A 55,982-nucleotide genomic window follows, 5' to 3' on the forward strand; every position below is an offset into this window, starting at 1 on the left:
CGATGCGCTCGCGCTCGGCGCGGGCGAAGACGTAATCGGAGTACCCGCCCTCGTACTCGTGGACCACGCCGCGCTGCACGTCCCACATCCGGGTGCACACCTGGTCGAGGAACCACCGGTCGTGGGTGACGCACACGAGCGCGGAGCGGCGTTCGCGCAGATGCTGCGCGAGCCAGGCGATGCCCTCGACGTCGAGGTGGTTGGTGGGCTCGTCGAGGACGATCAGGTCCTGCTCGGCGATGAGCAGCTTGGCGAGCGCGATACGCCGGCGCTCGCCGCCGGAGAGGGGGCCGATGACGGTGTCGAGCCCCTTCGGGAAGCCGGGCAGGTCGAGCCCGCCGAACAGCCCGGTGAGCACGTCCCGGATCTTGGCGTTGCCCGCCCACTCGTGGTCGGCCATGTCCCGGATGACCTCGTGCCGGACGGTGGCGGCCGGGTCGAGGGAGTCGTGCTGGGTGAGCACGCCGAGGCGCAGCCCGCCGGAGTGGGTGACACGACCGGAGTCGGCCTCCTCCAGCTTGGCGAGCATCCGGATCAGGGTGGTCTTGCCGTCGCCGTTGCGCCCGACGACCCCGATGCGGTCCCCTTCGGACACGCCGAGCGAGACGCCGTCGAGCAGGGCACGCGTGCCGTACACCTTGCTCACGTTCTCGACATTGACCAGGTTGACGGCCATTTCACTCCTGCCCGGAAGGATCGATCAGCCTTCAAGCGTAGGCCCTCCGGGGGAGCGGGCGGGGCGCGTGGGGTGCGTCACCCTTTGTAATGACCTGATCGGGAACCGGCCGCTACCGTGGAGGGCAGGCAGCAGGATCCCGTCCATGGGAGGAACCATGACCGCCGAGTCCGTAGAGCACCGAGGCCAGTGGCCGGTGCCGCCGCAGGGCGGCTACACCATGGACGACCTGTTCACACTGCCGGATCTCCCGCCGCACACCGAGTTGATCGACGGGCGCCTGGTCTTCGTCAGTCCGCAGCGCTACTTCCACTTCGCCGCGATCGACCTGCTGGTCAGCGGCCTGCGCCGCACTCTGCCCCCGACCTGCGGGTCGCACGAGAGATGACTGTCGTGCTCAACAAGCGCAACGGCCCTGAGCCGGATATCTCCGTCGTGCGTGCCGAGGCCATCACCGGCCGACGTCAGACCCACTTCAAGGCGGCCGACGTCCTGCTCGCCGTCGAAGTCGTCTCGCCCGACTCCGAGGCTCGCTACCGCGAGGCCAAGCCGCACAAGTACGCGGCGGCGGGTATCCCCCACTTCTGGCTGGTCGACATGGCGGGCCAGGACGACCATCCCGTCGTCCAGGTCCACGAACGCGGCGAGGCGACCGGCACCTACGCGCTGACAGGCATCTACCACAACCAGGTCAAGATCAACGTGCCGTACGAGATCGACATCGACCTGACCGCCATCGACGAGCTCTGAGCCCGACGGTCAGAGCACCGTCGCCCCTGGCGCCGGGGACACCGCCACCCGTGCCGAGCGGCACGTCCCGGACGCCATCAACGCCTGCGCGATCCCTTCCGCCGCCTCGGCGTCCCGCGCCAGGAACGCCGTCGTCGGTCCCGATCCCGACACCAGTCCCGTCAGTGCCCCGGCCGCCCGCCCTTCGGCCAGCGTCCGCGCCAGTTCCGGGAACAGCGACAACGCGGCCGGCTGGAGGTCATTGGAGACCGCCGCCGCGAGCGCCCCGGCGTCGCCCTTCGCCAGCGCGTCGAGCAGGTCCTGCGAGGCGACCGGCTCGGGTACCCGTACGCCTTCTTTGAGACGGTCGAACTCCCGGAACACCGCGGGGGTCGACAGCCCCCGCTCGGCCGTCGCGAACACCCAGTGGAAGGTCCCGCCGACCTCCAACGCCGTGAGCTTCTCGCCCCGCCCGGTGCCCAGCGCCGCCCCGCCCACCAGGCTGAACGGCACATCGCTGCCCAACTCGGCGCAAATGTCGAGCAGTTCCTCGCGGGAGGCGTGCGTGCCCCACAGTGCGTCGCAGGCCACCAGCGCGCCAGCTCCGTCCGCGCTGCCGCCCGCCATGCCGCCGGCGACCGGGATGTCCTTGGTGATGTTCAGGTGCACGGCGGGGCTGCGGCCGTGGCGTTCGGCGAGCGCGAGGGCGGCACGGGCGGCGAGGTTCGTACGGTCCAGGGGGACCTGGCCGGCGTCCGGACCCGAGCAGGTCACGCGCAGCTCGTCGGCCTCGGTGACGGTGACCTCGTCGTACAGGCCCACGGCGAGAAAGACGTTGGCGAGGTCGTGGAAGCCGTCCGGGCGGGCGGCACCCACCGCGAGCTGGACATTGACCTTCGCCGGGACGCGGACGGTGACGCTCACTGGTTTCCGGGCTCCTGTGTCGTGGCTGCGGGGGCCGTCCTCGGCTGTGCCGCGGCTTCGGCGATCCGCACGAACTCTTCCACGGTCAGCGATTCACCACGCGCCTGCGGCGAGACACCGGCGTCGACGAGGGCCGCCTCGGCCGCCGCCGCCGACCCGGCCCAGCCGGCGAGCGCGGCCCGCAGGGTCTTGCGCCGCTGGGCGAAGGCCGCGTCGATGACGGCGAAGACCTCGCCCTTGGTGGCCGTGGTCTTGATCGGCTCGGTCCGGCGGACCAGCGACACCAGCCCGCTGTCGACGTTCGGCGCGGGCCAGAAGACGTTGCGGCCGATCGCTCCGGCCCGCTTGACGTGGGCGTACCAGTTCGCCTTCACGGACGGCACCCCGTACACCTTGGAGCCGGGCGCGGCCGCGAGCCGGTCGGCGACCTCCGACTGCACCATGACGAGGGTGCGCTCGATGCTCGGGAAGGTGTCGAGCATATGGAGCAGGACGGGCACGGCGACGTTGTACGGCAGGTTCGCCACCAGCGCGGTGGGCGCGGGCCCCGGCAGCTCGGTGACGTGCAGGGCGTCGGAGTGCACCAGCGCGAACCGCTCGGCCCGCTCGGGCATGCGGGCCGCGATGGTCTCGGGCAGCGCCCCGGCGAGGACGTCGTCGATCTCGACGGCCGTGACGCGCTCGGCGACCTCCAGCAGCGCCAGCGTCAGCGACCCGAGCCCGGGACCCACCTCCACCACGATGTCGTCGGGCCGCACCTCGGCGGTGCGCACGATGCGCCGCACGGTGTTGGCGTCGATGACGAAGTTCTGACCGCGTTGCTTGGTGGGGCGTACGCCAAGGGCTGCCGCCAGCTCACGGATGTCGGCGGGGCCCAGGAGGGCGTCGGGGGTGGGGCTGCTCACGGACCAAGGGTACGGGCCGCGCGGGGTGGCGAGGGCCGCACGCCCCCGCTCAGCGGTACAGCCGCCTCCCGCAGTGCGGCCAGGGGCTGGTCCCGTGGCGCACGTACAGCTTCTTCGCCCGGTACGTCTGCTCCTCGCCCGAGGCGTCCTGTGGGCGGCCCATGCCGCCGAGGCTGTGCCAGGTGCTGAGGTCGAACTGGTAGAGGCCGCCGTAGGTGCCGGACCGGTCCACCGCACCCGGTCGGCTGCCGGACTCGCAGGCCGCGAGTCTGTCCCAGTTCAGGCCCTCCGCGCCCATCACCGCGCCTTGGCGCGGCTTGATCCCCACCCGGACCAGCTGGGCCCGGGGCTCCAGCACGATCTCGGAATCCATGTGCCTCGGTCTCTCCCGGACGCCGTTGACCGAGCGCAGGACGTAGGTCACCCGGCGCGTGCCCGGCTGCCCGGTGCGCGCCACCACCTCCGTGCCCTTGAGCAGCGTCGGATCGTTGGTGCGCCGCACGTCGAACGGGATCGGTTCCTCGCGGACCTCCTTCGAGCCGGACACCCGCAGCACGGTCACCGTCTGCCCGTCGCGCGGAAAGCTTCCCGGCGCCACGGACGTGGTGTCCTGCCCGCGCAGGACGGCCCCGGCCTGCTCGACGGCCTCGCCGACGGTCGACGCGTTCGTCCGGATCGTGCGCGCCCGCCCGTCCGCCATGACCGTCACCGTGCGCTCGGTGCGTACGTCCAGCGCCAGCCCCTTGCGGCCGATCAGCTGGGATCGCGAGGTCGAGACGTACGCGCCCTCCGCGCGCACCCCGAGCTGTCTGAGTGCGTCGTCCACCGTGGTGGCCGTCGTCCACACCTGGAACTGGCGCCCGTCGAGGGTGAGGCGCAGGGGGCGGCCGTGGCGCACGGCCACCTCGTCGCCGCTCGCGAGCGCCGTCCGGCTCCCGGGTGCGACGACATCGTGCCGACCCACCTTCACGCCCTCCTCGGCGAGCAGTTCGCCCACGTCGTCGGCGAAGGTGTGCAGTGTGCGCGGGCTGCCGTCCACGGTCAGCTCGATCGCCTTGTCCTGGGCGACGAACGCGGTGGTTCCGCCAGCGAGGAAGGCGACGACCAGCGCCTGGGGCAGCAGACGGCGCACGGGGTCGGGGCGTGTGCCCCCGCCCTTCCTGCGCCGCGCGGCATGCCGGGCCTGGGCGCGCCCCGCGGTGCGAGGGGGGCCGTCCGCCGGCCGGGGCGGCTGGGGCGGCTGGGGCGGCTGGGCCTTCCCGGCACGCACCGCGCGCTCCCGCATCTCGTACGCGGGCCGGTACGGGTCCGCGTACGCCTGGCCGTACGACTCGCGGTCCTCGTACGGCGAAATCGAGCCGTACGTCCCGTACGGCGAGTACTGCCGATTGCTCACGACGACACGCTCCAGAGAGGGTCCGAAACGGGAGACCAGAACCTAACGGCTGGCCGTCACTCTCCAAAGCAACGCGGTGACTCGGTGTGGCGACACGGCTCCGTGGTCCCGTGGACGAGACCGGAAGGCGCTCGCAAGCGTTTAATCGGTCAGTATCAGTAGTTGAAGGCGCGTGCCGTGTTCTCCGCGAGGGCCGCCGCCAGCACGTCCTCCTCGACCCCCCGCACCGCGGCCATCGCTCGAACCGTGACCGGAACGAGGTACGGCGCATTGGGCCGACCGCGGTAGGGCGCGGGTGTCAGGAACGGTGCGTCGGTCTCCACGAGGACCAGGTCGAGGGGGGCCACGGCGAGCGCGTCGCGCAGCGGCTGCGCGTTCTTGAAGGTCACGTTGCCGGCGAACGACATGAAGTACCCGGCGCGAGCGCACACCTCGGCCATCGCCGCGTCGCCCGAGTAGCAGTGGAAGACGGTCCGCTCCGGCGCACCCTCCTCCTTGAGGATGCGCAGCACGTCGGCGTGGGCGTCACGGTCGTGGATGACCAGGGTCTTGCCGTGCCGCTTGGCGATCTCGATGTGCGCGCGGAAGGAACGTTCCTGGGCGGCCTTGCCCTCGGGCCCGGTGCGGAAGTAGTCGAGGCCGGTCTCGCCGATGCCCTTGACGTGCGGCAGTGCGGCAAGGCGGTCGATCTCGGCCAGGGCCGTCTCCAGTGCCGCGTCGCCGCCCGGCTCGCGCGCGCCCTGGCGCGACCAGTCTCCCCCAGGATCGCCGTGCACGATGCGCGGGGCCTCGTTCGGGTGCAGCGCCACCGTCGCGTGCACGGCCTCGTGCGCGGCTGCCGTCTCGGCGGCCCATTGCGAGCTCCGCACGTCGCAGCCGACCTGTACGACCGTCGTCACGCCGACCGCCGCGGCCTTGGCAAGGCCCTCCTCGACGGTGGAGGACTGCATGTCGAGGTGGGTGTGCGAGTCGGCGACGGGAACGCCGAGGGGCTCGGGAAGCGGCGGCGGCGCGTTCTTGTCGGACGCTTGGGAAGGCATGCTCCGATCCTACGAAAGGCCGGTCCCCACGAACGACCGATCGAACGGCCGCCGGTCCTTCACCCCGCCTTGCGGTGGTGGAACGGGTGCAGCAGATCCGACAGATGCCAGCGGTGGCGCCCGTGGCGTTCACCTTGCAGGCGGCTCTGCGCGAAGGACACCTGGCCCGGGCGCATGATGCGCACCACATGACTGTCGCAGTTCAGGCAGGTGGGCCGGCTCAGCGGCGACGGGACGACGCATCCGGCCGCCACGTACATCACGAACTCGTTGCCGTCCCCGTCGAGGTGGTGCTCTATCTCGTACGACTGCTCCCAGCCGTGCCCGCAGCGCATACAGGCGAAGGAATAGGACTCATGGACGACGGCGGTCGCCACACCTCGATCGGTCTGCCCTGCGATCTCAGCCATGCCGGCTCCTTGGTCCGCTGGACAAGAACCCCGCCAAAGCGGGGTTCCCGGGGGCGGATACGTCCCTTCGACCAGTGGACGCTTCTGCGGGCGCGAACGCATCCGAACTGTCGACTATTGGAGTCGATTTGGACAGTCCTTGTCGGAAACCCCCCGGAATGCGTCCTGAGCTTTGCTTTTCGCGTCGCTCCTTTGCCTGTCCATGAGCCTCAGCATGGCGCGTTCTTCGCCGCCACGACCGCGTCGAACACGTCGCGTTTGGGAATTCCGGCCTCCGCGGCGACCGCCGCGATGGCCTCCTTGCGGCGCTCCCCCGCCTCTTCCCGCACCCGTACCCGGCGCACCAGCTCGTCCGCGTCCAGTTCCTCGGCGGCCTTCTCGCCGGCCCCCTCCACGACGACGGTGATCTCGCCCCGCACGCCCTCGGCGGCCCACAGCACCAGCTCGCCCAGCGGACCGCGCCTGACCTCCTCGTATGTCTTCGTCAGTTCACGGCAGACGGCGGCCCGGCGCTCGGCGCCGAACGCCTCGGCCATGGCGGCGAGGGTGGCCTGAAGCCGGTGCGGGGCCTCGAAGTAGACGAGCGTGCGCCGCTCCTCGGCGGCCTCGCGCAGCCGGGACAACCGCTCGCCCGCCTTGCGCGGCAGGAACCCCTCGAAGCAGAACCGGTCGACGGGCAGCCCGGACAACGCGACCGCGGTGAGCACGGCGGACGGGCCGGGCACGGCGGTGACCCGGATGTTCTCCTCCACGGCAGCGGCGACCAGCCGGTACCCGGGGTCGGATACGGAGGGCATCCCCGCGTCGGTCACCAGCAGCACGCGCGCGCCGCCCACCAGGGCCTCGACCAGCTCCGGTGTCCGGGCGGACTCGTTGCCCTCGAAGTAGGACACGACACGCCCGGCCGGCTGCACACCCAGCGCCTGGGTGAGCCGGCGCAGCCTGCGCGTGTCTTCGGCCGCGATCACATCGGCGGTCGCCAGCTCCTGCGCGAGCCGCGGCGGTGCGTCCTCGATGTCCCCGATGGGGGTGCCGGCGAGGACCAGGATTCCGGACGCGGCTCCGGTCGTGGTTCCGGGTGTAACTGTCACGTTTCCATCCTCGCAGGCGCCATCCGCGGGACTCACTCAGCCGGGTTCCCTACGATGGCGCGGTGACCAGTACCGCGTCCTCCACGGACACCCGGCAGGGCCAGGCCACCGAAGACCAGCGGCCGTCGTGGCAGCAACGGCTGCACCGTTTCGGCTACACGGCGCGCCCGGCAAGCGACGTCCGCGACCAGCTGGTGCCGCCGTACAGCGAGCCCAGCCCGCGTCTGTGGGCGGTGATCGGGCTGCGTCGGGAGGTCGCCGACCGCCTCATGCGCTGGTCGGCGTGGGGCGGCCCGCTGCTCGTGACGCTGATGGCCGGGCTGATGCGGTTCTGGAACCTGGGCAGCCCCGACGCGGTGATATTCGATGAGACGTATTACGCCAAGGACGCCTGGGCGATCATCCACCACGGGTTCGAGGCGAACTGGGCGAAGGACGCCAACGACCTGATCATCCAGCACCACGGCCATGTGATGATCCCCACAGATGCCGCGTACGTCGTGCACCCGCCGGTCGGCAAGTACGTCATCGGGCTGGGTGAGCTGATCTTCGGGTTCAACCCGGTCGGCTGGCGCTTCATGACGGCGCTCCTGGGCACGCTGTCGGTGCTGCTGCTGTGCCGCATCGGCCGCCGGCTGTTCCGCTCGACGTTCCTGGGCTGTCTGGCCGGCGCGCTGCTGGCGGTGGACGGGCTGCACTTCGTGATGAGCCGCACCGCGCTGCTGGACAGCGTGCTGCAGTTCTTCGTACTGGCGGCCTTCGGCTGCCTGCTCGTCGACCGGGACCGGGCGCGCGCCCGGCTGGCCGCGGCGCTCCCGGTGGACGCGGACGGCCGGGTCCGCCCCGACGCGCACACGGCGGAGACGACGCGCCTCGGATGGCGCCCCTGGCGCTGGCTGGCGGGCCTGATGCTCGGCCTCGCCATCGGCACCAAGTGGAACGGCCTCTACTTCCTGGCCGCCTTCTGCGTGATGACGGTCCTGTGGGACGTGGCCGCGCGCCGGGTCGCGGGCGCCCACCGCCCCTACCTGACGGTCCTCAAGCGGGACACGGGCTTCGCGTTCCTGGCGACGGTCCCGGTCGCACTGGCCGTCTACCTCGCCTCCTGGACCGGCTGGATCCTCTCTCCCACCGACGGCTCCGGGGGCTACTTCCGCAACTGGGCGGCCACCGACGGCAAGGGCGGCTTCTGGTCTTTCCTGCCCGACTGGCTGCGCAGCCTGTGGCACTACGAGCACGAGGTCTACCAGTTCCATGTGGGCCTGTCGTCCCCGCACACGTACCAGTCGAACCCATGGAGCTGGCTCGTGGCGGGCCGCCCGGTCTCGTACTTCTACGAGTCCCCCTCCCCCGGCCAGGCCGGCTGCCCCGCGGACGCGGGCGAGAAGTGCGCCCGCGAGGTCCTGGCGCTCGGCACCCCGCTGCTGTGGTGGGCGGCCTGCTTCGCGATCCTGTACGTCCTGTGGCGGTGGGCGTTCCGCCGTGACTGGCGGGCGGGCGCGATCGCCTGCGGCGTCGCGGCCGGCTATCTGCCCTGGTTCCTGTACCAGGAGCGCACGATCTTCTACTTCTACGCGGTCGTCTTCGTACCGTTCCTGTGCCTGGCGGTGGCGATGATGATCGGCGCCATCCTCGGCCCGCCCGGTTCGAGTGAACGCCGCCGGGTGGTGGGAGCGGCGGGCGCGGGCGTCCTGGTCCTGCTGATCGCCTGGAACTTCATCTACTTCTGGCCCATCTACACGGGCCAGGCGATCCCGATCGACTCGTGGCGGGCGCGCATGTGGCTCGATACCTGGGTCTGACGGGTTAGGGTCCTGCCCATGGGGGCTCATCTGGGGGACGACGGACGGTACTACGGCGAACTGCGGTGCCGCTGGTGCGAGACGCACATCAAGCAGGGCGGGCGCCACAAGCCGCGGCTGTACTGCCGCGGGACCCATCGCTGGAAGACCTACGGCATGCGGGTCGTCGGCGTGTTCGCCGCGATTCTGGGGTGAGCCCGGGGTCGGTCACGTCTTTGATCACCCTTCGGACAACAAACGATCACAGCCTTCACCGGTTCCCCTCAGGCGCCCTACAGTGCGAGGCCTACCGGAGGGGGCATCATGCACAGGGGGGCCAAGACCGCCATAGTCGGCGGGGTGTTCGCGGTGATGGTGGGGGGCGCCGGGTACGGCGCGTACAACTTCCTGAACGCACTCAACAGCAGCGCGGGCGGTCCGGGCAGCAGTGTCGGCGGGCCCGCGCACAAAAAGACCGGGCCGCCGTCCGCGAGCGAGGTCAAGGAAGCCGGTACGAAGTTCCTCGCCGCCTGGGCGAAGGGCGACGCGGCCACCGCCGCCTCGTACACGAACAACACCGAAGCCGCGGAGCAGCTGCTGACGGCGTACGGCGGCGACGCGCACATCGGCGCGGTGCACATCACGCCGGGCGCGCTCAGCGGGGACTCGCTGCCGTTCTCGGTGAAGGCGACGGTGTCCTTCGAGGGCAAGTCCAAGCCCCTCGCGTACAACAGCACGCTGAAGGTCGTGCGCGGGATGACCACGGGGCGCGCGCTGGTCGACTGGGAGCCGTCCGTCGTCCATCCCGCTCTGGAGAAGGGCGACACGCTCGTCACCGGTGAGGCCAAGGTCCCGCCCATCGAGGCGGTGGACCGCAACGGCGTGGTGCTGACCGGCAAGAAGTACCCCTCGCTCGGCCCGATCCTGGACGCGCTGCGCGCGAAGTACGGCGACAAGGCCGGCGGCAGGCCGGGTATCGAGCTGTCCGTCGTACGCGCCGACGGCAGCGCTCCGGTCAAGACCCTGCTGACCCTGGCCAAGGGCAGGCCCGGAAAGCTGCAGACGACGCTCAGCGCCGGCGCGCAGGGGGCGGCCGAGCGGGCCGTGACGCAGTACGCGGAGTCGTCGGTGGTGGCGGTGAAGCCGAGCACGGGTGAGGTGCTCGCGGTCGCCAACCACCGCAAGGACGAGTTCAACGCGGCCTTCGAGGGGCGACTGGCGCCCGGCTCCACGATGAAGATCATCACGGCGGCGATGCTCATCGACAACGGTGTCACCACCATGAACGGGCCGGCACCCTGCCCGGCCTCGGCCGTGTGGCAGAGCCAGACCTTCACCAACCTCAAGGGCATGGCACCCGACGACAACGCCACCCTGGCCAACACTTTCATGCGCTCGTGCAACACCGCCTTCGTCAAGCTGATCGACGAGAACCCGCTGACGGACGCCTCGCTCACGGCCGAGGCCCAGGAGCGGTTCGGTCTCGGGCGGGACAACTGGAAGACGGGCATCACCTCCTTCGACGGCAGCATCCCCGCCTCCAGCGGCCCGGACCGCGCGGCCAATGCCATCGGCCAGGGCCAGGTGCAGATGAGCCCGCTGAACATGGCGTCGGTCACGGCGACCGCGATCACGGGCACGTTCCGGCAGCCCTATCTGGTCTCGCCGGGGCTCGACGACCGTCAACTGGCCACCGCCCGGGGCCTGGCGCCGGGCACGGTGGCGCAGCTGAAGACGATGATGCGGCTGACGGCGACCCAGAGCCCGGGCACCGCCGTCCGCGCGATGGCGGGCCTGGGCCCGGACATCGGCGCGAAGACCGGGTCCGCGGAGGTCGACGGCCAGACGAAGTCCAACAGCTGGTTCACGGGCTACCGGGGCGACATCGCGGCAGCGGCCATGACCCAGGAGGGCGGGCACGGCGGCGACGCGGCCGGTCCTATCGTCGCAGCTGTGCTACGAACCGGCGGCTGACATCACGCGTGTCACCGCGGGACTCTAGGGTGGTTGTTCTCGTTGGGGGGCGTGGGTGCACTGGTGACTCGGGGACTGCGGAGGGTCGGAAGCTGTGGGCAAGAGAAGGCGCGCCACCGAGCGGAAGTCGAACGGACCGCTGGTGATCGCGGGGCTGCTCGCCGTCGTCGGTGTGGGCGGGGCGGTCGTCGGCTACAGCGTGATGGGCGACGGCGCGGCGGCCGAGGACCGTACGACGGCCACGGCCGACCACGAGGAAGTGAAGAAGAAGGGCCCGCTGTCGGCGTCCGAGGTCCAGACGGCGGCCACGGCATTCCTGACGGCCTGGCAGCAGGGTGACGTCACGAAGGCGGCGGCCGCCACGGACGACTCGGCGGCCGCGACCCGGGCCCTGACGGGTTACGGCAAGGACGCCCACATCACGGGCGTCACCCTGACCCGTGGTACGCCGTCCGGGGCGTCGGTCCCGTTCTCCGTCAAGGCGACGGTGTCGTACCAGGGCAAGAGCAAGCCGCTGGCGTACGAGTCGAAGCTGACGGTGGTGCGCCGGGCCGACGACGGTGCGCCGCAGGTGCGTTGGCAGCCGTCGGTGGTGCATCCCGATCTGACCGACGGCGACCGTCTGGTGACGGGTGAGGCGGGCGCGCCCCCGGTCAGGGCCCTGGACCGGGCCGGCGGCGAACTCACGACGGCCAAGTACCCCTCCCTGGGCCCGGTAATGGACGGCCTGCGCGAGAAGTACGGCAAGAAGGCCGGCGGCACGGCGGGCGTCGAGCTGCGGATCGTCCGCAAGGCGGCGGCGAAGGGCACGCAGAAGACCCCCGACAAGACGCTGGTCACGCTGAGCGAGGGCACGCCGGGCACGCTGAAGACGACGCTGAACCCGACGCTCCAGGCGAAGGCCGAGCAGCAGGTGGCGGCGAAGGACAAGGCGTCCGTGGTCATCATGCGCCCGTCGACGGGCGAGATCCTGGCGGTGGCGAACTCGAACCACGGCTTCAACGTGGGCTTCCAGGGTTCCCTCGCCCCCGGCTCGACGATGAAGATCGTGACGTCGACGCTGCTGTTCGAGAAGGGCCTGGCGTCGCCGGACAAGCCGCACCCCTGCCCCAAGTACTTCACGTACGGCGGCTGGAAGTTCCAGAACGTCAAGGAGTTCGAGATCAAGAAGGGCACGTTCAAGGCGAGCTTCGCCGCGTCCTGCAACACGGCCTTCATCAGCCAGGCGAAGAAGCTCCACGACGACGACCTCACCAAGGTCGCCCAGCAGGTCTACGGCCTGGGCCTGAACAACTGGTCGATCGGCGTCCCGACCTTCGACGGCGCGGTCCCGGTGCAGAGCGCGGCCCCGATGGCGGCGTCCCTGATCGGCCAGGGCGGGGTCCGTATGAATCCGCTGAACATGGCCTCGGTGGTCTCGACGGCGAAGACGGGCGTCTTCCGTCAGCCGTATCTGGTCTCCCCGTCGGTGGACAACCGCACCCTGGCGAAGGCGAGCCGCACGATGTCGGCGTCGACTCAGGCCCAGTTGAAGGACGTCCTCCAGTACACGGCCGCGGCGGGCACGGCGGCCAAGGCGATGGCGGGCCTGGGCCCGGACTTCGGCGCGAAGACCGGCTCGGCGGAGGTCGACGGGCAGAAGCAGCCCAACGGGTGGTTCGCGGCCTGGAAGGGGGACCTGGCCGGGGCGGGCGTGGTCCAGGAGGGGGGCCACGGCGGCGACACGGCGGGGCCGATCGTGGCGGCGCTGCTGCGCGCCGGAAGCTGACGCGGGCATGCGGCCGACACCGGGCAATCGGGTCGCATGCCGCATATCCCCGCCGCTAGCGTGACGTTCTTGTCCTCCTCCCCCAGTCAAGGAGTTCCCGATGACGACGTCCCCCGCAGAAGACTCCGGAGCCCACCCCCGTTTCGCCGAGGCGCTGGAAGAGCTGGGGCTCGGTGAACTGCGCACCCGGATCCGCCGTTTCCCGGACGCGACGCGTACCGCTGCGGAGGCCGCCGCGGCGATCGGGTGCGAACTCAGCCAGATCTGCAAGTCGTTGATCTTCGCAGTGGATCAGGAGCCGGTGCTCGTCCTGATGGACGGGGCGTCCCGGGTGGATGTGGAGCGCGTCCGGGAAGAGCTGGGCGCCGAGAAGGTGACCCGGGCGCGGGCCGAGGTCGTGCGGGAGACCACCGGGTACGCGATCGGCGGTGTGCCGCCCTTCGGACACCGTACGAAGACGCGGGTGCTCGCCGACCGTTCGCTGCTCGACCACGACACCGTGTGGGCCGCGGCGGGCACTCCGCACACCGTGTTCCCGATGGACCCGAAGACACTGATCGCCCAAGCGGGCGGCCTACTGGTGGACGTGCGCGAGCGGTCCGCGTGACACCGGCCGTCACCGCGGCGGTGCTGCTCGCCGCGCTCACGCACGCCGGGTGGAACGCGATCGCGCACCGCATCACCGACAAGCTGGTCGGCTTCACCCTGATCGCGGGCGGCGGGATGCTCATCGGGCTGGCCATGGCCCCGTTCACGGCGTTCCCGGCGGCGCGGGCGTGGCCGTACCTCCTCGCCTCCGCCTGCATCCATATCGCCTACTACGCGCTGCTGATGCGCTCCTTCCAGCTCGGCGACTTCGGGCAGGCGTACCCGATCGCGCGCGGCACCGCGCCCCTGCTGGTCACCGTGCTGGCGGCGGTGTTCGCGCACGAGGTGCCGGACGGCTGGGCCGCGGCGGGCGTCGCCGTGTCGTGCGCGGGCCTGACCGGGGTGGCGCTGTGGGGGCTGCGCGGGCGCCGGCCGAACTGGGCGGCCATCGGCGCCGCCCTCGCGACAGGAGGGACGATAGCGGCGTACACGGTGGTGGGCGTACGGGCTTCGGGGTCCTCGTTCGGGTACATCGCGTGGCTGATGGCGGTGCAGGGAGCCGTGATCCCCGCATACGCCGCGCACCGGTGGCGAGGCGAACTCATCGGCGTGCTACGGCCGTTCGCGACGCTGGGGCTGCTCGGCTCGGCCCTGTCGGTGACGGCGTACGCCCTGGTCCTGTGGGCGCAGACCCGCGCGGAACTGGCCCCCGTGGCGGCCCTGCGCGAGTCTAACTTGGCTGGTCGGGGGGCTGGACGTCGAGTAGCAGCTAAGGCGTGGGCCTTTTGAGCCCGCTCGGCCCCAGAGCGGGCAGGCCACCGACCAAACCTGCTCCACCGACCTCTAGCTAAGGGCGTCGTCAGTCGAGGGCTGGTCACTGGATGTCACTGAGTGGCGTAGGGTGTTCCTACACCGACGCGGGGTGGAGCAGCTCGGTAGCTCGCTGGGCTCATAACCCAGAGGTCGCAGGTTCAAATCCTGTCCCCGCTACTACATGAAGCGGAGCCTGGGCGTACACACCAGGCTCCGCTTCATTTATTGCTGGGCAGTTTCCTTTCGGCCCAGCGAGTGACGTCAGTCAACCCTGGCTCATACAGTAATAACCTTGCTAGCCAGGGGGCTTGACGAGGTCATCCCGTACACTCCGGCCACGTCTTATGCCGTGAGTCCTCGGTACGGTCGAGGTCGTGACCGGCGAGCGTCGGGCAATGCCTCTTGCGGAAGTGTTGAGGTCCTGCTGGCTACGGAGTTGGGTGCGCTGTAGGTGTTGGTCGCGCTCCTGCTGCCCTGAGGATTTCGGCAGTGTCGGGGTGGGGGCCATTGTTCGCCCAGTCCAGGGGGGACCTGCCTGCGCCGTGGTCTTCGCGGAGGTTGGGATCAGCGCCATGCGCCAACAGTTCCCGGACCGTTTCGGTGTGTCCCCAGCAAGCGGCTGCGCACAGCGGTGTGCCCTCCGAGCCGGGCCCGCTACTTTCTGCGTCAAGAGAAGCCCCGGCTTCCATAAGCAAGCGGGCTACTTCGGCCTCTCCCTGTACCGATGCCAGGTACAGAGGAGTGGTGCCGTCGGTGTTCCTTCTCTCCGGACTCGCTCCACTGCGCAACAGGGCCTTCGCGCTCCTGGCATCGCCTGACAGGACTGCCTCGAAGAGTCGGTGAGAGAGCTTCTTCTGCTGCCGCTGCTTCATAGCCGGTGAGGCTAGCGATCACGGATGCGCCAGAGCCAGTCAGAACGGAAGCTCGGGCCTGGCGGCGCCTCGCCTGATAGTCATGATCTGCTCGTGGAAGTCGCGCGTGGCGGCTTCGCGCGGGTACCTGGCGCGCAGTTCCTTGTCCAACTCGTCGGCGACTAAAAGCAGGGATGGCAGGGACTTCTGGTCGGCTTCCAGAGCTGTGGTGCCCATGCCGATGGCTTCTTCGATGTCACCCATCCGGGCGGAGGCGACTCCGAGCGTGAGACGGGCCTCTGCCGCGCGCATGGGTGAGATCTCGGTCCCGTCGGGGCCGGTGCTGATACGGATCACGGAGCGGGCGTGGGCGGCGGCGCGTTCGTCATCTCCGAGGAGGCGGTAGGCGTCCATCTCGCAGAAATCCCACTTGTCCGGGTCAATGATGAAGTGGTGTTCGGGGTGGTCGGGCCTGGGGAGTCGGTCCAGCCTCGCGCGCCCGGCGTCGAGTGACTCGCGGACGAGGCGGCCGTCTCCCATGCGTGCGGCGGCGCGGGCCTTGTGCGCGTACAACTGTGGGCCTGTCCGACGGGTCGCGTCACCGACCCCGCACCCGCCAAAACTGTCACCCGACCGGCGCAACATGACGTGCCACCCACATGGGTGAGGATCAAGCTGACTAGTGCCCCAACCGAGTCAATCCGTGAAAGGGGAACCAAATGCGCATTCGACGAATCCTCGCCGCCGTCAGCGCCACGGCAGCCCTCGCCGGGCTCGGCCTCACAGGCGCCGCCACCGCCACCGCACAGGATGGCTCAGGCTTCACCACCCCGTCTCAGTGCAGGGAGGGCGGCGGACAGCCCTATCTGCACAACACCGTCAAATGCTGGGGCGGCAAATACGACGGGATGACTGTCGACTAAACCCCACAAGGCGCCCCGCAGCCACGCGCCGCGGGGCGCTCCCGCGCGAGCGTTGCCGGGAGAGTCGCGGGGACTGTGCCGACCCCGCACCCGACAGCCCTGTCACCCGAATGACGCAACATGACGTGCCACCCACATGGGCGAGGATCAAGCTGACTTGTGCCCCAACCGAGGCAATCCGTGAAAGGGGAACCGAATGCGCATTCGACGAATCCTCGCCGCCGTCATCGCCACGGCAGCCCTCGCCGGACTCGGCCTCACAGGCGCCGCCACCGCCACCGCCGCCACCACAAAGGGTGCCCCATCCGCCGTCACCCCTGAAGAGTGCCGGGAGGGCGGCGGAATGCCAGAAAACTTCTCCTGCGTGGGCGGTACGCATAACGGGCAGTACCTCCTCGACTAAACCCCACAAGGCGCCCCGCAGCCACGCGCCGCGGGGCGCGCCCGCGCGAGCGTAGCCGGGAGAGTCGCAGGGACTGTGCCGACCCGTCGGGCACGCTAGTCCAGAGGGTTCGGTTCGATCTCCACCCGGTCCGTGTCGAACCCCCTACCCCTCCGTGTCGGCGGGCCGACGATCACGGCGGCGAACAGGAACCGATAAATCGCGTTCATACGCGCGTGGTCCTCCGCCTTCTCCAACCTCTCCCAGTTGGCTTCGGCGTCCGGTCCCGCGATCCCCTCCAGGACGGCAACCGGCCGCTTGATGGTCTTCCGCTGCCGCTCCTTCATCCGCTTCACGATCGGCGTGCGCATGGCCTGGAAGTCGGCGGTCGTGAAGTCGTCGTCGTTGAGCCACAACTCCTTCAGCTCCCGCAGCTTCTCGCGGTCCTTCTCGTCCGCGATGACGTCGGCTTCGGGGCGCGTGGTCATGGCGGGCTCGTAGCCGGAGGTGTCCAGCTTGGTCAGCACCTTGATCGCCACGTCCCGAACGAATGCCTCCAACGGCTCGGCCGAGACGGAGCGGTTGCACTTCTGCTGGTCGGTGTTGTCGGCGCGGTTGCACCGGTAGTAGGGGTACCGCACGCTGTTCGATCCACCCATGCGCGCTCCGCATGCGCAGGTGACCACCCCGCGCAGGATGTAGTTCCGGATCGGCCGAGTCTTCGTGTCCCGGTGTTGCTGGGCGCGGTATTCCCTGAGCCGCTGCACCTCGTCCCATTGGCCCCGGTCGATGATGGCGGGCCACGTCCCGACGGCCACTTCTTCGCCCAGGTGGAACCGCAACCCCGCCACGAAGTGGGACGACAGCAGATGGCGAACGTTCTCGGGGTTCCACGCCTTGCCCTTCGACGTGGGGATGCCGCGTGCTGCAAAGTCCTGCGCCATCTGGTTCGGTGACTCTCCGTCCAGGTAGCGGCGGTAGACCTCACGAACGATCTCCGCTTCCTCCTCGACGATCGCACGGCCGTCACGGGTGTAGCCGTACGGCCGGTTGCCCACGTGCGGCCGACCTTCGCGGGCGTGGTCCTTCAAGGCATCCTTGAGGCGGCGCGACGAATCGTCGGAGGAGCGGCACGCGTGGGCGACCTCGATACGAAGGATGAAACGGTCGTCTGGGTCCGACAGGTCCCGTCGGTTCGCCTCGCCATGCAGAAGGACGCGCTTGTCGTCGGCGATGGAGAGCAACTCCTCAAGATCCTTGGGCTGCCTCATGAGGCGGTCGGGGTGGTAGACGATGACGTGCCGAATCTCCCCGTCCCCCATCGCGTTCAGCATCGCTTCCCAACCCGGCCGCTTGCGGTTGCGCTGCCACGCCGAACGGTTGTTGTCCACGTAGACGTGCGTCGACTCGACGCGGAGTTGCAGCCGTTCGGCGATGTCCCGGCAGATGCGCTCCTGGCGGTCCACTCCGGTCTGGTCCTCATCCCGGGTGTGGGAGATAAGGCAGTAGATCGCTGCGGGCTCGCCCGGTGTGATCGTGGCCTTGCCTAACTTGGATCGACTCATGGAAACACCGTATGAGCCGGGTATGACATCGATCATCGTCGGCGCGGCGATCGGCGCGATCTTCTTCAAAGAGCGGTTCGGCATCCCGCGGATCGCGGCGGCCGGACTGCTGGTCCTCGGCATCGGCCTGATGCTGCACGCCGGGTAGCCGGTGAGCGGTGCCCGTTCCTCTCCGGCGAGCGGCACGCGGGACCCGGTGATCCTCGCGGAAGTTTCGCGTCCGGGCGAGCATCCTGAGCAAGCAACGCTGAAGCGCACCACCATCGCACGGATCAGGAAGATGACGTCATGACCGACAAGCTCACCGTGAGCGTCCTGGGCACCGGGATCATGGGGGCCGCGATGGCCCGCAACCTCGTCCGCGCCGGGCACACCGTCCGCGCCTGGAACCGCACCCGCGCCAAGGCCGAACCGCTCGCCGCCGACGGCGCGCACATCTCCGACACCCCCGCCGACGCCGTGCAGGGCGCCGATGTCGTTCTGACCATGCTGTACGACGGGCCCACCGTCCTCGAGGTCATGCGGGAGGCCGCCCCCGCCCTGCGCACCGGCACCGCCTGGGTGCAGTCGACCACCGCCGGGACCGACGCCGTGGGCGAGCTGGCCGGCTTCGCCCGCGACCACGGCCTGGTCTTCTACGACGCCCCCGTGCTCGGCACCCGCCAGCCCGCGGAGGCCGGGCAGCTGACCGTCCTCGCCGCCGGCCCCTCGGACGGCCGGGAGGCGGTGACGCCCGTCTTCGACGCCGTCGGCAGCCGCACCCTGTGGACCGGCGAGGACGGTGCCGCGGGCAGCGCCAGCCGTCTGAAGCTGGTGGCCAACAGCTGGGTTCTCGCGGTCACCGCCGCGACGGGCGAGGTGCTGGCCCTGGCCCGGGCTCTCGACGTCGACCCGCAGAAATTCTTCGACCTCGTCGCGGGCGGCGGGCTCGACATGGGCTATCTGCGCGCCAAGGCCGATGCCATCCTGAACGACAGGCTCACCCCGCCCAGTTTCGCGGTGACCACCGCGGAGAAGGACGCCCGTCTGATCGTCCGGGCCGGTGAGCAGCACGGCGTCCGTCTCGACGTGGCCGCCGCGGCCGCCGAACGCCTCTCCCGCGCCGCCGCCCAGGGCCACGCCGACGAGGACATGGCCGCCGCGTACTTCGCCAGCTTCGACGAGAAGCCCGCCTCCTGAGGGCGTTCCCGTGAACCGGATCCGCACCGTGCGTGAGGCGGCCAGGAGGAGCACCCTGGAATCAGCGGTTCCGGAGGTGATGGTCATGGTTCTGCACACCGCAGTGGGATGGCATGTCGAGCTCGAATTCCAGGAGGACGATGACAAGACACGGGCGGCGGCGCTCGTACGGCTACCCGACGGGAACGAGGTCCGCTCGCGCGGATACGCCAGCCGCCACCACACCGATGCGAATCAGCCGCGTGTCGGGGAGGAGATCGCGGGGGCGCGCGCGCTCAACGAGTTGGCGATGCGGCTGCTCACGAAGGCGCACGAGGAGATCGACGAGGCGTCGGGGAGGACGTCGCGTCCGCTGACGCACTGAGTGCGTTCCGGTGTTGCCCGTACGCGGTGAGACGTACGGGCACCGCCATGCCCGCCGTAGCGGGCGGCTACCGAACACTTGCCCAGTGCTCCACCCTTCAGGGTGGAGGTGAAGGGCATCCGGTCCCTTGCGGCCCGGAGGGCCACAGCGGCATGGCTACGATCGCGTCATCCGATGACGGAGTTGTCGGATCTACCGCCGGACGGGCGGCAAGTGACGCCTGTGCAGGCCCCTGTAAGACCGATCTCCCCGGAGAGCGGCAAGGGCCGGTGAAGCAGGAACCCGAGGTGGCACCGCGTAGCGGTGCGGACCGCAATCTCCTGCCCTCGGGCAGGAGAGGACGTCAAGCCAGTGACGTACGCACGGCCCGGACCAGCGCCTGCGCCCGCGGGTCCGCCGTCACGCTCGTGAGGAAGCCGTTGGTGACGTAGCCGAACGCGATGCCCGACTCGGGGTCGGCGAAGCCCAGGGCGCCGCCGCGGCCCGGGTGGCCGAAGGAGCCGGGGCCGAGGAGCGGGGACGCGCCACCGTGGAGCATGTAGCCGAGGCCGAAGCGGGTGGCGACGACGAGCACGCGGTCGGGGCCGGCGGAGGACTCCGCGCGGGCCCACTCCAGCGTCCGCGGCGCGAACAGGCGTATGCCGTCCACCTCTCCGGTCAGTGCCGCGTAGAAGCGTGCGAGGCCGTCGGCCGTCGCGATGCCGTTCGACGCGGGAAGAACCGCAGCGCGGTAGGCGGGGTCGTTCTCGTCGGGCGGTGGGGTGATCGCGGCGAAGGCGCGGCGGGTCAGGCTGCCGGGGTCGGCGTACGCCTCGGCGACCGCGCGCTTGGGGCGGGCGCGCAGGGCGCCTTCCTGTGCCGGTGCCGCGATGGGGCCGACCCGGCCCGCCCGCTGCGCCTCCGCTCCGGTCAGGCCCACCCACAGGTCGAGACCCAGCGGCCCCGCGATCTCGGTGGCGATCCACGCGCCGATCGAGCGGCCCGTGACCCGCCGCACCAACTCACCGGTCAGCCAGCCGTAGGTGTGCGCGTGGTAGCCGTGGTCCGTGCCGGGCTCCCAGGCGGGGGCCTGCGCGGCCAGCACGGCGGCGGTGAGGTCCGGGTCGGCCGCCTCGGCGGGCGTGAGCGGACGGTCCAGCACCGGTACGCCGGCACGGTGCGCCAGCACGTCCCGCACCAGCGTGCGCTCCTTGCCGCTCTCCTTGAACTCTGGCCAGTAGTGGCCGACCGGCGCGTTCAGGTCCAGTTCCCCGCGCTCGGCCAGCATCAGCAGGACGGCCGCGGCCACGCCCTTGGTCGCCGAGCGCACGATCTGCGCGGTGCCCTGCTCCCAGGGCACCGTACCGTCGACGTCCCGTGTCCCGCCCCACAGGTCCACGACCTTGCGCCCGTCGCGGTACACGGCGACCGCCGCCCCGCGCTCCCCCAGCGCCTCGAAGTTCCGTACGAACGCTTCCCTGACCGGCTCGAAGCCCTCGGCCACAACGCCGCTCACATCCACGCCCGTCTTCCCCTCACTCGCCTACGCCCTCACACGCCTGTGCCAGTGAGTGCAACGCCGACCCGATGCCTTCGATTCCTCGAACGCTCGGCCCCTACGCGCCCAGGGTCACAGACGGCCCGTACCCGTCGGCACGCTTCGGGGGTCGAAGCCGAAGGGCAGTTCCAGACGGTGCGCGCGCATGAGCGCGTCGTCGGCGAGCAGATCGGCCGTCTTCCCGTCCGCCGCGATCACGCCGTCGCTGAGGACCAGCGAGCGCGGACACAGCTCCAGCGCGTACGGCAGGTCGTGCGTGACCATGAGGACCGTGACGTCCAACGACCGCAGGATGTCGGCGAGTTCGCGCCGTGAGGCGGGGTCGAGGTTGGACGACGGCTCGTCCAGGACGAGGATCTCCGGCTCCATGGCCAGGACGGTCGCCACGGCCACCCGGCGCCGCTGGCCGAAGGAGAGGTGGTGCGGCGGGCGGTCCTTGAAGTCCGTCATGCCGACCAGGTCGAGCGCCCGGTCGACGCGCGCCTCCAGCTCGGCGCCCTTCAAGCCGGCCGCCGCGGGTCCGAAGGCGACGTCCTCGCGGACCGTCGGCATGAAGAGCTGGTCGTCGGGATCCTGGAAGACGATGCCGACACGGCGGCGGATCTCGGCCATGTGCTGCTTCCCGACGGGGAGCCCGGCGACGGTCACCGTCCCGGTGCCACCGCTCAGGATGCCGTTGAGGTGCAGCACGAGCGTCGTCTTCCCGGCGCCGTTCGGCCCGAGCAGGGCCACCCGCTCGCCGCGCGCGAGGCGGAAGTCGACGCCGAAGAGGGCCTGGTGCCCGTCGGGGTAGGCGAAGGCCAGTTGGGTCACTTCCAGCGAAGGTGTCACAGGGTCCATCCCAGAACGCAGACGGCGAGGGCGGCGAGAGGCAGGGCGAGGGCGTACGACCACTGGGCGCGGGAGGCGGTCACCTCGTCGATGACCGGCATCGCACCGGCGTAGCCCCGGCTGACCATGGCCAGGTGCACGCGCTCGCCGCGCTCGTAGGAACGGATGAAGAGCGCGCCCGCGGACTTCGCGAGCACGCCCCAGTGGCGGATGCCGCGCGCCTCGAAGCCGCGCGACTCCCGGGCGATCCGCATCCGGCGCATCTCGTCGGTGATGACGTCGCCGTAGCGGATCATGAAGGACGCGATCTGCACGAGGAGCGGCGGGAGTCTGAGCCGCTGCAACCCGAGGAGCAGTTCGCGCAGTTCGGTGGTCGAGGCGAGCAGGACGGAGGCGGCGACGCCGAGGGTGCCCTTGGCGAGCACGTTCCAGGCGCCCCACAGCCCGCTGACGCTCAGCGACAGTCCGAGGACGTCGACCCGCTCGCCCTCCGCCACGAACGGCATGAGCACCGCGAAGGCGACGAACGGGATCTCGATCAGCAGCCGCCGGAGCAGGAATGCGGCGGGGACCCGGGCCGCGTACGCGACGACGCCGAGGAGGACGGCGTACAGCGCGAACGCCCACATCGCCTCGCGCGGCGTCGACACCACGACGACCACGAAGGCGAACGTGGCCGCGAGCTTGGTGTGCGGCGGCAGTCCGTGCACGGGAGAGTGCCCGTGCCGGTAGAGCCTGTGCGCGTGCCCGGCTCCCACCTCAGCCGACCTGCGAGGGTTCGCTCGTACGACGGCGGCGGACCGCCCAGAAGACAGTGCTGCCCGCGACGACGGTGACCCCGACGCCGATCACGCCCGCGAGGCCGCCGGAGAGGCGGGCGTTGCCGATGTCCTTGACGCCGTAGTCGGCCAGCGGCGAGTCGGCGCTCGCGTGCTCCTGCGCCTTCTTGTCGATGCCCTGGTCGGCGGCGACCTTCTCCAGTCCGTCGGGGCTGGCGGAGGCGTAGAAGCTGACGAACCCGGCGAGGACGAGGGAGGTGACGAGACCGGCGGCCCAGAGCCCGCGGCGGGACCGGGCGGCGACGGGCGCGGGCTCGGCGGCGGGCGCGTCGACCAGTTCCCCGCCGACGCGCAGCTTGAGGCGCTGCTGAAGGCCCCGGGCGCCGTACACGAGGTCGGGCCGGACGGCGATGACGGCGCCCACGGTCAGGGCGGTGATGGCGGCCTCGCCGAGGCCGATGAGGACATGGACGCCGATCATCGCGGTGGCGACCTTGCCGATCGAGACGTCGGTGGTGCCGCCGACCGCGTAGATCAGCGTGAAGGCGACGGCGGCGGCCGGGACGGAGACCAGGGCGGCGAGGAAGGAGGCGACGGTGACGGAGCGGCGCGTGCGCGGGAGTACCTTGACCAGCCCGCGGAAGACGGCATAGGCGACGACGGTCGTCACGATCGCCATGTCGGTGATGTTGACGCCGAGGGCGGTGAGGCCGCCGTCGGCGAAGAGGATGCCCTGCATGAGGAGCACGACGGAGACGCACAGGACCCCGGTGTAGGGCCCGACGAGTATGGCGGCAAGCGCCCCGCCGAGCAGGTGCCCGCTGGTCCCGGCGGCGACCGGGAAGTTCAGCATCTGTACGGCGAAGATGAACGCGGCCACCAGGCCGGCGAGCGGCGCGGTGCGCTCGTCGAGTTCACGCCGGGCGCCCTTCAGGCTGACAGCCAAGGCGCCCGCGGCGACGACTCCGGTCGCGGCGGATATGGGGGCGTCGATGAATCCATCGGGTACATGCACCGTACGAGAATACCCGCTTATTGCGAACGATTCGCAAGAGCAAGAAGGGCCTCGAAGCGACGCGCACGCGACAGGAGGCCACTTTTGTCCCGTTATGCGACATTGAAGGGGTGACGGATCCACAGATCCTGCCGCGATGACGCAGCGTGAGGAGCGGCCCCATGTCCGTTGTCGAACAGTACGCACGAGCCCACGTCATCACGGACTCCCCGGACGCCCCTGACGCGATCCCCGTCATCCTGCGCTACGACCCGAGCGCCGACTCGCTCGACGTCCACATCGACCTGCCCGGCCCCCACGAATGGACCCTCTCCCGGGATCTGCTGGAAGAAGGCCTGCGCGCCCCGGCGGGCAAGGACGATGTCCGCATCTGGCCGTGCGGCCGGGTCCAGGCGGTGATGGAGTTCCACACGCCGGAGGGCGTCGAGGTGGTGCAGTTCGAATCGCAGACGCTGCTGCGGTTCCTGCGGCGGACTTACCTGGAGGGGGCAGCGGCGCGCTGAGCGGAGAGGTACGTGACGAAGTGAGGGGTGTTCGCGGGCGACGACGCCGGCGACGCGGAGCACCGAGCGCGCCGGCCGCGCGGTCACGGCGCACACGAGAGGGCGCCCCCGAGTGGGGGCGCCCTCCGCGTTCAGCCGGGCGACGTCACGCCCGTACCAGCTCCCGGTCCTGGTCCGCGTCCGGATCCCGGCGGCCGTCGTCGGCGGACGCCAGACCCTCGCCCTCCACGTCCACGTTCGGCAGGGCGCGGTCCAGCCACTTCGGCAACCACCAGGCCTTCCTGCCCAGCAGCGCCAGCACCGCCGGCACGATCGCCATCCGCACCACGAACGCGTCGAAGAAGACCGCGACCGCCAGGCCGAAGCCGATCATCTTGACCATCGACTCGCTGGAGCCGATGAAGCCGGAGAACACCGCGATCATGATGACGGCCGCGGCCGTCACCACCCGCGCGCCGTGCTGGAAGCCGGTCACGACCGCCTGGCGGGGAGTCTCCCCATGGACGTACGCCTCGCGCATGCGGGTCACGAGGAAGACCTCGTAGTCCATCGCCAGGCCGAAGACCACGCCCACCATGAAGATCGGCATCATCGACATGATCGGGCCCGTCTCCTCGACGCCCATCAGGCCGGAGAGCCAGCCCCACTGGAACACCGCGACCACCGCGCCGAGCGCCGCCAGCACCGAGAGCAGGAAGCCGAGCGCCGCCTTCAGCGGGACCAGGATCGAGCGGAAGACCACGATCAGGAGCAGGAACGCGAGGCCCACGACCAGCGCCAGGTACGGCAGCAGCGCGTCGTTCAGCTTCTGCGACACGTCGATGTTCATCGCCGTCGAACCCGTGACCAGCAGCTGCGCGTCCGTGTCCGCCTTGATGCCGGCGCCCGCGTCACGGATGCCGTGCACCAGGTCCTCGGTGGTGGTCGAGGACGGCTTGGAGCCGGGGACGACCGTGACCACCGCCGTGTCGCCGGCCTTGTTGTACGTCGCCGGGGTCACCGTCACGACGTTCTTCAGACCCTTGATCTCGTCCGTCACCGTGGCGACGGCGCCCTTCGGGTCGTCGCTCGCCTTCGCGTCGACCACGACCATCAGCGGGCCGTTGACGCCCGGGCCGAAGCCCTCCGAGAGCAGGTCGTAGGCGCGGCGCTGCGTCGTGGAAGTCGGCTGCGAACCGTCGTCCGGCAGGCCCAGCGTCAGCGAGGCCGCAGGGACGGCCGCCGCACCGAGGCCGAGGACGCCGAGCAGCAGGACAGTGATCGGGCGGCGCACCACGAAGCTCGCCCAGCGCGTGCCCATATTGGGCTTGTCCGCCTTCTTCGCGGCCCGGCCCCCGCCCAGCAGCCTGCTCTTCTCGCCGGCCGGCTTGACCTTGCGGCCCGCGTAGCCCAGCAGTGCCGGAATCATCGTCAGGGCGATCAGGACCGCGATGGCGACCGTGCCGGCCGCGGCGACGCCCATCTTCGTCAGCATCGGGATGTTCACGACCGCGAGGCCGACCAGGGCGATCACCACCGTCAGACCGGCGAAGACGACCGCGGAGCCCGCCGTGCCGACCGCCCGGCCCGCCGCCTCCTCGCGCTCGCGGCCCTCGGCCAGTTCCGACCGGTAGCGGGAGACGACGAACAGCGCGTAGTCGATGCCGACCGCGAGGCCGATCATCATCGCCAAAATCGAGGTGGTGGAGCCCAGGTCCAGCGCGTTGGCCAGCGCCGTAATGGTCGAGACGCCGATGCCGACGCCGATCAGGGCCGTGAGCAGCGGCAGCCCGGCCGCCACCAGCGAGCCGAAGGTGATGACGAGGACCACCGCGGCGATCGCGATGCCGATGACCTCCGTCGCGCCCGTCTCCGGTACGGCCATCAGCGCGTCACCGCCGACCTCGACGGTCAGCCCGCCGTGCCGGGCGTCCTGCGCGGCCGTCTTGAGGGCTTCCCTGGAGGAGTCCTTCAGCTCCATCCCGGAGACCTTGTACGTCACCTGCGCATAGGCGGTCGTGCCGTCCTTGCTGACGGCGTGCGCGGTGAACGGGTCGATGACGGAGGCGACCTCGGAACCGCCGCCCAGCTCCTTGACGGTCTTCTCGACGACCGCCTTGTTGTCCTCGGCGGTCACCTTCTCCCCGTTCGGTGCCTTGAAGACGACGCGTGCGGTCGCCCCGTCGGGGGTCATCCCGGGGAAGCGCTGCTCCAGGAGGTCGAAGGCCTTCTGGGCCTCGGTGCCGGGGATGGAGAACGAAGTGGAGCCCGCTGCGGGGGCGTTGGCGGCGCCGACGCCCGCGAGCGTCAGCAGCGCCACCCAGATCAGGGCGACGAAGTGCCGCCGCCTGAAGGACAGTCGGCCCAGTCGGTAGAGGAATGTGGCCACGAGGGCGTACTCCCGGTCAGGTCGTGGGGTGTTCAGGGCAGGGGTGATCAGCCCGACGACGTGAGCGGTGACGTCAGGTGGGGCTAACTGGAGATGTGTCAGCTGGTGGGCGCGCCGAGGGCAGGGAGGACCACGGCGTCGATGTACGAGGTGAGGAAGGCCCGCGTCGGTGGCTGGTCGTCGAACAGCGTGCGGGTGGCGAACGCGCCGACCAGCATGTGCGGCAGGAAGTCCAGCGCCGGGCAGTCCGGCCGGATCTCGCCGCGGTCGACGGCACGCTGCAGAACGCGCCGGGACTGTGCCATCTCCGCGTCCACGAGCTGCTCGCGGAAGGCCTGGCGCAGATCCGGGTTGTGGTGGATCGCCATGGCCACGCCCCGCATCAGCGCGGAATTCTGCTCCATGGTGCAGTCGTCCTCGTGGGCGATCAACGCGTGCAGGTCGCCCCGGAGTGAGCCGGTGTCGATCTCGTCGATACGGTCCCGCTTGCCGTGCCGGAGAGCCTTGACCACCAGGTCGGCCTTGCCGCCCCACTGACGGTAGAGCGTCGCCTTGCTGGAGCGGGTGCGGGCGGCCACCGCGTCCATGGTCAGGGCGTCGTAGCCGACTTCCCGGAGCAGATCGAGCACGGCCCCGTACAGCTCGGCCTCGCGCTCGGGCGTGATGCGACTGCGACGCCCCGGTGCAGGCACCGGCTCCACCGGAACGGCTGACACCGCGCCCTTGGATGCCTCGGTCATCTCACTCCGCCTCTCCTGCTCCGCGCCCGGAGCGCAGGGCTCCGAACGACACGGTTTCGTACGACTCTGACGATACCCTTGGACACTATCGAAACGAAACGGTTTCGTACGTGTCCTGCACCACGGCTCCGGCGCTCAACCGGTGCACGGGTCCGGACCACACCCGGCGTCGAGTTGCCGTGACCCGTTCGGAGGAAAAGCATGGGTAGGTGAGCGACACGAGCGACGTGTACGAGAACGCCCGCGGCTATCTGCGCTACCCGCATCTGCACGGCGACCGGCTCTGCTTCGCCGCCGAGGACGACCTGTGGGTGGCCCCGCTGGAGGGGCCAGGCCGCGCCTGGCGGCTCACCGTCGACCGTACGAAGATCGGCCATCCCCGCTTCTCGCCCGACGGCCGCCTCATCGCGTACACGAGCTGGCGCAACCTCGCACCCGAGATCCATCTGACGCCGGTGGACGGCGGCCCCGGCCGGCGCCTCACCTACTGGGGCAGCACCGACACGCGGGTGTGCGGCTGGACGCCCCCCGAGCCGGACGGAAGGGCCGACATCCTCGCCGTCGCCTCGCACGGAGAGCCGTTCTCCTACTTCACCTGGGCCTACAAGGTCCCCACCGACGGCGACCCCGGCGGCAAGCTGCCCTGGGGCCCGGTCTCGGACATCGCGGTCGCCGATGTCGAGGGCGAGCACCGGACGCTGCTGCTCACCGGCACCCCTCCGCACGAGCCGGCCTCCTGGAAGCGCTACCGCGGCGGCGCCATGGGCAGACTGTGGCTGCACGGGCGGCAGCTGCTCCCCGACCTCGGCGGCCACCTCGACTCGCCGATGTTCGTCGGCGGGCGGATCGCGTTCCTCTCCGACCACGAGGGCATCGCCAACCTGTACTCGTGCGCGTACGACGGCTCCGATCTGCGCCGCCACACCGACCACGACGCCTTCTACGCCCGGCACGCCTCCAGCGACGGCACGCGGGTGGTGTACCAGTGCGCGGGCGACCTGTGGGTCGTCGACGACCTCTCCCCCGACTCGACCCCGCGCCGCCTGGACATACGGCTGGGCGGACCGCGCGCGGGGCGTCGCAAGTACCCGGTGCCGGCCGCGCAGCACCTGGACGGGATCTCGGTCGGCGAGACCGGGCGGGCCAGCGCGGTCGTCGTCCGCGGCAGCCTGTACTGGCTCACGCACCGCGACGGCCCCGCCCGTACGATCACCGACACCCCCGGCGTACGGGTCCGGCTGCCGGAGATGCTCGGTACGGGCGGCCGGCTCGCCTACATCACGGACGCGGAGGGCGAGGACGCCGTCGAGATCGCGTATCTGCCGCGGGCGTCCGGCGACCGGGAGCCGCGCAGGCCGGCCTCCGGGGGGCTGGGCCGGGTGCTGGAAATGGTGTCGGACCCGCAGGGCGAACGGCTCGCGATCGCCTCGAACGACGGGCGGCTGCTACTGATCACCGTGTCCGAGGAGGAGGCCGCCGCGGGGACGGCGGAGCCGGACGGGGAGGTCACCGAGCTGGTCCGGTCGGTCAACGGGCCGGTGCGGGACCTGGCGTTCTCCCCGGACGGGGCATGGCTGACCTGGTCGCATCCGGGGATCGGCCGGTCGCTGAGGCAGATCAAGATGGCGCGGATCAAGGACCGGCTGATCGTCGACGTGACCAACGGGCGCTTCGAGGACGAGAACCCGGTGTTCACCTCGGACGGGCGCTATCTGGCGTTCCTGTCCTGGCGCGGCTTCGACCCGGTCTACGACGTGCACACCGGGGACCTGTCCTTCCCGCTGGGCTGCCGCCCGTACCTCGTCCCGCTGTCCTCGGCGACCCCGTCCCCCTTCGCACTGAACCCGGAGGGGCGGCCCGCCGCCGGGGGTCTCGATCCACTGGAGGAAGAGGAGGGCGGCGGCACGGTCACTGTCGAACTGGAGGGCCTGGAGAGCCGGGTGACGCCGTTCCCGGTCGCCGCGTCCAAGTACTCGGCGCTGCGTCCGGTCGCGGGCGGGGGCCTGGTGTGGCTGCGCTGGCCGATCTCGGGCGCGCTGGGCGAGACCTTCGCGAACCCCGACGACACCACGGGGCGGCCGACCCTCGAACACTTCACCATCAGCAAGGCGAAGAAGGCCGAACTGGTGAGCCACCTGGACTGGTTCGCGGTGAGCGGGGACGGAACACGGCTGGTGGTCGTCGACGAGGGCGTTCTGCGAGCGGTCCCCTCGTCCGAGACAGGCGACATCGAGACGACGGTATGGATCGATGTGCGCCGGATCATGCACGTGGTGGACCCGGCGGCGGAGTGGCGGCAGGCGTACGCGGAGGCCGGCCGGCTCATCCGGGCGTACTTCTGGGATCCCGGCATGAGCGGGATCGACTGGGACGCGATCCTGGCGCAGTACCGCCCGCTGGTCGAACGGGTCGCGTCACCGGACGACTTCGCCGACCTGCTGCGCGAGGTGCTGGGCGAGCTGGGCACGTCCCACGCGTATGTGACGCCGGCGCGGCGCAACGAGGGCCCGGCGCACTACCAGCGCTACCAGGGCCTGCTGGGCGCCAATTTCGTACGCCGCGACGGCCATTGGGCGATCAGGCGGATCCTGCCGGGCGACCCGTCGGACTCCAAGGCGCGCTCGCCGCTGGCGGGCACGGGGATCCGGGAGGGGGCGGTCCTGACCCATGTGGACGGACGGCCGGTGGACCCGGTGACGGGACCGTACCCGCTGCTGGCGGGCGCAGGCGGTACGACGGTGGAGCTGACGTTCACACCGGCGGAAGGCGAAGGGCGGCCACGGCGGGTGGCCGTGATCCCTCTGATCGACGAACGCCCCCTGCGCTACCAGGACTGGGTCACCAAACGCCGGGCCGTCGTCCGCGAGTTGAGCGGCGGCCGCTGCGGGTACCTGCACATCCCGGACATGGGCGGCTCGGGCTGGGCGCAGTTCAACCGGGACGTGCGGATGGAGGTCTCGCGCCCGGCGCTGATCGTGGACGTACGCGGCAACGCCGGTGGCCACATCAGCGAACTGGTCATCGAGAAGCTCACGCGCACCATCCTGGGCTGGGACCTGACGCGCAACGCCCAGCCGGTGTCGTACACGTCCAACGCCCCACGGGGGCCGATCGTGGCGCTGGCCGACGAAGCGACCTCCTCGGACGGCGACATGATCACCGCGGCCTTCAAGCTGCTGAAGCTGGGCCCGGTGGTGGGCCAGCGCACCTGGGGCGGAGTGGTCGGTATGACGGGCCGCCATCGCCTGGGCGACGGCACGGTGATCACGGTCCCGATGAACGCAGCGTGGTTCGACGCCTACGGCTGGTCGGTCGAGAACCAGGGCGTGACACCGGACATGGAGATCCAGCGCACCCCGCTGGACTGGGCGGAGGGACGCCACAGGCAACTGGACGACGCGGTCGAACTGGCCCTGGACCTGCTGCGCACCCAGCCGGCGGCAACACCCCCGGACTACAGCGATATCCCGGACAGGACCCGCCCGAAACTCCCCCCGAGGAACACGGGTTGAGAGGCGTCGCCTGAGCAGGCGACACCGAGAGCGGTCGGCCTCGGGAGCGGCGCGCAGCAAAAAGTGGGGCACCCTCAGAGCGAGGGTGCCCCACTTCACGGCCAAGGCCGAGTGCAGCGGCTACGCGTCGTAGTCCTGGTTGAAGCGGTCTTCCGACTCGTCCCGCATCCTCTGCGTGTCCTCCTGCGGCTGGCGGCCGCGCTGCTGGCTCTGCTGGCTCTGCTGGCCGCGCTGTTGGCTCTGCTGGCCGCGCTGCGAAGCCTGCTGCTTCGACTGCTCCGCCTTACGCTTCGCCTGCTGCTTCATCTGCTCGGACTTGTCCTGGTTCTGGTCCTTCATGCCCATGTGGTTTCACTCCCGAAGTGGGTGAGGGGATCGGGCTCGACCAGACTGACACGCCCGGACACACTGCGCATTTCGATCAGTCACGCAGCGTACGCAGCCGCTGCTCGTCGGCCTCCCCACCGGCCCCGACCAGCCCCGTAGGCACCTCGCGGAGCCGCGGCTCGAACCTCCGCATCTCCCGCTGCCCCACCGTCGCGATGACGCCCGGCAGACAGCCGCGCACGCCCTGCATCCCCCGCAGCCACCACTGCGCGTACACATGGCTGGAGCGCCGTTCGATCCCCGCCACGATCCGGTCCACCGCCGGCCCCAGCGGGTAGGTCTTGTTGGACGGCCACGGCAGCCGCTGCCGCAGCTCCCGCATCACCTCGTCCTGGTCGGCGCCGCGCACCATGTCCGTGTCGGTCCAGGACAGGTATCCCAACCCGACCCGCACGCCCTTGTGCGCCACCTCGGCGCGCAGACTGTGCGCGTACGCCTCCACGCCCGACTTGGACGCGCAGTACGCCGTCATCATCGGCGCGGGCGTGATCGCCGCGAGCGAGGCGATCTGGAGCAGAAAGCCGCGGCTCTCGACCAGCACCGGCAGGAAGGCGCGGGCCGTCACCGCGGAGCCGATCAGATTGACCTCGATCACCCGCCGCCAGGCCTCGGGGTCGGAGTCCGCGAACGGCCCGCCGCTGGCCACTCCGGCGTTGGCGACCACGATGTCGACCTTCCCGAACCGCCCCTTCACCTCCCGGGCGACCCGCGCCATCACCTCGTGGTCGGTGACGTCCGCGTACCAGTGGCCGCTGTCGCCGTACAGCTGCTCCGATACCTGCTTCAGCGCGTCCACCTCAAGGCCGACGAGCGCGACGGTCGCGCCGCGTGCCGACAGCTTGCGGGCCAGCAGTTCACCGACGCCCCGCGCGGCGCCCGTGACGACCGCGACCTGCCCCTCCAGGCTCACCCTGCTCATGCGCCCTCCTCCGTCCTGGCGTTCGTCGCGTACGCGGTGACGAGGTACCGGATCCTCCCGGTCACCAGCTCCGGCGCCTCCACCGGTGTCATATGGCCGAGCCCGAACAGCTCGGTGCTGCCGACGCAGTTCGGCAGGGCAGCGGCCAGCGTCCGTGCGTGCACCAGCGGAGTCAGCCGGTCAGCCGTGCCGACGACGACCTCGGTCGGTACGGTCAACTCCCGCATGCCGTCGTCGAGATCCAGCGTCTCGAGCACATACGACCAGGCGTGGCGCACATCGCGTGGGCAGGCGTGCACCACCCGAGCGCAGGCCTCGACCATCTCCGGCGCCGAACCGGCGCCCATGGTCGCGTACTTGAGAACGCGCTTGGCCGCGGGTGTGACCGGCCCGAGCGGGAGCCGCGAGCCCAGGATGCGCGCCGTGAGCCAGGTGCGCGGACGTCCGGCACGCATCGGCACCACGCGCGCCTCGGCGACCAGGCGCGCGCTTCCCGTGCTGCACAGCAGGGCGGCCGCCGTGTGCGCCCGGAAGCGGGGACGCCGGGCCGCGGCCAGCACGGCCACCCCGCCCATGGAGTGCCCCCCGACCACGGCCCGCTCGCCCGGCGCGAGGGTGGCGACGAGCACCGCCTCCAGGTCGTCGGCGAGCGCGTCGGTGGAACACCTGGCACTGGCCGGGCTGCGCCCGTGCCCCCGCTGGTCGTAGGCGATCACCCGGTGGTCGACGGCGAGGTCCCGTATCTGTGCCGCCCAGAAGGCGGTCGAGCAGGTCCAGCCGTGCGCGAGGACGACGGGTGGCGCGTCCTCGGGCCCGTGTACCTCGACATGCAGCCGGGCGCCGTCGGCGGACACGACGGTCAGCTCCCGGGCGGGGGCGCCGGGCGCGTACGGACCGCTCACGACGTGCGCCGGCCGGCTCATGCGCGGGCCTCCGCGGCCGCGATCTGCTCCTCGGTCGCCGCGGCAGCGCCCGCCCGGGGCGCCCTCAGTACCTCGTACTCCCCCAGGTCCACGCGCCGCGTCGCGTTGCGGAACTCCGTCGTCGTACCGGGCCAGACGGTGGTGTTGCGGCCGTTGGCGTCGAGGTACCAGCTGGTGCAGCCGCCGGTGTTCCACACCGTGCGCTTCATCCGCTCCTGCACCGTGTGGTTCCAGGCCTCGACGGCACGCGGCCTGGCGTCGAGCGCGACCCGGCCGCCCAGGACGTCCAACTGCCGCAGGTAGTCGGCCATGTAGTTCAGCTGGGACTCGATCATCAGGATCATCGAGGAGTTCCCGAGGCCGGTGTTGGGCCCGATGATCGTCATCCAGTTGGGGAACCCGGAGGCGGTCGCGCCGCGCAGCCCCTTCATACCCTCGCTCCAGGACTCCGCGAGCGTCCGCCCGTCGGCACCGACGACCCGCTCGGCCATCGGCATGCCCGTGACGTGGAAGCCAGTACCGAAGACGATCGCGTCGACCTCGGCCTCGGTGCCGTCGGCGGCGACGACGGTCGATCCGCGGACCTCGGCGAGCCCGCTCGCGACGACGTCCACATTGGGCCGGGCGAGGGCCGGATAGTACGTGTTGGAGAGCAGGATCCGCTTGCAGCCGATGCGGTAGTCGGGGGTCAGCTTGGCCCGCAGCGCCGGGTCCTTGACGGCGCGGGCCATGTTGTACTTGGCCAACTGCTCGACGAAGCCCAGCTCGTTGGGGCGCTTGGTGAACGCCTGGACCTGCAACTCCCGGATGCCCCACAGCAGTCCGCGCCGCAGTTTTGTGGTGAAGGGCAGCGCCCGGTGCAGCGAGCGTTCGGGACCGCTGATGGCGCGGTCCACGCGGGGCATCACCCACGCCGGGGTCCGCTGGAAGAGGACGAGCTTCGCGACGTCGGGCTGGATCGACGGCACGATCTGGATCGCGGACGCGCCCGTGCCGACCATGGCGACCCGCTTGCCGCGCACGTCGTAGTCGTGGTCCCAGCGGGCGGAGTGGAAGACCGCACCGGGGAACGAGTCGAGACCCGGGATGTCCGGCATCTTCGGGTCGGACAGCGGACCGGTGGCGGAGACGACGACGTCCGCGGAGAAGCTGCCGCCACTGGTCTCGATGTCCCAGCGCAGCTGCTGCGCGTTCCAGGCCATCCGCTTCACCTCGCAGCCGAAGCGGAGGTGGGGCCGCAGCCGGAAGACCTCCGCCACGTGCTCCAGATACGCGCGGATGTGCTCCTGCCCGGAGAACGTGCGCGGCCATTCGGGGTTGGGTGCGAACGAGAACGAGTAGAGATGGGAGGGGACATCGCAGGCGCAGCCCGGATAGGTGTTGTCGCGCCAGGTCCCACCGACACCGTCCGCCCGTTCCAGGACCACGAAGTCGGTGATCCCCTCCCGGCGCAGCCGCACGGCGGCCCCGAGCCCGCCGAACCCGGACCCGATCACCGCCACCCGTACATGCTCGTGCTCGGCCATCTCGAAGCCCTCCCGCTCCGCAAAACCCTGCCAGTGATTACTGGCACAGTCGGAGAGTAGGGCAGCGGCGTACCGATGGGCAGGGGGGCGGAACAAGGAAGTTACCGGCGGTACGACGTAGGGTGCGGGCGTGGCAGATCACGGGGAGCGGCGCGAGTACCGCATGGAGGAGCTGGCGGAAGCGGCCGGCATCACGGTGCGCACCCTGCGCTTCTACCGCGAGCGCAAGCTGATCCATCCGCCGCGCCGCGAGGGCCGCATCGCCTGGTACGACGACTCGCACCTGGCCCGGCTGCGCACCATCTCGGCGCTTCTGGAACGCGGTCACACCCTCAGCGGCATCGCGGAACTGGCCGAGGCCTTCGACCACGGACGCGACGTCGGCGACCTGCTCGGCCTCGACGCCCCCACCGAGGAGACCCCCGTACGGCTCACCCCCGAGGCCCTGGCCGACGTGTTCGGCGCCGAGGCGACCCCGGAGAACCTGACCGCGGCCCTCGACCTCGGCTACCTCGGTGTGGACGGCGACGACATAGTCCACATCAGCCGCCGACTGCTGGACGTCTCGGCGACCCTGGTGCGCGAGGGCATCCCGCTCGCGGACGTGCTGACCGCCGCCCGCCGCGTCCGCGAACACACGGAGGCTCTCGCGGACGTCTTCACGGACCTGATGACCGCCCACGACCGCTCCCCCCAGGACGCCGAGCACCTGCGCCCCCTGGCGAAGAGCGTGGTGGAGGCGGAACTGTCCCTGGCCCTGGACAGGCGGCTGCGCAAGCAGGGGTGACGGCCGGGCCTCAGAGGTCGTACACGACCGTCACCGGGGCGTGATCGGACCAGCGCTCGGCATGGGTGGCCGCGCGTTCCACGAACCCCTTGACGGCCCTGGCGGCGAGGCCGGGCGTGGCCCCGTGGTAGTCGATCCGCCACCCCGAATCGTTGTCAAAGGCCCGTCCGCGGTACGACCACCAGGTGTACGGCCCCTCGGCCTCCGGATGCAGTGCCCGCACCACATCCACGTATCCGCCGTCCGCGAGGTCGAAGACCCGGGTCAGCCACTCCCGCTCCTCCGGCAGGAAACCGGAGTTCTTGGTGTTGCCGCGCCAGTTCTTCAGGTCGGCCTGCCGGTGAGCGATGTTCCAGTCGCCGCAGACGAGCACCTCGCGCCCGTCAGCGACGGCCTGCTCGCTCAGTTCCTTGAGATAGGCGAGGAACTCACCCATGAAGCGGATCTTCTCGTCCTGCCGCTCGGTACCGACCTCACCGGAGGGGAGGTAGAGGGAGGCGACCGTCACACCTGGCAGATCGACCTCGACGTAACGCCCGCTCGCCTCGAACTCCGACGACCCGAAGCCGACCTGGACCCGGTCCGGCTCGCGGCGGGAGTAGAGGGAGACGCCCGCACGCCCCTTGGCGGCGGCCGGCGCGTGCACGACGTGCCAGCCCTCGGGCGTGCGCACATGCTCGGGCAGTTGCTGCGGCTCGGCGCGGACCTCCTGCAGACACAGCACGTCCGCCCCAGTCCCCGCGAGCCACTCCACGAAGCCCTTCTTGCCGGCGGCACGCAGCCCGTTCACGTTGGCGGAGGTCACAGTCAGCATCCGGGCACCCTACCTGCACACTGGACGAGGTCCCGTAAGGGACCGCATGCTGACCCTCCTGTTACTCACAGCCTGGACATACGGTTACGAAAATGCTCATCCACCCTGTTCCCTTCGACCACCCGGACGCCGTCAAGCTCAATGGCGAGGTCCAGGCCGAGTACGACGTGCGCTACGGCGACGGTGGCGACGCCACTCTTCTGGACCCCGCCGACTTCCGGCCGCCGAACGGCCTGTACCTGATCGCGTACGACGTGGACGGCACCCCCGTCGCCACGGGCGGCTGGCGCAGCCGGGACAAGAACGCCGAGGGGAACGAGGACGGCGACGCCGAGCTCAAGCGCATGTTCGTCGTCGCAGGCATGCGCGGGCGGGGGCTGGCCCGGCGCATCCTGGCGGCCTTGGAGGAAGACGCCCGCGCGGCGGGCCGGGTCCGCATGGTCCTGGAGACCGGCACCAAGCAGCCCGAGGCGGTCGCCCTGTACGCCTCCAGCGGCTATGAGCCGTGCGAGAAGTTCGGCTACTACCGCTTCCACGACGACAGCCTCTGTTACGCCAAGCCGCTTTAGGACGCCGCCGGGCCGGTTCACCCCGGCCCCGCGCACCGCCTCACAGCCGCGAACTCTTCGCTTGACGGGCGGCGTTCGGCGACTTGTGCGCACAACGAAAATCCCGCCCGGTCTTCCGACCGGACGGGATTTCCCAACTCCCCGAGACTCAGAGAGTCGTTGCGGTGGACCTGAGGGGATTTGAACCCCTGGCCCCCTCGATGCGAACGAGGTGCGCTACCGGACTGCGCCACAGGCCCTTGCAACGAGTGAAACTCTAGCATCCCCATCGGCCAGTCTGGAAATCCGTTCCGCCCAGGTCAGCACCGCGGGATGCGGCAGGCCGCCGGGACACCTACTCGTTGGCGGCCCGGGGCCGATCCCCGTCCTCGTACTGGTCGAACAGCGGGGTACGCCCCCGCTCCCGGGACCGCCGCGCGGACGCCGCCCGCCGGGCGTCGCTCCGGCCGCCGTCCCCGGGCTCCGCCGAGGCGGGCCGCCCCGGATCCGGCTCGGATGCCGACACCCCGGGTACGGGCGCCGCCGCCTCCGCCGCACTGGACCGGGCGGAGCTCCAGGCGTCAGGCGCCCCGAGGTCCACGCTCGGTGTCGCCCGGGGGGCGACCGGCGCGGTCACATACGTCGGCAGCGGCACCGGGACCGGGTCCCAGGTCTCCCCGTGGCCCGGCCTGCGCTGGCGCTCGCGCTGCTGGTCCACCCACTCCGCGTGGTCGGTCTGCTCGACGAGCGCCCGGCGGTCGGCGGCGAGCGCGGACAGCCCGGGGTCGCTTTCCGGCTCGGGTCCCTCCTCCGGTTCGTCCGGGTCGGCGGCGACCGGGGGCCGCCGCCTGGGCTGCCGCTCCCTGAGCCGCTGAGCCGCCACCTCGGCCTGTCGCCGGTCCATCGTGTACGTGAACCGCTTCCGCTCCTGCACCCGCAGATACGCGATGTACGCGCTCAGCAGCACGGCGGGCACGCCGGGCGCCCACAGAAAGGCGAGGCCCCCGACCGCGGCGACGACTGCGCCGATGGTGAAAGCGAGGAAGAGCACCACGGTCGTACGCCGTCGGCGCGCGAGCACCTTCGAGCGCTGGGCACGCGCCGCCGCCTGTGCCGACGGCGCCTTCCGCGCCGGGGGAACGCCCGCCGGCTCCGCGGGGTGCGCCCCGGTCGCCCGGGCCGGGGTCTGCGCTCCGGGCCTGGGCGCGGCCTTGCCCGCCGCTCCCCGCCGGGCCGGGGCCTCCGGCTCCACTCTCGCCCGCGCCTGCGGATCGGTCGGAGGCATGGCGAAGGCCCGGACGTCCACCGAGCCGGTGACGCCGTCCGGAAGGGCACTGGACTCCCCCTCTTCGGTGGAGCGCGCCCGCAGGTCCTTGGCGTATCGGCGCTCCATACCCGCCCGCCCGGACAGCAGCCGGATGGCGGTACTGAAGCGTTCCGTCGGACGAGACTCGTTGAGTTCGTCCTGCCTACGGAGCCACATCGGCACCAAGTAGGCGGCCCAGGCCCCGACAATGACTGCGTAGATGAGGCCGCTGCTGCTCACGCCTCACACGGTAGAGGGATTTGCGTGAGGCCATCCGCCAATTGGGCCGGTGTGTCGCACGATCTGGCTGATATTTCGAGCTTTTTTTGAGACCGATGCGATCAGCACGCCATCGGGACCGCTAATTCATGGGACCGAGACGGTCAGTGACCGGTCAATTTCGAACATATTTTTTATTTCCTCGGGTTGACCGGCTTGCCCCGGCCCGAACTCGACCCCGGTGCGCGGGAACCCGGGCCCGGTGCGCCGGTCTGCTGTGAACGTGCCCGGTGCCAGCGCGCCAGCAATCCGTCGGGCAGCTCTTCCGCGGTGAGCGCGAAGACGAGATGGTCCCGCCAGGCCCCGTCGATGTGCAGGTAACGCGGCCGGAGCCCTTCCTCGCGGAATCCGAGTTTCTCCACCACGCGGCGGCTCGGCCCGTTCTCCGGGCGAATGCAGACTTCGATGCGGTGCAGCCCGACGGTCCGGAAGCAGTGGTCGACGGCGAGCGCCACGGCCGTCGGCATCACCCCGCGGCCCGCGACCGCCTCGTCCACCCAGTAGCCGATGTGGCCCGAGCACATCGAGCCCCAGGTGATCCCCGCCACCGTCAACTGCCCGGCGAGCCGCCCCCGGTACTCGATGACGAAGGGCAGCATCCGGCCCGCACCGGCCTCGCCGCGCAGGTGCCGGACCATCTGGCGGTAGGTCGGCCGGTGTGTGACCGGGCCGCTGGGCGCCGGCGGCGGAATAGTCGCCTCCCATGGCCGCAGCCACTCCCGGTTGCGGCGGTTGACCTCGCGCCAGGCCCGCTGGTCACGCAGCTTTATCGGCCGGAGGACGACATCGCCGTCCGCCAGCTCGACGGGCCAGAATGGGCTGTTCAGCGTGCACCCCCACTCGGTCTCGAGCGGTCCTCACCGGCCGCGGAGCCGCCCGTGTCGGCCCTGCGGTGATCACCGCCGCGGATCTGGTCGACGGCGTGCACCAGCAGGGGTTCCAGGACGGCCAGTCCGTCCTTCACTCCGCCGGTGGATCCCGGCAGGTTGACGATCAAGGTCCCGTCGACGACTCCGGCGAGGCCCCGGGACAGCGCCGCCGTGGGCACCTTCTCTCTTCCGAACGCCCTGATGGCCTCGGGAATGCCCGGCACCTCGTAGTCGATCACCGCACGGGTGGCCTCGGGGGTGCGATCGGTGGGCGAGATACCGGTACCGCCGGTGGTCACGATCACGTCGTAACCGGCGCGGGAGCCGACGCGCAGCGCGTTCTCCACCGGGTCCCCGTCCGGGACCACCCACGGCCCGTCGACCGCGAAGCCGAACCGGAGGAGCGCCTCGGCGATCAGGGGCCCGCCCTTGTCCTCGTACACGCCCGCCGCCGCGCGGTTCGATGCGGTCACCACCAGGGCGGAGTACGCCGCGAAGAGGGCGCCGCCGATCGGCGGCTCGACCGGGGCCGTCATGCCCGGCTCCAGTCGCCCGACGTGCCGCCCGTCTTCTCCTCCACGCGCACGTCCGTGATCACCGCTCCCTTGTCGACCGCCTTGACCATGTCGATCACGGTCAGCGCCGCGACGGTGACCGCGGTGAGCGCCTCCATCTCGACACCCGTGCGGTCGGTGGTCTTCACGGTGGCCGTGATCTCGACGGCGTCGTCCGCCACCGACAGATCCAGCTTCACTCCCGACACCGCCAGCGGGTGGCACAGCGGGATCAGGTCGGGCGTGCGCTTGGCGCCCATGATCCCCGCGATACGCGCCGTGGCGAGCGCGTCGCCCTTGGGGACGCCCTCGCCGCGCAGCAGCTCCACCACGCGCGGCGAGACCAGGACGCGGCCGCCGGCGCGCGCGGTGCGCTCCGTCACGTCCTTCCCGGACACGTCGACCATGCGGGCTGCTCCGGCGTCGTCGATGTGGGTCAGTCGGTCGTGCGTACTCATGTGCTGCGGCGCTCCTGGTCCGGGCCCGGCGCGCTACCGCGCGGGCCTGCTGTGCGCGACACGGTACCGCCAACTCGACGCGTCCAACCGGGCAAGGTCCGGCCGTCCGCGCACCCGGACGGACGAGTCCCCGCAACACGGACGTCCGGAACAAGGCTCTCGGCCACGACCCCACCCGGCGGCCCGCTCGGCGCGGTGGGAGGCCCGGGAGACGGCCTCCCCGACCGAAGGATCTCCTGCCCCGACGCGAGAGACCCGAGCAGGACCGCCAGGGCCCCGCGTCCGGCCGTACAGCGGGGTGAAGCCGTGGGTCGCTCAGCCGAGCAGGACCACTTCGACCTCGGTGCCCGGCTCGACCGACGTGTCGGCCTCGGGGACGACGATCAGCGCGTCGGCCTGCGCGAGGGCCGCGATCAGGTGGGATCCGGCGCCACCGACCGGGGTGACCACGCCGTCGGCGTACGTCCCGCGCAGGAACTGCCGGCGCCCCGCGGGCGAGGTCAGCACCTTGTCCGCACGCAGGACGGCGCTGGTCCTGGGGCGATGGACGTCCTCCAGGCCCATCAGGGTGCGGATCGCGGGGCGTACGAACAGTTCGAAGGAGACGTACGACGACACCGGGTTGCCCGGCAGTGCGAGCAACGGCGTGTGGTCGGGGCCGATCAAGCCGAAGCCCTGGGGCTTACCCGGCTGCATGGCGAGCTTGCGGAACTCGACGCCGCCGCCCGCCTCGCCTTCGTCACCGTCACCGTCACCGACGTCGACGGAGGTGAGCGCCTCCTTCACCACGTCGTACGCCCCCACGCTCACCCCTCCGGTGGTGACCATGAGGTCGGCACGGACGAGCTGGTCCTCGATGGCGGAGCGGAGCGTCTCGGCGTCGTCGGCGACCGCACCGACCCGGTAGGCGATGGCACCGGCGTCCCGGGCGGCGGCGGTGAGGGCAAAGCTGTTGGAGTCGTAGATCTGGCCGCCCGTCAGCTCCTCGTCGGGCTGGACGAGTTCACTGCCGGTGGACATGACGACCACGCGCGGGCGCGGGCGCACGCGTACCGTGCCGCGGCCGATCGCGGCGAGCAGTGCGATCTGCGGCGGCCCGAGGACGGTGCCCGCCGCGAGGGCGAGGTCACCGGCCTTCACATCACTGCCCTTCGCGCGCACATGCGCGCGTGCCTCGGCCGGGCGGTGGATCCGCACCTGCCCGGTGGCACCCTCGGGCGACAGGCTGCGGGCGGGCATTGCGGAGACGGGGCCGCCGCCCAGCCCGCCGTCGGTCCACTCCACGGGGACGACGGCCTCGGCACCGGGCGGTAGCGGGGCGCCGGTCATGATGCGTGCGGCCTGACCGGGCCCCACCTCGAGCAGGTCGGCCGAGCCCGCCGCGACGTCCCCGATCACCGTGAGGACGGCGGGGAACTCCTCACTCGCGCCCTCGACGTCCGCGACCCGCACCGCGTACCCGTCCATCGAGCTGTTGTCGAACGGTGGCAGCGAGAGCGGCACCGTGACGTCGTCGACCAGGACGCAGCCCTGGGCGTCGAGCAGGTTGAGCTCGATGGGTTCCAGGGGGCGGACGGTGGCGAGGATGTCCTTCAAGTGTTCGTCCACCGACCAGAGGTGGTCCTGCCCGGTGGCCCGGGTCGCGGCGGCGCTCAAGATCGCTACATCTCCTCGGCTACATAACTGCGAAGCCAGGTCCGGAAGTCCGGGCCCAGGTCTTCACGTTCGCATGCGAGTCGGACAATGGCACGCAGGTAGTCGCCACGGTCGCCGGTGTCATAGCGGCGGCCCTTGAAGACGACGCCGTGCACGGGGCCTCCGACCTTCTCGTCCTCGGCAAGTTGCTGGAGGGCGTCGGTGAGCTGGATCTCACCGCCGCGGCCCGGCTCGGTCGTACGAAGTATGCCGAAGATGTTCGGGTCGAGGACATAGCGGCCGATGATCGCGTAGTTCGACGGGGCGTCCGCCGGGTCGGGCTTCTCGACCAGGCCGGTCACCTTGACGACGTCGCCGTCCTCGGTGGACTCGACGGCGGCACACCCGTAGAGGTGGATCTGCTCCGGAGCGACCTCCATGAGCGCGACGACGCTGCCGCCGCGCTCCTCCTGGACCTCGACCATGCGCGCCAGCAGGGGGTCGCGCGGATCGATCAGGTCGTCGCCGAGCAGGACGGCGAAGGGCTCGTGGCCGACGTGCGGGGCGGCGCACAGCACGGCGTGGCCGAGACCCTTGGGGTCGCCCTGGCGGACGTAGTGCATGGTGGCGAGATCGCTGGACTGACGGACCTTCGCGAGCCGTTCGGCGTCGCCCTTCTTCTCCAGGGCCGACTCGAGTTCGTAGTTGCGGTCGAAGTGGTCCTCGAGAGGGCGCTTGTTGCGGCCGGTGACCATCAGGATGTCGTCGAGCCCTGCGGCCACGGCCTCCTCGACCACGTACTGGATCGCAGGCTTGTCGACGACCGGCAGCATCTCCTTGGGAGTGGCTTTGGTGGCAGGCAGGAACCTGGTGCCGAGGCCCGCCGCGGGGATGACAGCCTTGGTGATCTTGGGGTGCGACTCAGTCATGTCCGCAACCATATCCGCTGGCTATGTACTGAATCCGCAATTCCAGTTAGTTCGCTCTCATATGAGCGCTTTTACGAAGGGTAGGGCAGTGACCTGTGGTTCCCAGGGGACACGAGGCAGAGCCTGACAAGAGGACGTTGCGGCGAGGGTTCCTCGCGGTGAGAAACGGGTTGACCGCGGATGACGTGCGGGAAGCGGCGGCGGCGCTCGCCGGGCACGCGCTGGAGCTGCCCGAACTCGGACATGCACACACGGTGGCGGCCTATGTTTCCGTGGGGAGCGAACCCGGCACCCTCGCGCTCCTGGACGCGCTGCGCGCGCGGGGTGTGCGGGTGCTGCTCCCGGTGCTCCTGCCGGACAACGACCTCGACTGGGCGGCGTACGCCGGGCCTGACTCCCTCGTGCGCGTCCGGCACGGCGGGAAGATGGCCCTCCTGGAGCCCGCGGGCGAGCGACTGGGCCCGGAGGCCGTCGGACGGGCCGATGCCGTGCTGCTGCCGGGCCTGGCCGTCGACGCACGCGGCATGCGGCTGGGGCGCGGTGGCGGCTCGTACGACCGCGTACTGGCCCGCCTGGAGCGTGCGGGCGCCGACCCCGCGCTGGTGGTGCTTCTGTACGACACGGAGGTCGTCGAGCGGATCCCCGAGGAGGCACACGACCGTCCGGTGCACGCGGTGGTGACGCCGTCGGGCGTACACCGCTTCCACTGAGTTCCATCGCCCAACTCCGCCCCGGGAGACGCCCGGAAGCCGCCCCGTACGCGAACCGGCCCTCCACGCGCGCGTGGAGGGCCGGTTTCCTGCCGGGACCGTCAGGTCAGGGCTTGAGCACCAGGGTGTCGCTCGTGTTCTTGTCGACCGCGTCCTTCGAGAAGTTCCACGGCAGCAGTTCGCCCTTGGCCCACTTGTCCGTCTGGTCGGTGTAGTGGGCGCTGTAGGCGTGTCCCGAGGCGCCGGAGAGGTTTATCCACTTGGACTTGTCGAGGTCGTCCAGGTTGATCACCATGCGCATCGACGGCACCCAGATCGCGCCGTAGCCGCCCGCGGCGTTCCAGCCGGTGGCGTTCACCGTCGCCTCACCGCCGTCGATCTTCCAGGGACCGCGGTTGAGCATGTACTGCACTATGCGGGGACCGCCCGTGCCCAGGGTCTGGTTCTTCAGGAACAGGCGGTGCAGCCGGCCCCAGCTCCAGGTGTCGATGTCCTTGCCGAGCTTGGCGGTCAGCTCCCAGCGCGCGTCGTGCATGGCGCGCGCGAACAGCTCGTCGCGCGTCGTGGTGGCCGGCTGGGTGCGCGTCTTGGGCGACTGCCACCAGTCGTTCTGCTGGTCGTTGACGATGTTGCGCACCACCTCGAACCAGCGGTCGCCGCCGTCCGGCTGCGCCTGGTCCGCGTCGCGCTGACCGCACTCGCGCACCTTCTGGTTCTCGTCGGCGGGCCTGGTCGTGGCGACCGGCTCCACCCACAGGCACTGCCCCTTGACCCGCAGCTCCTTGGGCATCTTGTTGCCGAAGGCGAGCTTGAGGATGTTGCGCCAGACGGCGTTGAAGTACGCGGCCGCCGCCGAGTCGGAGTCCTGGGTGTAGTCCCAGCCCTCCAGCAGCTTCTGCGCCTCGCGGACGTACTTGTCGGAGACGTCGATCTTGAGCAGCTTGGGCACCAGGAGCCTGGCGATCTCGCTGCTGTTGTCGAGCTGCATCTGCCGCATGTCGTCGGTCGAGATCTTGCCGCCGCCCTTGATCTTCGACTCGATCAGGTCGGTGATCCGCTGGCTGCGCGCGCCGTAGCCCCAGTCCGTGGTGAGCGTGTAGGGGTACTTGTCCTTGTCGACCACGGCCTGGTTGGCGGTGACGATGTAGCCGCGCTTCGGGTCGAACTCGTAGGGCAGCTCATCCTGCGGGATGTAGGGGCCCCAGCTGTACTTGGAGTCCCAGCCAGGCGCGGGGAGCGAGCCGGCGTCGCTCTTGGCGCGCGTCGGGATCCTTCCGGGCAGCTGGTAGCCGATGTGGTCCTGGGTGTCGGCGTAGATCAGGTTCTGCGAGGGAACGTCGAAGGACCGGGCCCCTTGGCGGAACTCCGTCCAGTTCGAGGCCTTGTCTATCGCGAAGACGGCGTCCATGGAGTTGCCGGGCTCCAGGGCGGTCCAGCGCAGCGCGATGCCGTAGCCGTCGCCCCGGTCGGGCGCCGCGGTGGTGACGGTGGCCTTCTTGCCGACCTTGACGAGCTCGTCATCGCGGTCGGACAGCAGGGGGCCGTTGTTCGTCTCGCGAACGACGATCTTCTTGGACCCGCCCCCGGCGATCTTGATCGTTTCGGTGCGGGTGGTGAACGGCTTCACCTTGCCGTCGTACAGATAGCCGTCACCGGAGAGCTTCTCCAGGTAGAGGTCGGTGACGTCGACGCCGGAGTTGGTCATGCCCCAGGCGATGTTCTGGTTGTGGCCGATGATCACACCGGGCATGCCCGCGAAGGTGTACCCCGTGACGTCGTACTGGCACTTGCTGGAGACCTCGGTGCAGTGCAGGCCCATCTGGTACCAGACCGACGGCAGTGACGCCGACAGGTGCGGGTCGTTGGCCAGCAGCGGCTTGCCGGTGATGGTGTGGCTGCCGGCGACGACCCAGGAGTTGGAGCCGATGCCGTGGCCGTTCACGCCGACGGCCGTCGGCACGTTGTCCAGGACCCTGGTGAGGCCCGCCAGCTGGTTCTGCAGGGCCGAGCCGGCCGAGGTCGTGGTCGAGGTCCCGGCCGTCGCTGTCGACTGCCCGCCCGTCGCGGAGCCCTGTTCGAACGTCTTGGTGAGGGCGTTGTACTCGCCCTCCTGGACGATCGCCTTGTTGCGGCTGTACGGGTACTCCGGGTACAGGTCGGCGATCTGCTTCGGACCGAGGCGGCTGGCCATCAGGGAGCGGTCGATCTCGTCCTGCATGTTGCCCCGCAGGTCCCAGGCCATCGCCTTGAGCCAGGAGACCGAGTCGACGGGGGTCCAGGCCTGGGGCGTGTAGTCGTTGGTGAGACCCAGGGCCGCGTACTCCAGCGAGATGTCCTTGCCGCCCTTGCCCTTCAGATAGGCGTTGACCCCCTTGGCGTACGCCTGGAGGTAGGCCTTGGAGGAGGCCGACAGTTTGGTGTCGTACTCCTTCTGAGCCACCCGGTCCCAGCCCAGGGTGCGCAGGAACTCGTCGGACTTCACCTGGCTCTTGCCGAACATCTCGGACAGGCGTCCGGACGTCATGTGGCGGCGCACGTCCATCTCGTAGAACCGGTCCTGCGCCTGAACGTAGCCCTGCGCCATGAACAGGTCCGCGTCGGACGAGGCGTAGATCTGCGGGACCCCGTAGCCGTCACGCTTGACGTCGACGGGACCTGAGAGTCCGTCCAGGGTGATCGAGCCCTGGGTCTGCGGGAAGGAGGCGCGCACGGTGCTGACGGACCAGTAGCCGCCGTAACCGACGCCTCCCACGAGAGCCAGAACCAGAACGATCACAAGCAGACGGGCTCTGCGCCCCTTCTTCCTGCCGGACTTGCCGGGCTTCTGGCCGGAAGAGGCGGTGGTGTTGGGGGGCATCGCTGTCCTTGCTGTCCTTACGCGAGCGGCAGGGCGGGCTGTGCTTTCTTCTTGAGCGCTGGAGCAACCATAGGCGCAGAGCCCGCCCCGCCTTGACGCGGAGTCGGGAACCCACCCGGCCTGAAGTCCGCTCGCACAGCCCCCGAGCGTCAAGGAAACGTCAAGAGTTAGGTAAAGTAATGAAGTAGTCGCGCGGAAGACCGTGGCACCACCCGGCTTCACGTGCTCGGATCGAGGCGTTCGCATCGCGGCGCTCGGATCGGCGAGAAGGGAACGGCCGCTGACTGTCCACCACCTCAACCAGCTCCTGCTCGTCTGCGCGCTCGTACTGCTCGTAGCGGTGGCGGCCGTCCGGATCTCCTCGCGCAGCGGGCTCCCCAGCCTGCTCCTCTACCTGGGCATCGGCATCGCCATGGGCGTGGACGGGTTCGGCCACGTCTACTTCAGCGGCGCGGCCTTGACCCAGGTCATGGGGTACGCGGCCCTGGTCGTCATCCTGGCCGAGGGCGGTCTCGGGACGAAGTGGAAGGAGATCAGGCCGGCCCTGCCGGCGGCCTCCTCCCTGGCCCTCGTGGGCGTCGCGGTGAGCGTGGGCGTCACCGCCGCCGGCGCGCACTACCTGACCGGTCTCGAGTGGCGGCAGGCGCTCATCATCGGAGCGGTGGTGTCGTCGACGGACGCGGCGGCGGTCTTCTCGGTACTGCGGAAAGTCCCCCTTCCCGCGCACCTGAAGGGTGTTCTGGAGGCCGAGTCCGGCTTCAATGACGCCCCGGTGGTCATCCTCGTCGTCTCCTTCTCCACGGCAGGTCCCGTGGAGCACTGGTACGTACTCCTGGCCGAGATAGCCATGGAGCTGGCCATCGGTGCCGCCATCGGTCTCGCGGTGGGCTGGCTCGGCTCCTGGGGTCTGCGGCACGTGGCGCTGCCCGCCTCCGGTCTCTACCCGATCGCCGTCATGGCCATCTCGGTCACCGCCTACGCGGTCGGCGCGCTGGCGCACGGCAGCGGCTTCCTCGCCGTGTACCTCGCGTCGATGGTGCTCGGCAACGCGAAGCTGCCGCACTGGCCCGCGACACGCGGCTTCGCCGAGGGGCTCGGCTGGATCGCCCAGATCGGAATGTTCGTCCTGCTCGGACTGCTGGTCACCCCGCACGAGCTGGGCGGCGACATCCTGCCCGCCCTCGTGATCGGCCTGGTGCTGACCCTGGTGGCGCGGCCGCTGAGCGTGGTCGTGAGCCTGGCGCCCTTCCGGATGCCGTGGCAGGAGAAGACGCTGCTGTCGTGGGCGGGGCTGCGCGGTGCGGTGCCCGTCATCCTGGCGACAATCCCCATGGTCAACGGCGTCGCCGCCGCCCACCGCATCTTCAACATCGTCTTCGTCCTGGTCGTCGTCTTCACCCTGGTCCAGGGGCCGACACTGCCGTGGCTGGCCCGCAGGCTGCAGCTGGGCGAGGGCCCCGAGGCCGCCGACCTCGGCATCGAGTCGGCCCCCCTGGAGAGGCTGCGCGGCCACCTGCTGTCCGTCGCGATCCCCGAGGGGTCGCGGATGCACGGCGTCGAGATCAACGAACTGCGGCTGCCGGCCGGGTCCGCCGTCACCCTCATCGTCCGGGACGGAAAGTCCTCGGTGCCGCTGCCGACGACGGTGCTGCAGCACGGCGACGAACTCCTCGTGGTCACCACCGACCAGGTCCGCGATGCGGCGGAGAGCCGCCTGCGGGCCGTCGGCCAAGGCGGCAAGCTGGCCAGTTGGCTGGGGACGAGCGGGAACGGGGGGCCGGGCCGCTGACGGGCCCCTGCGGCGGCGGGCACGGGGCCCGCGGACGCGACCTGCCTCTGTAGAATCGGGGGCGCACCCTGATCGAACCAACTCTGCCTGACGCAGAGCTGGCGCGACCGTATGGCGGCCGGGGCGCCCACCTGAGCGGGCGCCGGTATCTACCGCAGTCCGCGCAAGAGGACAGCTCTCGGCGCCCCGCACGGGCGCTACCAGGTGGCAGAAAGGCACGGGCCGTGGCGTCCACGGTCACCTCGAAGTCGTCCCGTCCGGGCTACGGGCAGCTGCTGCGCACCCGCGGCGCCTGGACGTTCCTGCTCCCCGGTTTCGCGGCGCGTCAGCCGTTCGCGATGCTCACCATCTCCATCGTGCTGCTCGTGCAGCACACCACGGGCTCGTACGGGGCCGCGGGCGCCGTCGCGGCGGCCACCGGCGTCTCCATGGCGCTGTTCGCGCCGTACGGCGGCCGCCTCACCGACCGGTACGGCCAGCGCACGGTACTGCTCCCCGGCGTCCTGGTGCACTCCCTGTCCGGTGTGTCCCTGACGATGCTCGCGCTGGCCCACGCTCCCCTGTGGGCGCTGTTCGCGGCGGCGGTCCCGACCGGCGCGTCGGTGCCGCAGGTCGGCCCCATGGTGCGCGCCCGCTGGGGCGTGAAGCTCCAGGGTTCCCCGCTGATGACGACGGCGGCGGCCTTCGAGTCCGTCACCGACGAGCTGACCTTCGTGTTCGGCCCGCTGCTGGCGACGGCCCTGTGCACCGCCGTGAACCCGGCCGCGGGCCTGCTGAGCGAGGCGGCGCTGACGCTGGTCGGCGGCCTGCTGTTCGCGGCGCAGAAGAGTACGCAGCCGCCCGTCGCCGACGTGACGCACGCGCGCGTGGAGCACGCTTCCGCCCTGCGCGTCCCCGGGGTGCGCGTTCTGGTCGTGACCTTCCTGGGCATCGGCTCCGTCTTCGGCGGCATGCAGGTCTCGCTCGCCGCGTTCAGCGACTCGATCGGCAAGCCCGGCCTGAACGGCGTCCTGTACGGCGTCTTCGCCGCCGGCAACATGCTCTCCGGTGTCGTGTGCGGCGCCATCGCCTGGAAGGCCGCCCCGCAGCAGCGCCTCGTCATCGGCTACGCGGCCCTCACGCTGACCGCCTCGGGCCTGTGGACCGCGCACTCAGCGGTCGTCCTGGCGGGCCTCGGCCTCCTGGTGGGCATGTGCATAGCGCCCGCACTGATCAACGGCTACACACTGGTCGAGAGCCTGGTCCCGGCCCAGGTCCGCACCGAGGCCTTCACCTGGCTGACCGGCGCGGTCGCGCTCGGCCAGGCGGCCGCGGTCACGGTGGCCGGGCAGTTGGAGGACCGCCTCTGGGACGGCGCCGGATTCCTGGTGCCGATGGCCGGTACGGTGCTCGCGCTGGCGACCCTGGTGTCCCTGCGGTCATGGCTGTCGCCGTCGCAGGGGACCACCACGGCCACGCGCGGCGCGGCCCCTCGCGATCCCGTCGCGGTCGGCGAGATGTGACGTGGACGGGAGATCCCGGTTCGGCAAGGAATACGCCACTGCGCCTCCGCCGCCGACCCGGCTTCTCACCCGGGCACAAAGGCCGTCATGACGGTCACGCCGCGACCGCCTCCCGGGGGACAGGTGACGTTCGTTACTCCGTTCGCCTGCGGCACGGGTTACCATGGACGATCGTTAGCACTCATTGAGTGAGAGTGCCAGGAGGAAGACAAGTGCCCACCTACCAGTACCAGTGCACCGAGTGCGGCGAGGGCCTCGAGGCGGTCCAGAAGTTCACCGACGACGCCCTGACCGAGTGCCCCAACTGCGGTGGGCGCCTGAAGAAGGTGTTCTCTGCCGTCGGCATCGTCTTCAAGGGCTCCGGCTTCTACCGCAACGACAGCCGCGGCGCGTCCTCGAGCAGCAGCCCCGCGTCGTCGAAGCCGTCCGGCTCCTCCACCTCGTCGTCGACCGACTCCGGGTCCTCGTCGACCGGCTCCGGATCGTCGTCGACCGGAACTTCCTCCAGCTCCGCCGCATAAGGCCCGGCCAGGAGACCCTGCCGTCGTGACGACGGCGGGGTCTTCGGCATTTCCCGGGCCAACTACTGTGCTCGCCGTGACGTACGACAGGCCAGGGAAGCGATTCCCCCACCGGCTCGAGCCGGTGGCCCCCTCGCTAGGAGACTGATGGAGAACGCAGAGATCGGCGTCATCGGCGGTTCGGGCCTCTACTCCTTCCTCGACGACGTGACCGAGATCCAGGTCGACACCCCTTACGGCGCGCCCAGCGACTCCCTCTTCCTCGGCGAGATCGCCGGCCGTCGGGTCGCCTTCCTCCCCCGCCACGGCCGCGGCCACCATCTGCCGCCGCACCGCATCAACTACCGCGCCAACCTGTGGGCGCTGCGTTCGGTCGGTGTACGGCAGGTACTCGGACCCTGCGCGGTGGGCGGGCTGCGCGCCGAGTACGGCCCCGGGACGCTGCTCGTGCCGGACCAGATGGTGGACCGTACGAAGACCCGCACGCAGACGTACTTCGACGGGCTGCCGCTGCCCGACGGCACCGTGCCGAACGTGGTGCACGTCTCGCTCGCCGACCCGTACTGCCCGGTCGGCCGCAAGGCCGCGCTGGAGGCGGCGCGCGGGCGGGACTGGGAGCCGGTGGACGGCGGCACGCTGGTCGTGGTCGAGGGCCCGCGGTTCTCCACCCGCGCCGAATCGTTGTGGCACCAGGCGCAGGGCTGGTCCGTGGTGGGTATGACCGGCCACCCCGAGGCCGCGCTCGCCCGTGAACTGGAGCTGTGTTACACGTCGTTGACGCTGGTCACGGATCTGGACGCGGGCGCCGAGACCGGCGAAGGCGTCTCGCACGACGAGGTGCTCCAGGTGTTCGCGGCGAACGTGGACCGGCTGCGGGACGTGTTGTTCGACGCGGTCGCGGGACTTCCGGCGAACGAGACGCGGGACTGCCTGTGCACGACGGCGCTGGGCGGGATGGATCCGGGATTCGAGCTGCCGTAGGGGTGGGCGCAGAGGCCCGGAACGTCCCGTTCGGGTGAGCGAGTTGTCCACAACCGGCCGGTAGTCCACGGTCGTCGGCGGACTTCGCCGCAAGCCCTCATCGTGGATCGCGTCTCGATCTCGTCGATCTCGCGATGCAGGTGGTGGTCAGCATGGCTCAGCTCCCCCTTTCCGCAGGCCCTTTGTACAGGGGCGCTTCCGTACGCCCGCCGGAACCGGACATCGCGGCGCGCCCGCCGGGCTCGGGTATCGCGGTACGCGCGGACGCGCCTCCGGCCTGCGCGGTGCCGCAGTTCGCTCCCGTGCGCGTAGGTGGCGGGCGACACCGACTTCGGCGTCTCGTACGGCACCGGAGGCGGGCCGTGGCCCTGGGCCTGGCGGTCGGTGCCGCCGCTTTGGTGGCTGCGGGACCGCGCGACTTCGAGAGGCCACGGGGACATCCGGGCGTCGAAGCGCGTCCGACGACGGCGGCCGAGCCCGCACGGGAGCGACGCGTGGTCGAGACGGTGACGGCGCCCGTGCGGATCGCGGACGGGGCGACGGTGCGGATACTGCGGCCGGGCGACCGGGTCGACGTGATCGCGGCCGACGGCGGCGCCGCGAAGGTGGTCGCGGCCGGGGCCCGTGTGACGCGGGTGCCGGACGTCGACCTCACGGAGAGCGGCGCGCTGCTCTTGCTCTCCGTGCCGCGCACCACGGCCGCACGCCTGGCCGGTGCCGGCGCGACCTCACGGCTGGCGGTGACGCTGCGCTGAGCACCCAAGGCGATCCGCGATCCCCTGCCGGCTCTGGCCCGGGCACCGTCGCGCGTGGCCGCGGCGCGGCGGTGGGTGCGCGGGTGCGCCGCCTGGTTCAGATGTGGTGGGGCGGCTTCTCGTCGAGGAAGCGCTTCAGATCGGCCGCGCTGTCGGTGCTCGGCCGCTCGCCCCACCCACGATCCGTGTCGTCCGCCGACTGCTGGTCCAACGGGTCACCGAAGATCAACGTGTTCTTCGGATCGAGCGGTTCGGGGGCAGTGCTCATGCCCCCAGGGTACGTCCCTGGGGGAGCCGGGCCGCGACGGTGCCGCGTCGCGGCCCGCCCTTGACCGTCGGCAGCGGGCTTCCAGGTGGGGCCCCGGGGGGGCTTGCTCAACTCTGTGATGTGCGTGGACGCCCGTGCGGCGGGTGTCCGCCGTGGGCGCGGGCGTGGTGCCGAGGGGCCGGGTCACCGCGGTCGCGCCAGGGCGGCCCGGCGGGTGTGTCAGTCGAAGCGGAGGCTGCCCGTCCGGATCCTCTTCAGTTCGAAGGCGTCCGGGTAGTTGGCCAGGGCGCGGGCTCCGTCGAAGATCCGGACGGCTTCCTCGCCTCGCGGAATCGAGTTGAGCACCGGGCCGAAGAAGGCGCCGCCGTCGATGTGGACGGTAGGCGTGCCCACGTCCTCGCCGACCGGGTCCATGCCCTCGTGGTGACTCTTGCGCAGCTCTTCGTCGTAGGCATCGGTGCCGGCCGCGTCCATCCGCGAGGCGGGCAGGTTCCGCGCGGCGAGCGCCCCGGCCGCCATGGCGAGGTAGTCCTCGTCGCCGTTGTGGATGCGGGTGCCGAGCTCCTCGCAGAGACCGGGCAGGACGTCCTCACCGTGGTGGTGGGCCGCCGCGGCACAGATCCGGGTCAAGGCAAGGGAGTTGTCCACCAGGGTGCGGTACCGGTCCGGCAGCTCACGGCGCTCGTTGAGCACGTACAGGCTCATCAGCCTGAAGCGCAGGTCCAGCGGGCGGTGCTGCTGCACCTCCAGAATCCAGCCGGAGGAGATCCAGGCGAAGGGGCAGGCCGGGGCGAAGTATGAAGTCGACCTTGGCGGTGTCCCTTCCGGCGCTCCCGGGGGTGGTGGTCATGCAGCGGATTCCTCACGGACGGTGAGGAGCCGGTCCTCGTTCCGTCGGACGTAGGTGGCGAGATCGGCGTACTGCTCGCGCAGTTGCCGCTCAAGAACCCTGCAAGTGATGCCGACGGGCAGGCCATCCTCCTCCGGGACGGTCTCCAGCAGGCCGAACGCCGACGCGGACGTCGCCTCCGTCGCCCTCCAGGCGATCGCGGTGCCCGTGGGGGTGACACCGACCGCGTGGACGGCCGCGCGTGAGGTCACGACCGCCGAGTAGCAATGAATCATGGGGTCATGACAGTTGACGCTCTGACGGATGTCGCGGGTCTGCGGGTGGGGCACGCCGCACGGACCGGGGACGGCTGGCTCACCGGCACCACGGTCGTGCTCGCCCCGGAGGAAGGCGCGGTCGCCGCCGTGGATGTGCGCGGTGGCGGCCCCGGCACCAAGGAGACCGACGCGCTCGATCCGCGCAACCTCGTGCAGAAGGTCGAGGCGGTCGTCCTGACGGGCGGCAGCGCGTACGGACTCGACTCGGCGTCGGGCGTGATGGCCTGGCTGGAGGAGCGCGGACGCGGAGTGCGGGTCGGCCCCGACCCGGCGCACGTGGTGCCGGTCGTGCCCGCCGCCTGCGTCTTCGACCTGGGCCGCGGCGGCGACTTCAAGGCCCGTCCGGACGCGGCCCTCGGGCGGGCCGCGGTAGAGGCCGCCGCCGCGAGCGGGCCGGGTACGCCCGTTGCCGAGGGCTGTGTGGGCGCGGGCACGGGAGCGACGGTCGGCCGGATCAAGGGCGGGGTCGGCACCGCGAGCACGGTGCTCGCCTCGGGAATCACGGTCGGCGCCCTGGTCGTGGCCAACGCCGCGGGCTCGGCGGTGGATCCGGCAACGGGTTCCCTGTACGGGGAGTTGTTGCTCCAGGGCCGGGTCGAACACCCGGCGCACGAGGTGCACGAGGCCGCGCGGCGGCGGCTTGCGGAGTCCGCCGCCAAGGAACGCCGCCCCACGCTGAACACGACCCTCGCCGTCGTGGCGACCGACGCCGCCCTCACCAAGGCACAGGCGCAGAAGCTCGCGGGCACCGCGCACGACGGCATCGCGCGTGCCGTGCGGCCGGTGCATCTGCTCAACGACGGGGACACGGTGTTCGCGCTGGCGACCGGTGCGCGACCGCTGGACCCGGCCGATCCCCTCGCCCTCAACGAAGTGCTCGCGGCGGGCGCGGACCTCGTGACACGCGCGGTCGTACGGGCCGTGCGCGCCGCCGATTCGGTGGACGGGCCGGGCGGTACCTGGCCGTCGTACGAGGAGTTGTACGGAGAGCAGTAGGTACCGGAGCCGGGTGATTGTCCCGGTTCTGTCACATCGATCCGCTCACCGCGATGGGCGGGAACCCTTCGGCGCGGCGTTCGCTCTTTGTCCACGTACTCGAGCGGATCACCCACGCCACGACGACGATTTGGAGTAGCCCGTGACAACGCCGGACATGCGAGAGCGGCGTGTACTGGGGGCCTGTGCCGCCCTGATGATCGGCGCCCTGACCCTCACGGCCTGCGGCGGCAGCGCCAACGCCGACAACCACAAAGGCGGGAAGGACTCCGCCAAGACCTCCACCGCGAGGATCACCATCTCCGCGAAGGACGGTTCGACGGGCGCGTCGATCAACGCGACCGGGGTGAAGGTCAGCGACGGGAAGCTGACCGAGGTGAAGATGACGGTGGCCGGGGCGGGCACGGCCGTCGCAGGGGAGCTCTCCGCGGACGGGACGTCCTGGAAGCCGAAGGAGCGGTTGGAGCGGGGGACGAAGTACGAGATCAACGCCACCGCCAAGGACGCGGACGACCGCGTCGCGGCCGCCAACTCCATCTTCACCACGGTCACATCGGCCAACAGCTTCATCGGGACGTACACGCCCGACGACGGGACGACGGTCGGCGTCGGAATGCCGGTGTCCTTCACCTTCGACAAGGCGATCACCCATCAGAAGACCGTGCAGTCGCACATCACGGTGACCTCCAGCAGCGGGCAGCAGATCGAGGGGCACTGGTTCGGGGCGCAGCGACTGGACTTCCGGCCCGAGGAGTACTGGAAGGCCGGCTCCAAGGTCACGATGAAGATCAACCTGGACCGGGTGGAGGGCGCGAACGGCGTCTACGGCGTGCAGAAGAAGACCGTGACCTTCACGATCGGCCGCTCGCAGGTCTCCACGGTGGACGCGCACACGCAAACCATGACGGTCGTGCGGGACGGGCAGACCGTCAAGACGATCCCGGTGTCCACAGGCAGCCCCGAGCACACCACGTACAACGGGCAGATGGTGATCTCGGAGAAGTTCACGCAGACGCGCATGAACAGCCAGACCGTCGGCATGGGCGGCGAGTACGACATCTCCGACGTGCCGCACGCGATGCGCCTGACGGCCTCCGGCACCTTCATCCACGGCAACTACTGGTACAACCCGAGCAATCCGCCGTTCGGCCGCCAGGGCACCAGCCACGGCTGCGTGGGGATGGCGGATGTACAGGGCGGGCGGGGCTCCACCACGGCCAAGTGGTTCTACGACAGTTCGCTCACGGGGGACATCGTGATCGTCAAGAACTCCCCCGACAAGACCGTCGCCCCGGACAACGGCCTCAACGGCTGGAACATGCCGTGGAGCGCGTGGACCGCGGGAAGTGCCGTCTGAACCGGGCCGTATGGCGACTGATCGGGCCGCGCGGGAACGTCTCGCGCGGCCCGTCCGTTTTCCGACCGTACGTTTTCTCGGTTTCCGGACATGATGTCCGATCGAGGGGCTACGGTATGCACCCACAAGGTGACATGCAGCAACGCCGGGAGAAACCTTGAGCGTTCCGTACGAGACGGCAGCGTACGAGCCACCCGAGTCGCCCGAGTCTCCTGAGGAGCATCTCGCGCGACTCCTCGGCCGCGCCCTGAACTCCTTCGAGCTGCCCGACGAGACGATCGGGCAGCTCGACTGCGCACTGGTGTACGACAGTTCACTGCACTCCGCGCACCACAGCGCGGGGCTGTACCGGGAGACGTACCGGCACACCTGGCTGCTCACGGACGGCTCTGCGGTCACCCTGTGGGAGCTCGTCCACAACACGGCACCGGACGGCCTTCTGGAGCACGAGGTGTACGTGGACGAGGAGGAGCTGGGCGCCGCCACGGCCCGGCTCCCGCT

At 70.6% G+C, this 55,982-nt stretch carries 54 protein-coding genes, 2 tRNA genes and 2 pseudogenes (2 of these 58 cut by a window edge); 26 read left to right on the top strand and 32 right to left on the bottom strand.

The window, feature by feature from the left end:
- Window positions 1–676, bottom strand: the beginning of a protein-coding gene (locus BIV24_RS00350; RefSeq protein WP_071364046.1) for an ABC-F family ATP-binding cassette domain-containing protein. Its footprint begins 1,127 nt before the window's first position; only the first 676 of its 1,803 coding nucleotides appear in the window; it begins with the start codon at window positions 674–676; its stop codon lies beyond the left edge, outside the window.
- Window positions 677–833: 157 nt separating this feature from the next.
- On the opposite strand from BIV24_RS00350, the pseudogene BIV24_RS00355 reads away from it, so the two are divergent.
- Window positions 834–1,426, top strand: a pseudogene (locus BIV24_RS00355) (Uma2 family endonuclease).
- Between the two features lie 9 nt (window positions 1,427–1,435).
- Here BIV24_RS00355 and BIV24_RS00360 read toward each other — a convergent pair.
- From BIV24_RS00360 to rsmI, 6 genes are all read right to left on the bottom strand, one after another.
- Entirely contained in the window at window positions 1,436–2,329 is an 894-nt protein-coding gene (locus BIV24_RS00360; protein ID WP_071364047.1) for a 4-(cytidine 5'-diphospho)-2-C-methyl-D-erythritol kinase, read from the bottom strand.
- Complete coding sequence (gene rsmA, locus BIV24_RS00365) at window positions 2,326–3,234, bottom strand: 16S rRNA (adenine(1518)-N(6)/adenine(1519)-N(6))-dimethyltransferase RsmA (RefSeq protein WP_071364048.1); 909 nt, start codon at window positions 3,232–3,234, stop codon at window positions 2,326–2,328. The genes BIV24_RS00360 and rsmA overlap by 4 nt, the downstream gene beginning before the upstream one ends.
- 49 nt (window positions 3,235–3,283) lie before the next feature.
- Complete coding sequence (locus BIV24_RS00370) at window positions 3,284–4,630, bottom strand: resuscitation-promoting factor (RefSeq protein WP_177198593.1); 1,347 nt, start codon at window positions 4,628–4,630, stop codon at window positions 3,284–3,286.
- A gap of 155 nt (window positions 4,631–4,785) precedes the next feature.
- The gene (locus tag BIV24_RS00375) at window positions 4,786–5,670 is read right to left on the bottom strand and encodes a TatD family hydrolase (RefSeq protein ID WP_071364050.1); all 885 of its coding nucleotides are present in this window, start codon (window positions 5,668–5,670) and stop codon (window positions 4,786–4,788) included.
- A 59-nt stretch (window positions 5,671–5,729) separates the two neighbouring features.
- Complete coding sequence (locus BIV24_RS00380) at window positions 5,730–6,080, bottom strand: hypothetical protein (protein WP_071364051.1); 351 nt, start codon at window positions 6,078–6,080, stop codon at window positions 5,730–5,732.
- A 209-nt stretch (window positions 6,081–6,289) separates the two neighbouring features.
- Window positions 6,290–7,171, bottom strand: a complete 882-nt coding sequence (rsmI, locus tag BIV24_RS00385; RefSeq protein ID WP_071364052.1) for a 16S rRNA (cytidine(1402)-2'-O)-methyltransferase — start codon at window positions 7,169–7,171, stop codon at window positions 6,290–6,292.
- 62 nt (window positions 7,172–7,233) lie between these two features.
- Here rsmI and BIV24_RS00390 point away from each other — a divergent pair, with 62 nt between their 5' ends.
- The 7 genes from BIV24_RS00390 (at window position 7,234) to BIV24_RS00415 (ending at window position 14,272) form a co-directional block, all read left to right on the top strand.
- A complete protein-coding gene (locus BIV24_RS00390; protein WP_071364053.1) occupies window positions 7,234–8,973 on the top strand; it encodes a dolichyl-phosphate-mannose--protein mannosyltransferase in 1,740 nt (579 codons plus the stop codon).
- Between the two features lie 18 nt (window positions 8,974–8,991).
- Complete coding sequence (locus BIV24_RS34080) at window positions 8,992–9,168, top strand: hypothetical protein (RefSeq protein WP_177198594.1); 177 nt, start codon at window positions 8,992–8,994, stop codon at window positions 9,166–9,168.
- A gap of 108 nt (window positions 9,169–9,276) precedes the next feature.
- Window positions 9,277–10,926 (top strand): penicillin-binding transpeptidase domain-containing protein, encoded by a 1,650-nt coding sequence (locus BIV24_RS00395; protein WP_071364054.1) that lies wholly within the window; start codon window positions 9,277–9,279, stop codon window positions 10,924–10,926.
- A 94-nt stretch (window positions 10,927–11,020) separates the two neighbouring features.
- Entirely contained in the window at window positions 11,021–12,694 is a 1,674-nt protein-coding gene (locus BIV24_RS00400) for a penicillin-binding transpeptidase domain-containing protein (RefSeq protein ID WP_071364055.1), read from the top strand.
- A 100-nt stretch (window positions 12,695–12,794) separates the two neighbouring features.
- Window positions 12,795–13,301, top strand: coding sequence for a YbaK/EbsC family protein (locus tag BIV24_RS00405; RefSeq protein WP_071364056.1), 507 nt, complete (start codon window positions 12,795–12,797; stop codon window positions 13,299–13,301).
- Complete coding sequence (locus tag BIV24_RS00410) at window positions 13,298–14,071, top strand: EamA family transporter (RefSeq protein WP_071364057.1); 774 nt, start codon at window positions 13,298–13,300, stop codon at window positions 14,069–14,071. The genes BIV24_RS00405 and BIV24_RS00410 overlap by 4 nt, the downstream gene beginning before the upstream one ends.
- Before the next feature lie 127 nt (window positions 14,072–14,198).
- A tRNA-Met gene (locus tag BIV24_RS00415) sits at window positions 14,199–14,272 on the top strand.
- Window positions 14,273–14,523: 251 nt separating this feature from the next.
- Here BIV24_RS00415 and BIV24_RS31075 read toward each other — a convergent pair.
- A complete protein-coding gene (locus BIV24_RS31075; protein WP_079167917.1) occupies window positions 14,524–14,967 on the bottom strand; it encodes an ankyrin repeat domain-containing protein in 444 nt (147 codons plus the stop codon).
- Between the two features lie 39 nt (window positions 14,968–15,006).
- Window positions 15,007–15,519 (bottom strand): hypothetical protein, encoded by a 513-nt coding sequence (locus BIV24_RS00420; RefSeq protein WP_245766624.1) that lies wholly within the window; start codon window positions 15,517–15,519, stop codon window positions 15,007–15,009.
- A 146-nt stretch (window positions 15,520–15,665) separates the two neighbouring features.
- On the opposite strand from BIV24_RS00420, the gene BIV24_RS00425 reads away from it, so the two are divergent.
- Both BIV24_RS00425 and BIV24_RS31080 read left to right on the top strand, forming a co-directional pair.
- On the top strand, window positions 15,666–15,869 hold the full coding sequence (locus BIV24_RS00425; RefSeq protein ID WP_071364058.1) for a hypothetical protein: 204 nt from the start codon (window positions 15,666–15,668) through the stop codon (window positions 15,867–15,869).
- Window positions 15,870–16,065: 196 nt separating this feature from the next.
- The gene (locus BIV24_RS31080; RefSeq protein WP_079167918.1) at window positions 16,066–16,272 is read left to right on the top strand and encodes a hypothetical protein; all 207 of its coding nucleotides are present in this window, start codon (window positions 16,066–16,068) and stop codon (window positions 16,270–16,272) included.
- Between the two features lie 95 nt (window positions 16,273–16,367).
- Here the strand turns inward: BIV24_RS31080 and BIV24_RS00430 are convergent, their stop codons facing one another.
- Window positions 16,368–17,816, bottom strand: a complete 1,449-nt coding sequence (locus tag BIV24_RS00430) for a recombinase family protein (RefSeq protein WP_071364059.1) — start codon at window positions 17,814–17,816, stop codon at window positions 16,368–16,370.
- A 25-nt stretch (window positions 17,817–17,841) separates the two neighbouring features.
- On the opposite strand from BIV24_RS00430, the pseudogene BIV24_RS32880 reads away from it, so the two are divergent.
- From BIV24_RS32880 to BIV24_RS00440, 3 genes and pseudogenes are all read left to right on the top strand, one after another.
- Window positions 17,842–17,964: pseudogene (locus tag BIV24_RS32880) on the top strand (EamA family transporter); the annotation flags it as partial.
- Window positions 17,965–18,104: 140 nt separating this feature from the next.
- Complete coding sequence (locus BIV24_RS00435) at window positions 18,105–18,995, top strand: NAD(P)-dependent oxidoreductase (RefSeq protein WP_071364060.1); 891 nt, start codon at window positions 18,105–18,107, stop codon at window positions 18,993–18,995.
- 79 nt (window positions 18,996–19,074) lie between these two features.
- The gene (locus tag BIV24_RS00440) at window positions 19,075–19,359 is read left to right on the top strand and encodes a DUF1876 domain-containing protein (protein WP_071364140.1); all 285 of its coding nucleotides are present in this window, start codon (window positions 19,075–19,077) and stop codon (window positions 19,357–19,359) included.
- A 343-nt stretch (window positions 19,360–19,702) separates the two neighbouring features.
- Here BIV24_RS00440 and BIV24_RS00445 read toward each other — a convergent pair whose 3' ends face one another.
- The 4 genes from BIV24_RS00445 to BIV24_RS00460 all read right to left on the bottom strand — a co-directional run bounded on the left by BIV24_RS00445 (window position 19,703) and on the right by BIV24_RS00460 (window position 23,521).
- Window positions 19,703–20,860: a serine hydrolase domain-containing protein gene (locus tag BIV24_RS00445; protein WP_071364061.1), complete on the bottom strand. Its 1,158-nt coding sequence runs from the start codon at window positions 20,858–20,860 to the stop codon at window positions 19,703–19,705.
- A gap of 108 nt (window positions 20,861–20,968) precedes the next feature.
- Window positions 20,969–21,736 (bottom strand): energy-coupling factor ABC transporter ATP-binding protein, encoded by a 768-nt coding sequence (locus BIV24_RS00450; RefSeq protein WP_071364062.1) that lies wholly within the window; start codon window positions 21,734–21,736, stop codon window positions 20,969–20,971.
- Entirely contained in the window at window positions 21,724–22,485 is a 762-nt protein-coding gene (gene cbiQ / locus BIV24_RS00455; protein WP_071364063.1) for a cobalt ECF transporter T component CbiQ, read from the bottom strand. Before cbiQ ends, BIV24_RS00450 begins: the two co-directional genes overlap by 13 nt.
- A 1-nt stretch (window position 22,486) precedes the next feature.
- Window positions 22,487–23,521 (bottom strand): energy-coupling factor ABC transporter permease, encoded by a 1,035-nt coding sequence (locus tag BIV24_RS00460; RefSeq protein ID WP_071364064.1) that lies wholly within the window; start codon window positions 23,519–23,521, stop codon window positions 22,487–22,489.
- A gap of 161 nt (window positions 23,522–23,682) precedes the next feature.
- Between BIV24_RS00460 and BIV24_RS00465 the strand changes: the two genes are divergently transcribed.
- Entirely contained in the window at window positions 23,683–24,024 is a 342-nt protein-coding gene (locus tag BIV24_RS00465) for an SsgA family sporulation/cell division regulator (protein ID WP_071364065.1), read from the top strand.
- 145 nt (window positions 24,025–24,169) lie between these two features.
- Here BIV24_RS00465 and BIV24_RS00470 read toward each other — a convergent pair whose 3' ends face one another.
- The gene (locus BIV24_RS00470; protein ID WP_071364066.1) at window positions 24,170–26,392 is read right to left on the bottom strand and encodes an MMPL family transporter; all 2,223 of its coding nucleotides are present in this window, start codon (window positions 26,390–26,392) and stop codon (window positions 24,170–24,172) included.
- A 98-nt stretch (window positions 26,393–26,490) separates the two neighbouring features.
- The gene (locus tag BIV24_RS00475; RefSeq protein WP_079167919.1) at window positions 26,491–27,132 is read right to left on the bottom strand and encodes a TetR/AcrR family transcriptional regulator; all 642 of its coding nucleotides are present in this window, start codon (window positions 27,130–27,132) and stop codon (window positions 26,491–26,493) included.
- Between the two features lie 209 nt (window positions 27,133–27,341).
- Here BIV24_RS00475 and BIV24_RS00480 point away from each other — a divergent pair, with 209 nt between their 5' ends.
- The gene (locus tag BIV24_RS00480) at window positions 27,342–30,644 is read left to right on the top strand and encodes a S41 family peptidase (RefSeq protein WP_245766625.1); all 3,303 of its coding nucleotides are present in this window, start codon (window positions 27,342–27,344) and stop codon (window positions 30,642–30,644) included.
- A gap of 120 nt (window positions 30,645–30,764) precedes the next feature.
- Here the strand turns inward: BIV24_RS00480 and BIV24_RS00485 are convergent, their stop codons facing one another.
- From BIV24_RS00485 to BIV24_RS00500, 4 genes are all read right to left on the bottom strand, one after another.
- Complete coding sequence (locus BIV24_RS00485; protein WP_071364067.1) at window positions 30,765–30,989, bottom strand: hypothetical protein; 225 nt, start codon at window positions 30,987–30,989, stop codon at window positions 30,765–30,767.
- Between the two features lie 76 nt (window positions 30,990–31,065).
- Window positions 31,066–31,950: an SDR family oxidoreductase gene (locus BIV24_RS00490; RefSeq protein ID WP_071364068.1), complete on the bottom strand. Its 885-nt coding sequence runs from the start codon at window positions 31,948–31,950 to the stop codon at window positions 31,066–31,068.
- Window positions 31,947–32,873, bottom strand: a complete 927-nt coding sequence (locus tag BIV24_RS00495; RefSeq protein ID WP_071364069.1) for an alpha/beta fold hydrolase — start codon at window positions 32,871–32,873, stop codon at window positions 31,947–31,949. Before BIV24_RS00495 ends, BIV24_RS00490 begins: the two co-directional genes overlap by 4 nt.
- Entirely contained in the window at window positions 32,870–34,399 is a 1,530-nt protein-coding gene (locus BIV24_RS00500) for a flavin-containing monooxygenase (protein ID WP_071364070.1), read from the bottom strand. Before BIV24_RS00500 ends, BIV24_RS00495 begins: the two co-directional genes overlap by 4 nt.
- Window positions 34,400–34,529: 130 nt before the next feature.
- Between BIV24_RS00500 and BIV24_RS00505 the strand changes: the two genes are divergently transcribed.
- Window positions 34,530–35,186 (top strand): MerR family transcriptional regulator, encoded by a 657-nt coding sequence (locus tag BIV24_RS00505; protein ID WP_071364071.1) that lies wholly within the window; start codon window positions 34,530–34,532, stop codon window positions 35,184–35,186.
- Between the two features lie 10 nt (window positions 35,187–35,196).
- Here BIV24_RS00505 and BIV24_RS00510 read toward each other — a convergent pair whose 3' ends face one another.
- Window positions 35,197–36,000, bottom strand: coding sequence for an exodeoxyribonuclease III (locus BIV24_RS00510; protein WP_071364072.1), 804 nt, complete (start codon window positions 35,998–36,000; stop codon window positions 35,197–35,199).
- 92 nt (window positions 36,001–36,092) lie between these two features.
- Here BIV24_RS00510 and BIV24_RS00515 point away from each other — a divergent pair, with 92 nt between their 5' ends.
- Entirely contained in the window at window positions 36,093–36,569 is a 477-nt protein-coding gene (locus BIV24_RS00515) for a GNAT family N-acetyltransferase (RefSeq protein WP_071364073.1), read from the top strand.
- 165 nt (window positions 36,570–36,734) lie between these two features.
- Here the strand turns inward: BIV24_RS00515 and BIV24_RS00520 are convergent.
- The 7 genes from BIV24_RS00520 to galU form a co-directional block, all read right to left on the bottom strand.
- Window positions 36,735–36,808: transfer RNA gene (locus BIV24_RS00520), tRNA-Ala, on the bottom strand.
- 95 nt (window positions 36,809–36,903) lie between these two features.
- Entirely contained in the window at window positions 36,904–38,094 is a 1,191-nt protein-coding gene (gene sepX, locus BIV24_RS00525) for a divisome protein SepX/GlpR (protein WP_071364074.1), read from the bottom strand.
- 173 nt (window positions 38,095–38,267) lie between these two features.
- A complete protein-coding gene (locus tag BIV24_RS00530; RefSeq protein ID WP_079167920.1) occupies window positions 38,268–38,960 on the bottom strand; it encodes a GNAT family N-acetyltransferase in 693 nt (230 codons plus the stop codon).
- Complete coding sequence (locus BIV24_RS00535) at window positions 38,957–39,538, bottom strand: MogA/MoaB family molybdenum cofactor biosynthesis protein (RefSeq protein ID WP_071364076.1); 582 nt, start codon at window positions 39,536–39,538, stop codon at window positions 38,957–38,959. Before BIV24_RS00535 ends, BIV24_RS00530 begins: the two co-directional genes overlap by 4 nt.
- Window positions 39,535–40,014, bottom strand: coding sequence for a cyclic pyranopterin monophosphate synthase MoaC (gene moaC, locus BIV24_RS00540; protein ID WP_071364077.1), 480 nt, complete (start codon window positions 40,012–40,014; stop codon window positions 39,535–39,537). The genes BIV24_RS00535 and moaC overlap by 4 nt, the downstream gene beginning before the upstream one ends.
- A 315-nt stretch (window positions 40,015–40,329) precedes the next feature.
- Window positions 40,330–41,670 carry a molybdotransferase-like divisome protein Glp gene (gene glp, locus BIV24_RS00545; protein ID WP_071364078.1) on the bottom strand — a complete coding sequence of 447 codons (1,341 nt, stop codon included), beginning with the start codon at window positions 41,668–41,670 and terminating at the stop codon, window positions 40,330–40,332.
- Between the two features lie 5 nt (window positions 41,671–41,675).
- A complete protein-coding gene (gene galU / locus BIV24_RS00550; protein ID WP_071364143.1) occupies window positions 41,676–42,578 on the bottom strand; it encodes a UTP--glucose-1-phosphate uridylyltransferase GalU in 903 nt (300 codons plus the stop codon).
- Between the two features lie 95 nt (window positions 42,579–42,673).
- Here galU and BIV24_RS00555 point away from each other — a divergent pair, with 95 nt between their 5' ends.
- A complete protein-coding gene (locus BIV24_RS00555; RefSeq protein WP_079167921.1) occupies window positions 42,674–43,288 on the top strand; it encodes a 5-formyltetrahydrofolate cyclo-ligase in 615 nt (204 codons plus the stop codon).
- A gap of 106 nt (window positions 43,289–43,394) precedes the next feature.
- On the opposite strand, the gene BIV24_RS00560 is transcribed toward BIV24_RS00555, so the two are convergent.
- Window positions 43,395–46,145, bottom strand: coding sequence for a penicillin acylase family protein (locus tag BIV24_RS00560; RefSeq protein ID WP_071364080.1), 2,751 nt, complete (start codon window positions 46,143–46,145; stop codon window positions 43,395–43,397).
- Between the two features lie 244 nt (window positions 46,146–46,389).
- Here BIV24_RS00560 and BIV24_RS00565 point away from each other — a divergent pair, with 244 nt between their 5' ends.
- The 5 genes from BIV24_RS00565 to BIV24_RS00585 all read left to right on the top strand — a co-directional run bounded on the left by BIV24_RS00565 (window position 46,390) and on the right by BIV24_RS00585 (window position 51,693).
- Window positions 46,390–47,934, top strand: coding sequence for a potassium/proton antiporter (locus BIV24_RS00565; protein ID WP_071364144.1), 1,545 nt, complete (start codon window positions 46,390–46,392; stop codon window positions 47,932–47,934).
- A gap of 224 nt (window positions 47,935–48,158) precedes the next feature.
- The gene (locus BIV24_RS00570) at window positions 48,159–49,436 is read left to right on the top strand and encodes an MFS transporter (RefSeq protein WP_071364081.1); all 1,278 of its coding nucleotides are present in this window, start codon (window positions 48,159–48,161) and stop codon (window positions 49,434–49,436) included.
- Between the two features lie 212 nt (window positions 49,437–49,648).
- Window positions 49,649–49,957 carry an FmdB family zinc ribbon protein gene (locus tag BIV24_RS00575; protein WP_071364082.1) on the top strand — a complete coding sequence of 103 codons (309 nt, stop codon included), beginning with the start codon at window positions 49,649–49,651 and terminating at the stop codon, window positions 49,955–49,957.
- A gap of 147 nt (window positions 49,958–50,104) precedes the next feature.
- The gene (locus tag BIV24_RS00580; RefSeq protein ID WP_071364083.1) at window positions 50,105–50,938 is read left to right on the top strand and encodes an S-methyl-5'-thioadenosine phosphorylase; all 834 of its coding nucleotides are present in this window, start codon (window positions 50,105–50,107) and stop codon (window positions 50,936–50,938) included.
- Between the two features lie 152 nt (window positions 50,939–51,090).
- A complete protein-coding gene (locus BIV24_RS00585) occupies window positions 51,091–51,693 on the top strand; it encodes a hypothetical protein (RefSeq protein ID WP_245766626.1) in 603 nt (200 codons plus the stop codon).
- 97 nt (window positions 51,694–51,790) lie between these two features.
- On the opposite strand, the gene BIV24_RS34085 is transcribed toward BIV24_RS00585, so the two are convergent.
- The 3 genes from BIV24_RS34085 to BIV24_RS00595 form a co-directional block, all read right to left on the bottom strand.
- Complete coding sequence (locus tag BIV24_RS34085) at window positions 51,791–51,961, bottom strand: hypothetical protein (protein ID WP_177198595.1); 171 nt, start codon at window positions 51,959–51,961, stop codon at window positions 51,791–51,793.
- Between the two features lie 219 nt (window positions 51,962–52,180).
- Window positions 52,181–52,705, bottom strand: coding sequence for a mycothiol-dependent nitroreductase Rv2466c family protein (locus tag BIV24_RS00590; RefSeq protein WP_342745228.1), 525 nt, complete (start codon window positions 52,703–52,705; stop codon window positions 52,181–52,183).
- Between the two features lie 102 nt (window positions 52,706–52,807).
- Window positions 52,808–53,086, bottom strand: coding sequence for a hypothetical protein (locus tag BIV24_RS00595; RefSeq protein ID WP_071364085.1), 279 nt, complete (start codon window positions 53,084–53,086; stop codon window positions 52,808–52,810).
- Window positions 53,087–53,092: 6 nt separating this feature from the next.
- On the opposite strand from BIV24_RS00595, the gene BIV24_RS00600 reads away from it, so the two are divergent.
- The 3 genes from BIV24_RS00600 to BIV24_RS00610 form a co-directional block, all read left to right on the top strand.
- Complete coding sequence (locus tag BIV24_RS00600; protein WP_071364086.1) at window positions 53,093–54,124, top strand: P1 family peptidase; 1,032 nt, start codon at window positions 53,093–53,095, stop codon at window positions 54,122–54,124.
- Window positions 54,125–54,320: 196 nt separating this feature from the next.
- A complete protein-coding gene (locus BIV24_RS00605; RefSeq protein WP_071364146.1) occupies window positions 54,321–55,481 on the top strand; it encodes a L,D-transpeptidase in 1,161 nt (386 codons plus the stop codon).
- Window positions 55,482–55,638: 157 nt separating this feature from the next.
- Window positions 55,639–55,982 carry the 5' end (the start) of a DUF6227 family protein gene (locus BIV24_RS00610; protein WP_071364087.1) on the top strand. The gene runs 415 nt beyond the window's last position, so the window shows 344 of its 759 coding nt (coding positions 1–344); it begins with the start codon at window positions 55,639–55,641; the stop codon falls past the right edge of the window.

It is taken from the genome of Streptomyces colonosanans, assembly GCF_001866645.1.
Classification (GTDB): Bacteria; Actinomycetota; Actinomycetes; order Streptomycetales; family Streptomycetaceae; genus Streptomyces; species Streptomyces colonosanans.

Coding starts and splice junctions, on each gene's coding strand:
- BIV24_RS00375 (WP_071364050.1), bottom strand. CDS start 5,670: ATGCCTTCCCAAGCGTCCGACAAGAACGCGCCGCCGCCGCTTCCCGAG.
- BIV24_RS00380 (WP_071364051.1), bottom strand. CDS start 6,080: ATGGCTGAGATCGCAGGGCAGACCGATCGAGGTGTGGCGACCGCCGTC.
- BIV24_RS34080 (WP_177198594.1), top strand. CDS start 8,992: ATGGGGGCTCATCTGGGGGACGACGGACGGTACTACGGCGAACTGCGG.
- BIV24_RS00395 (WP_071364054.1), top strand. CDS start 9,277: ATGCACAGGGGGGCCAAGACCGCCATAGTCGGCGGGGTGTTCGCGGTG.
- BIV24_RS00405 (WP_071364056.1), top strand. CDS start 12,795: ATGACGACGTCCCCCGCAGAAGACTCCGGAGCCCACCCCCGTTTCGCC.
- BIV24_RS31075 (WP_079167917.1), bottom strand. CDS start 14,967: ATGAAGCAGCGGCAGCAGAAGAAGCTCTCTCACCGACTCTTCGAGGCA.
- BIV24_RS00425 (WP_071364058.1), top strand. CDS start 15,666: ATGCGCATTCGACGAATCCTCGCCGCCGTCAGCGCCACGGCAGCCCTC.
- BIV24_RS31080 (WP_079167918.1), top strand. CDS start 16,066: ATGCGCATTCGACGAATCCTCGCCGCCGTCATCGCCACGGCAGCCCTC.
- BIV24_RS00430 (WP_071364059.1), bottom strand. CDS start 17,816: ATGAGTCGATCCAAGTTAGGCAAGGCCACGATCACACCGGGCGAGCCC.
- BIV24_RS00435 (WP_071364060.1), top strand. CDS start 18,105: ATGACCGACAAGCTCACCGTGAGCGTCCTGGGCACCGGGATCATGGGG.
- BIV24_RS00440 (WP_071364140.1), top strand. CDS start 19,075: ATGGTCATGGTTCTGCACACCGCAGTGGGATGGCATGTCGAGCTCGAA.
- BIV24_RS00450 (WP_071364062.1), bottom strand. CDS start 21,736: ATGGACCCTGTGACACCTTCGCTGGAAGTGACCCAACTGGCCTTCGCC.
- BIV24_RS00465 (WP_071364065.1), top strand. CDS start 23,683: ATGTCCGTTGTCGAACAGTACGCACGAGCCCACGTCATCACGGACTCC.
- BIV24_RS00475 (WP_079167919.1), bottom strand. CDS start 27,132: ATGACCGAGGCATCCAAGGGCGCGGTGTCAGCCGTTCCGGTGGAGCCG.
- BIV24_RS00485 (WP_071364067.1), bottom strand. CDS start 30,989: ATGGGCATGAAGGACCAGAACCAGGACAAGTCCGAGCAGATGAAGCAG.
- BIV24_RS00490 (WP_071364068.1), bottom strand. CDS start 31,950: ATGAGCAGGGTGAGCCTGGAGGGGCAGGTCGCGGTCGTCACGGGCGCC.
- BIV24_RS00495 (WP_071364069.1), bottom strand. CDS start 32,873: ATGAGCCGGCCGGCGCACGTCGTGAGCGGTCCGTACGCGCCCGGCGCC.
- BIV24_RS00500 (WP_071364070.1), bottom strand. CDS start 34,399: ATGGCCGAGCACGAGCATGTACGGGTGGCGGTGATCGGGTCCGGGTTC.
- BIV24_RS00510 (WP_071364072.1), bottom strand. CDS start 36,000: ATGCTGACTGTGACCTCCGCCAACGTGAACGGGCTGCGTGCCGCCGGC.
- BIV24_RS00515 (WP_071364073.1), top strand. CDS start 36,093: ATGCTCATCCACCCTGTTCCCTTCGACCACCCGGACGCCGTCAAGCTC.
- BIV24_RS00535 (WP_071364076.1), bottom strand. CDS start 39,538: ATGACGGCCCCGGTCGAGCCGCCGATCGGCGGCGCCCTCTTCGCGGCG.
- moaC (WP_071364077.1), bottom strand. CDS start 40,014: ATGAGTACGCACGACCGACTGACCCACATCGACGACGCCGGAGCAGCC.
- galU (WP_071364143.1), bottom strand. CDS start 42,578: ATGACTGAGTCGCACCCCAAGATCACCAAGGCTGTCATCCCCGCGGCG.
- BIV24_RS00560 (WP_071364080.1), bottom strand. CDS start 46,145: ATGCCCCCCAACACCACCGCCTCTTCCGGCCAGAAGCCCGGCAAGTCC.
- BIV24_RS00580 (WP_071364083.1), top strand. CDS start 50,105: ATGGAGAACGCAGAGATCGGCGTCATCGGCGGTTCGGGCCTCTACTCC.
- BIV24_RS00585 (WP_245766626.1), top strand. CDS start 51,091: ATGGCTCAGCTCCCCCTTTCCGCAGGCCCTTTGTACAGGGGCGCTTCC.
- BIV24_RS34085 (WP_177198595.1), bottom strand. CDS start 51,961: ATGAGCACTGCCCCCGAACCGCTCGATCCGAAGAACACGTTGATCTTC.
- BIV24_RS00595 (WP_071364085.1), bottom strand. CDS start 53,086: ATGATTCATTGCTACTCGGCGGTCGTGACCTCACGCGCGGCCGTCCAC.
- BIV24_RS00600 (WP_071364086.1), top strand. CDS start 53,093: ATGACAGTTGACGCTCTGACGGATGTCGCGGGTCTGCGGGTGGGGCAC.
- BIV24_RS00605 (WP_071364146.1), top strand. CDS start 54,321: ATGATCGGCGCCCTGACCCTCACGGCCTGCGGCGGCAGCGCCAACGCC.